Origin of the sequence: Psychrobacter sp. PL15 (assembly GCF_035984995.1) — a bacterium.
In the GTDB taxonomy this organism is placed as follows: Bacteria; Pseudomonadota; Gammaproteobacteria; order Pseudomonadales; family Moraxellaceae; genus Psychrobacter.
The window spans coordinates 230,686-288,356 of sequence record NZ_JAXCIB010000001.1 but is presented as its reverse complement, the minus strand read 5'-3'; the positions used below and the strand labels follow the sequence as shown (position 1 = coordinate 288,356).

Below are 57,671 nucleotides of genomic sequence, written 5' to 3'. Positions count from 1 at the left end.
TCGTTTGTGTGATTGTTAGTCTGATGGGTAATGAACGCTTTGACTTTGACTTAATCCAACAGCGCGTTGGTAGTTACGATAAAAAGTCTAAGGTTGATGCGCAGCCGGCACCAGATGCTTAACGCTCTGGTAACAATTAACGAATGGGTAACTATTATTAGGAGTTAATATGGATAATGTTTATGTCTACGGATTTTATATTTTAATCTGGCCGGCGATTACGCTTGGGGTGCTGATACTGATTTGCACCGCGACCTATCGCGATATTAAAAAAGCTCAGCGTAATAATACAGACATCGTTTAGCGTTTTGTTTCCTTCAAAGCGTATCTGATAGCTATTATGAGCAACATTACTGACATCACTGATATCACTGAGCAAAAGCTTGGTGATGATTTCTTAAGTAATGGCACCAACATAAGCTGTTTATTAGAGTAGTAAAATAACCATTGTTAAGCCAATCAAGTATCAATAAGGCATAAATGTAGTGACGATGCTAAATAAAGTAGCTTTAAAGTAGTTTCGGTGAAGAAATGACTTGTAATTTTTAATATTTTTGCTAATATAGGCATCCTTGATTGGCTGGGTGGCAGAGTGGTCATGCAGCGGACTGCAACTCCGTTAACGCCGGTTCGATTCCGACCCCAGCCTCCAATTTTTTATTAACGTTACGTTAATTTTGGCTTGCTTTATCAGCATAATTGCTTATAATAGCGACCACTATCTAACAAGTAGTTTGCTTACCAATTAGCATGTGCTTAGTAGATAATACAAGTTTTGCCCGGGTGGTGAAATTGGTAGACACAAGGGATTTAAAATCCCTCGCTAGCAATAGCGTGCCGGTTCAAGTCCGGCTCCGGGTACCATATAGTAGTACAGAAAATACCGTTGACTAGTTATAGTTGGCGGTATTTTTTTGCGTGTATTTTGTGATGGCTTGAAAAAGCTACCCCAATTCTTACCCTTAGTGAAAATAGTGGTAATGCTCTTTGTTCTTAATGGCGACTCAAAGCCAGTGAAACGGACATATTTGGACTTATTAGCTCTTTTATAAAGCTACCAAACCAAAAAACCCACACAATCTTTATTATTGAGTGGGTTTATTTATTAGTAATCTATCGAAAAAACTTTAAATCACTAGCTATCTACTGGTAAAGTTTATCGTCCCAACACCCTCAGGCCCTTTAATAGTTAGCCTGCTATCCAAGATGTCGCCTTTTGCATTAATTTTGTAGCACTCTACTGATGCACCATTAGGATCAAAAGCTAACAAGGTGTTTTCTGAGCTATTAATACAGAACCATGCCGTGTTATTAGTATCTCGCGTCAAAGACCAGTCTTGGCTATACATGCCTATCTTCTTACGTTTGCTGCTGTCACTATATACGGTCTCAGTTATCAACGGACTAGAATCGCCGACCTTAGCCAGTTTGGGGATAGTGGTCGTTTGAGTCGATAGCGAATACTCACCTGAACTATCAGTAAAACCCTGGAATACTAATGGCTTTAGAGTAAAATAATTGATAACCACTGATTGATTAATGACTTGATTGTTTGACTTGGTGATCGTGTTTATTTCGGTACCTTGTACCTGTTTATTATTGAACACCATGCTGCCTTTAGGCGTGACTTTAATGTCTGCTAATACATTTTGGTTGCCTACTACCGCCATTAACTTTTGGCTACGTTCTTTGACATAAATATTAAGCATTGCGGTCTCAACGGGATACTGAGTGACAACGTTATTCTGGTTTACGTTACCCGTCATTGTTCCACTATTTATACCACCAGCACAAGCGCCTAAGCTCAGTCCGAGCGCAATACACAATCCTAATTTTTTCATTATCGATCTCTTTATTTTAATTGGTTTATATAAATATTTACTATAGCTGAATCTCATACCAATGACATCTGCCAGTTACCTTCGACCCTGCTGTTATTACATCACTATAACAACTAACGATTTACAGAGCTTTGAAGGACAAAGAATACCTACCAGTCAAATCAATCAAGTAAAAGGTACCTTTATAGGATAAGCTGGAATATAGAATAGACCTCTTGCGAAAGTACCAATCCATTGAGCTGTATTAACGAAGCTTCAACGCTTAGCGATGACTTATGCAAGAGGTCTAATAAGCTAGCGTCAAACCATACCGTAGACTATCCTACAAACCAGATAAGCCCTTTAAACGCTTCAAATAGCAGGCTGCTATCAGGATTCAACGAGACATTAACAACTTGATGAACCTCAATGAGAAAAATAGGTAGTTAACAACAAAGACAATTAAATTTCAGGAGTGTATATGTCTGCAAGCAAAGAAGAGATTGTTGCCTTTATGGCATTAGAGTTTCCACAAGCTAAATTCATGGTCGAGGCAGTAGGTGATAATGGTGCGATCTTATCGCATGGTATTGGTATAGAAGAGCTGCGTCCTGGTGGCACGGTTTCCGGCCCCCTATTAATGAGCATTGCTGATGTAGCAATCTATGTCGCGATACTTGGTAAAATTGGTATTGTACCGTTAACCGTGACGACAAGCCTTACCATCAATTTTTTGCGTAAACCATCAGCGGAAGCACGTATTATTGCTGACTGCACCCTAATAAAGGCAGGACGTACGCTAATGGTAGGCGAGGTTTCTTTGTACTCAGAAGGCTCTAGCGACTTGGTCGCACATGTTGTTGGCACCTATTCCGTACCGCCCAAGCGTGACTAAACGACTTGATAAAAAGCTTTGTTTTTTGAACATTACTTTTGCTGCTAGGTCCATCAAAATAAGTTATAAAAAGTATAAAGCTTAATATCATAGTCGATTCAATTTAAGCAAGATACAGTGCGACTGGAATGAACTTTTGCGGCCTCTGTCACGCTTGCGGACAGTACGCAAGAAAGGTTTATACCAGTGGCGCACCTACTAATATCCCAACAACTATGGTCATACTGTAGCGAATATTTGATTGGCATTGAATAATGAACTATACACGCCACTTCTGGAAGTTCTTGAAGGGGCCAATTTATGAAAGAGAAGCTAAACGACGTAGTCACAGTTGTGTCAAAACTTAGTGGCTCTGACAAACCACTCTACTAATTCACGGGCAGGAGCCTCATTCAAACACTGGGGACAATTAAGATAGGTCATTACACAATCATTTAAATCAGTCAGCATATGTAGTAATAGTCCTAAACCAATTATTTTATAGGGCTTCGGCAAAAATAACATAACCGTATAGACTGCCATTGCATAATAAGTATGGAGCGGATGAAAGTTGATGCTACAGCGATTGGGTGAGAAGATAGGCGTGGCTAACAAATGGTCTAAATCTACCAACATGGTTGCTAATAGGATCAAATAGACTCGTTTATAGTCGTCAGGAAAGAACATATAGGCGATAATCAGCGGCATGCCAAAATGTAGAAAATAATGGATAATAGTTTGAATCATCGTCTTATCCAATTTCAGATAGTTTGTAGTGGTATAACAATGCTAGATAAAGCATAAGAGATTTTTCGTCTATTCGAATGCATGGAAACAATAAGCCCTAAGCTGTACTCAGCATTTCTAGAGGCTTTCTCTTGCAGGCTTTCTATTGCAGGCTTTCTATTGTAACCAACCCTCTTTAGAAACAATAGCAGGTGGCAGATCCGTTTCTCCCAGTGCTTCCAATAAATTGATTTCGATAGTGCGTGACAAAGCGGTAAGTGGCAGATGGTTAGCGGCCAAGCCAAAAGGCTCTTCTAGCTCTTCACTGAGCGCGTCTAGACCAAAAAAAGTATAGGCGATCACAGCACAAATTAAAGGAGTCGCCCAGCCTAAAGAAGACACCAAGCCAAAAGGCAACATAAAGCAATATAGATAAGTAGTACGGTGTACCAATAGCGTATAAGCAAACGGCAATGGCGTATTCTGAATGCGTTCGCAGGCAGCCAAAACTACAGTCATAGAAGTCAGACGTTCGTCCATATTTTGTACCATAAGCTCCGAAAATAGACGCTGACGCCGACTATAGCCAAGCGTTTTGCCCATCAGCCGCATTAAATATTCAGGCAAATTTTGCGCCTGACGCATGCTGAGGTGGTGTTCTGACTCTACAAAGCGATCGACGTCCTGCCAAGGCGAGGTGTCACGAAGTCGATGGCGCAAGGCATGGGTAAAGGCGATGGCAAGGTGAATGATACACCGCTGAGTGTGCCGTCCATTCTCGGTCTCCTCATCCATAAACGAGAGTACTTGCCGAGTCAGGCTGCGGGCATCAAATACCAGCTGGCCCCATAAGCCTCGAGCCTCCCACCAGCGTTGATAGCTCGCATTATTACGAAAGCCAAGAAACAGCGATAGAGTAATCCCAAGTAAAGTGAAGGGAGCGGTACTATAGGAGGAGAAAAAACTGGGAAACCAATGCTGAATGCTGGTTATCACAGCACTCAGCAAAGTGATCAGCAAAATTTGGAGATAAATCTTCGGGAGGATAGAGCCACGGAGGGTAAAAAATAGCTTAAGGGCATTGGGTTTGTGCCGGACAATCATGTCAGATTCCTAATGATTAGGTCCGTACGTGGGTCGTTGAATCTACAGTATGATTCCAATATAGGGTCGAAAGCTGTAAATTCAGCTCTACCACGAGTTTGTCGCAGACGATTAATTCAAGCACAGTAGTATAATGGGTTTCAGTTTTCAGGTTTCATATAATTGTAAACCTATTGCCCACTGAGCATGTCTTAACATCGCTACCAGGTACATATACATTGAGACTTTCAAATCATTAAATTCTATACTTAAGAGCACTCTAGACCCATTATTGAAAGCCCTTTTATAGTCTATACGCCCCCTGCCCCTTTACTTGATGCCTCGCTATTTTCTACCAAAATCGCAGCGGCACTTTTTTTGAGTGTCGCCCACTGCTCATCGCAGACATAGATCCCTTCTTTCCATGCACGTTGATGGGTTGCAAACAGCTCATCTGTTGATACTTTACGATCAAAATGTTGAATGTCTTTTTCGATATCAAAGTTAGCGGTCGACAGCTCAATAACCATATCATTAGTACTATAGTTGTTCTGTACCTCATTAAAAAAGTACAGATCAGGATAAACAAATCTTTTATCTAAAGTAAATATTGTATGCTTGGGTGCGCTGCCATTATCCCATTTGGCCAGACAAGCAATACCTTTTGCAGCGAGATTTACCAACTCACTGTAGGCCAACCAGCGATTGTGACAGTTGTGCAAATAGATTTTAAAATGATCGCGCTTGCCCATTTTTTCAAGGGCATAGTCCATCACTACCGGTAGATGACAGACCAGACTGCTGCCATGTAGATCTAAGCGGACTTCACTCTCGCCTTGTGAGACTATATCAATAGCGACATCGCGTTCAGATAGGATAAAAGGACTGGCATTATTAAAGTGTAAGATACCATTGAGGCCCGCCATCTGTAGCTCTGCCACCATAGAAGCAATCAAATCAGCCTCACCTACTTCACGCTGCATGCCCAAAAAGGCTTTATTCACTGTCGTTACAATTTCATTATGCGATACGATCATGTCTTACTCCTCTCTATAACACTTATGAAGGTGATGGTGTCAGCCCATCCAGTATCTATAGCTTATTTATTTTTGGTAAAAGAGGAAATAGCCACTCATCACTGTGTACTTCCTTGAATAAAGGCGCCCCTTGGAATAGCGTGACTCGTACCCAGCGATCCGATCTAGGATCAAACTTAGTCGCACCAAACATAGACAATTTACAGCGTAATAAATGCATCGGTAATGCGGTCTTTTGCAACACGTTAATCTGGATATCACCCATTTTTTTATGGCCCATGGTCCAGACACGCCGAGCAATTGAACGATACTTTGGCTGGCTTAATATAAATTCAGAAAGAAGTTGCTGCGAATCGGCTTGTTGTAATGCTAAGTACAAATTATTCGCTTGTCTGCCAATATCCAATAGAAACTCTTTGTCATCGCCATGTTCTTGTCCACGCACGCCCATTCTTGGCTCCTCTTTATCCTCAGAGCGATACCAAAACCAATAGACATTATCTACTGCGGCAAAATCAATGCTGATTGCCCACTGATAACGCGCTTCTAATACTGCGATAAGGTCTTGAACAACCTTACCACTGGGTAGCGACATACTCTCGTCAGCATTGGCTTGCCCAGAAAATGGATCAACGCGCTCAGGATAAAGCTCCATCAGGCAAGAGATCATGACCTCTTGGCTCTCAAAACTCAGATGATCGTTACGCTGTAAAAAATCCGCCCAAGTGATGCAGGCTTCAAGTTTAGTTGTGAGATTGTTCTGTAATGCCGTTAACTCATTAACCACCCTACTATTCAGTACGATTTGTGGCTCGTTAATAGTCACTACTTCAGAGAAGTGCTGAATCGCACGGCTCATTAAGTTTGTAAATATTGCTACTTTTTTAGGTTCAATATCACAAACCAATACCGCTTGTAGCCCACTTTCACGAGCGCTTAGCCATTGATCAACAACACAAGGATGATTAATTAAATAAGGCGCCATACCAAGGCCAGTGGCATTACCAATACCTAAATAGCGCTTAATTTCTGGATGTAAGCTGACTGCCTTGCTGCCACCCTTTTGCTCAGCCAAATAATCAACCCAATCAAGGCTGAATTCTCGCAGCAAATAAACCGCACACATCTGCGCGCGAAAAGACTGGTTAAAATCTTCGCTATGATTTAAAGGCTTAAAGTCAAAAATACCAAATTTACCGTTGCCATAGACCGCAGTGGTACGCAGGATATAACCCACTTGTGCCAACACATCAAGGTCAGGCTGCTGTCCATCGGCAAGCAAGCTGACAATATGATCAAAAACCCGGACACTTTTATTGGCACGCGCGAGCACCATGACCATATTAGAGTTGCGGCCCGCTTCTTGTAGCGGCACATTGGCTTTTAGATTGGCCAGCAGCTCCTCGCCTATTTCGCCATAGACTAGAGCAAAAGTAACGTCCCACTTTTGCGCAATCACGCGATCATTACGCTCCTCATCAGCGATCTGATTGCAGAACACCACCAAGTGATAAACGTGTTCAGGGGTCTGCAAGCGGTAGATAACTTGCCCATAACCATCTTTATCTAAATCCCAAAGATGTTTGCTTAACGTCCAGTTCTCTTTGTCGATTTTACGCAGTAACGTACGCACAAAGCTGATACGGGTTTGATGCATTGCACCCAATCGCTCAGAATGCATCACCACATCCGGAGTGCGAGAATCAGGGGTACGTAAGCTGACTGCGTCTAGCTTGTTATTGACTGGATTATTATTGATTAATGGGCTGTGTTGCATGTTAATTACCACCTTAAATAATGGGTTAAGCCAACAACTTGTTTGATGCCTGTAGCTAATAACGTTAATCGGCAAATAAATTATTGGCTATATTAATAACTCGCTTAGTCGATCTTTTTGGTAACGGTTTCTTTGGTACGCTTTTCCTCAGCGATGCGATGATTAGTCTCGACCCGGTTAGGACGATAAAGATCTTGGTCGTAAGCCATTTGCTGGGCAATTTTTGGGCCATTCCACAACGATGGAAGCAGAATAAAAGACACCGGCACAGCGGTAATGACGATAAAGGATTGCAAAGCAATCACGCCACCTGCACCAAGCGAGATTAGAACGATAGCCGTTACCCCCATCATGATGCCCCAAAAAGTGCGAATCATAGCGTTGGGCTCGTGCTCACCACTGATAACCACACTGATGGTATAAGTCATTGAATCACCGGTAGTCACAATAAAGACCATGGTCAAAATGATAAACAGTAAGGAAGTAATCAAAGGAAACGGCAGCTGCTGTGTGATTGCTAACAACGCACCAGGAAGGTTAAAGCCTTCAAAAGCCGTACTGACACTACCCGGATTGGCAATCTCAAATGCTAGGCCTGAACCACCAACCACCGTGAACCAAAAGCAAGTGACTAGTGGGGCAATAATACAGACCGTTGTAATCAGCTGACGAATGGTACGACCACGGGAGATACGAGCAATAAAGATCGCCATCATCGGGCCATAACCCAAGAACCAACCCCAAAAGAATACCGTCCAACCACCAAGCCAACCTTCATCACCGCGATAAGTTGCCATCGGGATAAAGTTATGGATCATAGTGCCAACACCTTGAATATAGCCATTGACAATAAAGTTGGTGGGCCCAAATATTAGAATAAATAACATCAATGCTACTGCTAGGATGACGTTAAAGCGACTGAGTATTTGCATACCACGCGCAAGCCCACTAATCGCCGAGAGGGTATAAAGGGCAATAGCAAATATGATAATGATAAGTTGAGTGGTAAACGTATCAGGAATACCAAATAAGGTGTTGAGGGCATAGCTGGTTTGTAGACCCAAAAAGCCAATGGGACCGATAGTACCGGCAGCCACCGCGACGATACAGCAAGCATCAATAATTGCGCCGGTATGACCGGTAAGCACCCGTTCACCAAACATGGGGTACAGAAGCGTGCGAGGTTTGAGCGGCAAGCCTTTGTCATAATGTAAGTGCATAACCACAATGGCGGTCAAGCTACCGACGATCGACCAGGCTAAAAATCCCCAATGCATAAATGATTGTGATAGCGCATTGAACGCTCTTTGTTGTAGATCAGCTGATTCACCATATAAAGGCGGTGCTGAAACGAAATGCGCAATGGGTTCAGCGGCTGCCCAAAAGACGCCGCCACCAGCCAGTAGCGTACAAAATAAAATCGCCATCCATTTGAAGTTGTCCATTTCAGGCTTGGGTAGATTACCTAAAATAACCCGCCCAGTGCGGCCAGCCCCGACTGCTAAAGCAATTATAAAAGTCGCTAATAGTAAGATTTGCCAAAAAGGGCCAAAGATTTTGGCTGACCAAACAAAGCCTGCATTGACTACTTGGGCTAGCTGTTCTTCTGCAAAGATCGCCATAAGAACAAAGGCGATAATAAACCCGCCGCTGTACCAAAATGCAGGGTTTTTGAGTCCTAAAGTATCAGATGTGTCTTCTACAGGATTCAAAGCGCCGCCTGCTTTACCAGCATTATGCGAGCGTCCTTGCTCATTGTCTCGGTTAAATCCCTTTAAATCGGCCATGGTGTGGCTCCATATGATAGCGTTACATTATTTAAATTAGGGGTGCATCTAAACAGCTTTTCCTTGCCTTACTTTGCCTGACCACACGTTAATTTTCGATGATCTAAATGACCTTTTAAATGACCTTTAACCTTATACAATAATGAATACTGCCTATGCTTGTAGCATAAAGGTTTTTAAGCGACGGGTTTTATACCACTCTCAAGAAAATTGAACCAGTTCTGACCAATAATTTTTCCAGCATCCTGGTCATTGAAACCATGATTTAGCAGTCCGTTATAGATATTCTCCATGCCGTCCTTGCCAGCGAACCAGGGTAGCGTATCCGGCCAGCCTGAATTATTGGCATTGCCTTCGCCATAGTCCATCGCTTTTGACCAACGACCATTACGCATCCACTCAAGTACTGCTTGTGGTTGATTGAGGCACAAGTCACTACCAATCGCTAAATGCTCAGCCCCATACTTATCCGCACAATCAGCAATCATCCTACAGAAATCTGCAAGCGTGCAAGCGCTACCATTGGGCAAATGGAACGGGTATAGACTGAAACCTAATAGCCCACCTGCCTTGGTTAAAGCGCTGATAACGGCATCAGACTTATTACGCAATGCTTCATGCGCAGTAGTCGGATTGGCATGACTGATACATATAGGTCGCGTGGACATCTCGATTGCCTCAAGCGTTGAGAACTCAGCGCTGTGCGACATATCAATAATCATACCGACCCGATTCATCTCTGCGATCGCCTGCTGACCAAAACGAGTAACACCGGAATCATTCTGCTCATAGCAACCGGTTGCTAGTAAGCTTTGATTGTTATAAGTCAGTTGCATAACGAGCAAACCTAAGCGGCGCATCACACTAATAAGGCCAATCTCATCATCAATCGGTGAACAGTTCTGCCCGCCAAAAAAGATACCCACTTTGCCCTGTTGCTTTGCCGTTTCAATATCAGACACTGAATAAACAGGCAGAATGAGGTCTGAATTTTGCTCAAAGCGCGCATGCCATTCAGCGAAGCGGGTCAAAGTCTGCCGTGAATCTTCGTGATAGACCAAGGTGGCATGTACCGCGTGAATACCGCTGGCTTGCAGCATTTTGAAATAGTCACGATCCCAATGGCTATACTGTAATCCATCAATGACGATATGGTCTTGGTACATTCTCAAATTCCTTTTATGTTTCTTATAGATATATTCGGCTAACTTCGAAACCAAGACAGTGTGGCTAGGACAAACTTTACCAACCACACTTCACTATTAGCATGTTTTTCTAACTGACTCTTAGTACGCTTTTTGATAAGCCGTTTTGACAATGGTATAAAACTCTTTAGCGTATTGACCTTGCTCACGTGGGCCAAAGCTTGACTCTTTACGGCCACCAAATGGCACATGATAATCGGTACCGGCAGTAGATAAGTTGACCATGACGCAGCCTGCTTGTACTTGCTCTTTAAACATCGCACTGCTACGCAAGCTTTGCGTAATGATGCCACCCGTCAAACCAAAGCGGGTGTCATTAGTCATAGCAATGGCTTCTTCTAAACTCTTCACGCGCATCACACAAGCCAGTGGGGCAAACACTTCTTCTTGGTTGATATCCCAGCTATTATCAGTCTCAGTAAATAAGGTTGGCGACATATAATAACCCTCATGCGGCATCTCTAAACGCTCGCCGCCAAAGGCTAAGTTCGCACCGGCTTGCTTGGCTTTTTCGATCCAGTCCATGTTGGATGCGAGCTGCTTATCATCAACCACTGGTCCCATAAAAATACCCTCATCAAGCGCGTGACCCACTTTTAAGGTTTTCATTTTTGCCACTACCCCCTCAACGAAAGCATCATGAATACCATCCATGACAATTAAGCGTGAAGAGGCGGTACATTTCTGTCCTGAACCCCCAAAAGCACCCGCAACTGCCGAATCGATGGCCAGTTGTAAGTCGGCATCATCAGCGATAACCAAGGCATTTTTACTTCCCATCTCTAACTGACAACGCACAAAGTTAGGGGCGGTTGCCGCAGCAACTTTACGGCCAGTTGGTACAGAGCCGGTAAAACTGACCGCATCGATGTCTTTTGAGTTAATCAAAGCATCGCCAACCGTTGAGCCACTACCTAGTAGCAGGTTAAAAGTCCCTTCAGGCATGCCTTGACGGTGAATGATTTCAGCGATGGCCACGGCACTGGCTGGGGTTAAGTTAGCAGGCTTCCAAATGACGCTATTACCAAAGGCTAAGGCTGGGGCAATTTTCCATACCGCGGTGGCAGTTGGGAAGTTCCAAGGGGAGATAATAGCGACCACACCGACGGCCTCACGGGTGACTTCTACTTTGATCCCAGGACGTACTGAATCAGCAATATCGCCCATTTGACGTAATACTTCTGCGGCAAAATAATGAAAGAACTGTCCAGCACGATAAATCTCACCACGACCCTCGCCAAAAGGCTTGCCTTCTTCACGTGATAACAAGGTACCTAATTCATCACAACGGGCAATCATCTCATCGCCAATCGCTTGCAAAATTGACTGCTTTTTTTCCATAGGGGTTTTTTCCCATTTTGGCTGCGCTAGGCGAGCAGCAGCAATAGCATCTTCAACTTGTTGATTGCTTGCTTGGGAATAATTACCGATAGTTTCGCTAGTATCTGACGGGTTAATGTTAGCAATAGTATCGCTACCTGCTTGCCATTCACCATTAATATAAATTGATTTTTGTGGATCTTGCTTATGTGCTTGGGTTGATAATGCTTGGGCTGACATAGTCGTGTCCTCAGTTAATTTCTTACAAGTAAAAAGTTGAATGATAAATAAAATCTGTAAATTACTAAAACGTAAAAGGTGACCTGCTATTAAATTTTATGGTACTGCCGCATAAACCACTAGCTCTACCAGCATCTCTTCTCGCGCTAACCCTGATATAACTAGGGCAGCTCGATTTGGATAGGGCGCAGTAAAGTATTCAGCGTAGACTTGATTGACCGTTTTTAGATACTCGCGATCTGTAACATAGATTAATACCTGTAATACCGAGTCCATACTGGTATTGGCACATTCTAGCGTGTGCTTCAGGTTATTTAGCGTTTGACGCGCTTGGGCTTCGATACCACCAGCGACTACCTCTCCATTGTCATCAATAGGAATTTGCGCAGTATATAACGTGCCATTGCTAGTTATTGCCCATTCAAGGGGCGATTTAGATGCATAAAGTGACGTTTTAACCGCTTGTTTGGTTGATTGGGTAGTCATGGATTCATTTCCTTTGAATGAGGTTTTTATAAATTATTTCTTAGCGTTCATCTGGTATGACATTTATGCTACGCCCTTGTTAGTGATTAATCTAACCAATTAAATATTAAATATGATAGATTTAATCTATCACTAAGATTATAGTATTTCTGATCATATTAATAAGCACACAGGCGCTAACCACTATGAAACTACAGCAGTTACGACATTTTTTATTCGTGGTAGAAGAAGGCGGATTTCGGGCGGCAGCCAATCGTGCCAATCGCTCACAAGCAGCGATATCGGCATCAATCAGAGAGCTTGAGAAAACACTGGATCAGCGTTTGTTTGAGGTCGGCAACAAAGCGACACTGACACCTTTTGGAGAAAGCTGTGTCCCCAAGATTCAGCAGTTTCTGAGTGTTTATCAAGCGTTAGCAGATGATTTGCAAGCCATAGCATCAGGGGATAAAGGCAAAATAAGAATTGCTAGTGTGCCATCGCTGGTCACCAAGCTACTGCCTAGCGTATTGGTCGCCTACTCAAAGAAATATCCCGATATCGAGATTGTGTTGATAGATGATAATTCTATTGGTGTGGCAAATCGATTACTAACGGGTGAAGTGGATTTAGCACTGGGTAACTGTACCAGTATTAATCAAACAGATATTGATTTTACCTTGCTCATATCAGATCCAATTGGTGTGGTCTGTCTTAAAAGCAATGAGCTGAACAGTAAATTAAGTCAGTCGCAAGGGCTAAAATGGCAACAACTCATGACCCAACCATTTATCTACAATGGCACCTGTAAGCTGCTCGAAAACACCCCTGCAGAAGCACTTAACCGCAAAGCTCGTTACACTATAGAAAATATCACCTCCTTATTTGCATTATTAAGAAACGATCTGGGTATCACGACCTTGCCGAGACTCGCCTTCCCATCTAATGAGCCTGAGTTGATCTGGATAAGCTTAATCGACCCTTCTTTAAATAGACAAATTGGTATTTTCAAATTGGCTAATAAATCCATTTCCCCAGCGGCTCAAGCTTTTTATGAGCTATGTATTGAGTATGTTCAGGAGAACTACTTGTTGTGATGTCCTACCAAGTACTATTACTTTTAATCCAATATAAAACTAAACTGTCTGCCACAAGCCTTCAACATTAATGCTATCTGCTTTGATAGTTGGATAATCAGAAAAAGTCAAACGATAGCCACCGATAGTGTTAGAGCTGATCTGACAACGTGCTCCTAACGGAAAGCTTTGCTTTTTACTGATATGACCAAAGCTCATGCCATTATAAATAGGCAATCCAGTTAGCTTATGAAGCTGTCGAATAACGGTTGCCACATCATAACGAGCATCATAGCTGTCTTCACCTGCTCCCGATAATGCGCCAAATACGATGGCTTGTTGACGCTTGAACACGCCAGCCAAATACAGGTCATATAGCATGCGCTCAATTCGATATGGCTGCTCACCGACATCTTCTAAGAACACAATACCACCATCAATACGCGGTAGATAATCACTGCCCGTCAGTGCCGATACCACGCTGAGGTTACCACCCCAAATAGTACCTGTTAAGGTCTGACTCATTATATAAGAGTCATCACTCGCAAGAATGGTGGATAACTGCTGACTGGTCAATGCCGCACTCTGAACATCAATAGTTAAATTAGGGTTGCTCAATGCTTCGGCAAACTGCCGACAACTGACCTTATCAGGGTTACTCTTGCCAAACTCACTATAGAGCATCGGGGCGGCAAGCGAACTCATGCCCCCTTGCGCCAATAGCGCACACTGGATAGCGGTAACATCGCTGAAGCCTGCCAATATGGTACCGCGCTCTTGCATGATGCGCCCTAATGTTTGCCAATCTATCATGGGCAATAAACGTACCGCACCATAACCACCACGCACGCCAAGCAGCAGTTTGGGCGCAGCTATAGCACCCGTCGCAATATTTTGTAGATCGCTAGCCCGCTGCGAGTCCGTCCCAGCAAAGCGCAAGTATTGCCGACTAACGATAGCCGAGTTAGCTACCTTAAACCCCGCGCATGCCATACGCGCTAGTGCCAACTGGTTACGTGCATCATTGTTACCCACGTTGGAGCTGGCAAATAGGCGAGTCTCAATATTAGGTACTATACAATGTGCGCGCGGCACTAGCACCTGTGGTGACGGTTTGTCCTCAACCGTTACTCTTGGTAGGTCATCTTTGGTCAGCTGCGCGCTACTATCTTCATTAATGCCTGTAGCTGCTAGCGACTGCGAGATACCTTGAGTTGCCAGCAAACCTGCCCCTGCACCTATGCCTACTTGGCGTAAGAACTGTCGGCGACTAAGCTCAGACTTTACCGCTGAGTCTATTGATAGTTGCTCTAAAGCTTGTTTGGTCGGGGGCATAGTCTACTGCTATAGTCAATGAAGAGTAATATCAATACATAACCTACTGCTGGCATACGTTTTTCTTGCTTGCTGTGCCTAGGCAGACAGAGGCTGCAAAAAGCTTATACCAGCAGTACCGTCGCGTTTTTAAGGTGTTTTAACTATACCTTTTGTCTTTAATAGCATTCTCTTAAGAATTTATTTTTTAAGAGCTTTTGTTTAAGAGCTTATTTTTTAAGAGCTTTTGTTTAAGAGCTTAGTTTTTACTATTTTATATTTGGGACTTAGCTGCTAACCGTTTTTTTCAACACTGTATTTTAATGCTTTGTTTTAATGCTTTGTTTTAATGCTTTGTTTTAATGCTTTGTTTTAATGCTTTGTTTTAATGCTTTGTTTTAATGCTTTGTTTTAATATCCTGCTAATTGAAACACGACACTTTAACTGACTTACTAATAAAAATAATGGCGCAGCCCTGATTTATGGTTGGCTTTTTGCTATTATTAAAATTAGGGACTGAGAGTTAATCATAAACAGTTACTGCTACCCACGCACAACAAATCACTCAACCACCGCACATGGCGCGCGCTGACACTGTTGTTATGGTATGAGATAATTAATATTACACTAGGAGAATGATAATGGCTGGTAATAAAAAAACCGATGAAATGCTGGATGCTGATCTTGAGTACATTATTAACAAAGAAGAGACGCTCAAAGAAAAGCTCAAAGACAGCAGTTATCTTGAGCGCTCTGGTAAAGACCTAATGTTATTTATGAGCTTGGTGAAAGATTATTACCAAGGTAACTATCGTGATGTACCCTACAAGACTATCTCAGCAGTGGTCGTTGGCTTATTATATGTACTCAACCCTATCGATGTCATCCCAGATTTTATTCCGATTATCGGCCATATTGATGATGCGTTAGTCTTGACCTTTTGCTTGAAATTGATCAAAAAGGATCTAGAAAAGTATCAGACCTGGAAAAAGAATCAGCCTTCTGGCAAGACGTCTACTGATTTAAAGAAAAAATCCTAACCACCTTGATTAACTGTTGCTAAGAATCAGGGACATCGTAACGTATTTTTTCTGGATTCAGGCTGAATGAATAAACAAAGGTGGCGACTATACTATTAATAATAATAAAGGGTAGATCAAGGGTGACATGGCCGAGTGCATAGCGCCCAATCATCCACGAAACAATCAGCATAATAATAAAGAAACCACCCATATAACCTAAAATCGTGGGATGCTTCAAACTATACGGCTGCTCTGGCGCAGGTTGCTTTTCTAGCACATAGGTGCGTATTGCCCAACCCGCTGCATAAGAGAACCCACCTAACACGACATAACTAAAAAAATTCATATTCACTGACCATATATTTGCTAGATGACTGCTGTCATATCATGCTACGTTGCGAATTATAGGCTACTGGTAGCACAAACTAAAAATTATTGACGGTACATTACTGCTAGACACTGTCATTCACATTATCTATCACCATGTTGGCATGTGGGTTGGCTAAAATATCAGTATTAATATCATCGCAATCTACTCGGTAAATAGTATTGGCCCCTTTATAAATATACGATAAATACTCACTATCAAGCAGCGGATCGATATTGGCATAAACAGATTTAACATGTGCTAGGACCAATACCCTATCAGGGCGCGCAATAACCGCATCGACATTATCAGGGTCAATAGAGAAAAACTTAGGTATTTGACTCTTATCGACCACTTCTAACCGCTCAGGGGTATCCCAAACACGCTTGGCACTAGCAGGCTCTTTCATTTGCATAACCCAAGTGCCATCTTGTTCACTGACTTTTATTTGCGCGGGCTCATCATTACTCACGGTATAACAGCCTTCAAACACCGATAAATCCGGTTCAGTAGTGGCCGCCTTATCAGCCACCGCCGTGGTGCTAGTATCATTACAACCTGCCAAAAATAGTGCACTGCTCGCAGTGATGCAGACAGTCAATAGGGTCAATTTTTTGCGCATAACGTCTGAGCGTAAAGCCATGGTATGGTCATCCTGCGTTAAAAAGCTGTATTATGAAAGACTTTACTGGAAGTGTTTTAATGATCGGTTTTGGCATAACTAGTTTTTTAATAAAATGTTAGACAAAATCTATCGCTGTACCTGTTATGACCCTGTCATTACCCTTGGTTTAAGCCAGCTAAACCATAGATAACGCCGTTAGTTATACTTATTTTAACAGAAAATTAGCGCGTTGCTACTTTGATATGTCGATATACTATTTCATGCATTGCTATTGCCCATTTTGGCGACGAATTTGTTATAATCAAGCCCAGTCATCAGTAGCTGATAAATATATTACCAGTAGCTACCTAACGCCTACCAAGCCTCTCATGCCACTACGCGTTTACCCTTTATTAGACCAATGAGTTTTTATGTCAGACCACAATATGCCTGTACAACAAGCCACTAAAAATAACGCTATTGATCCAATGGCAGCCAAAATAGACGCGACGATTGCTTATACTGATGGGGCCTGCAAAGGCAACCCAGGCGCAGGCGGCTGGGGCGCACACTTGATATTTAGCGATGGGCGTACACAAGATTTATATGGCGGTGATAGCGAGACTACCAATAACCGAATGGAGCTGATGGGAGCTATTCAAGCGCTTAAACATAGCCCACAGGCGCAAAAGCTTGAAATTTGGACCGACTCAAGCTATGTTAAAAACGGTATTACCGATTGGATCGATAACTGGAAGAAAAAAGGCTGGAAGACGGCCAGCAAAAAACCAGTTGCCAATCAAGACTTATGGCAGCAACTAGATGATCTACGTCGAGCGCGTGACGTTGACTGGCACTGGGTCAAAGGTCATGCTGGACATCCTGGTAACGAAAAGGCCGATGAGCTGGCAAATCTTGGTGTGACTTCCAGTAGTGAAGCACTGATTGGTAACGATATAAATAACGATGCGCTTAAAACCAATGTCACCATAACTCTGGACGATTCTGCTAAAAAAAAAGAGCAAATAATGCCTAACGATAATCGAATAACTTCTGATGATGATTGGCTAAAAAATGATCCATTGGGCTTTAATATGATCGATGATGAATCAGATGGCATTATAGATGATGGCATTATAGATGATGATATTATAGATGATGACGTGACAGCTAACATTGTGACCCAGCCGATGAGCAGCGCTTCAATCAGTAACGCTCCAGTGAGTGCTAAAGCCATGCCAGCAACCAATACCTCAATACAGACTACCGAGCCCGCCGCACCGAATGATGCGCCAAAATTTGACGGCGATACCAGCCGTGCTAATCCCCATTTTCGACCACTATTGCCACAGCCCATTCATCGCCATGAAGCCAGTCGTCAGCTGATTATGGATACTGAAACCACAGGTTTAGATCCGCTTAAAGGCGACCGAGTTATTGAAGTGGGTATTGTAGAAATGATTGACCGTAAATTCACGGGTGAAAAACTACATGTCTATATCAACCCGCAGCGTAGCATGGATGAGGTAGTGATCCGTATTCATGGGATCTCTGAAGCATTTTTGACCGACAAACCAACCTTTGACCAAGTCGCTAAATCACTGTACGAGTTTATGGATGGGGCAGAAATCATCGCCCACAATGCCTCGTTTGATATCAGCTTTTTGTCGATGGAGTTCAATAAGGCGGGCATCACAGACTTTGCGCAGCGGATAAAAGTAACCGACTCGCTAGTAATGGCCAAACAGCAGTTTCCTGGACAAAAGAACACCCTAGACGCCCTAGTACGCCGCTTAAATGTTGGTAAGCAAGACCGTACTTTCCATGGCGCATTATTGGACTCAGAGATCTTAGCGGAAGTCTATTTGGCAATGACTGGCGGTCAGGTCACTCTCGCCATTGAAGAAGACAGCCAAACAGACGGTGCGCCCACTGCCCATGCTAACTTTGCCCAGCTGGCGTCTTTATTATTAGCATCTACCGTAGATCAGACCACCGATCAGAGTTGGTATACCGCATTAGCAGCAGACTACCCTGAGATACAGGCTAAAATATCACAGTGAATAAATTGCTAATGGCTTATGATACTGCCAGGCATACAGCACGCTTTTAATGACTCTGATAGCAACCATCACACCCTTATGAATAAACAATCGTCATCACTTCTATATCATTAGATTATAGATAACCACCTCTCGTGATCAGCAATTGATGGAAAAAACTATGAACCAGTCTGAGCAAATGACACTAACTGCCCCAACCCATAGTATTACTAACTTCGATCTACCATCACTACATATATTGCATGATGAGATTATAATCACGCTCAAAAATACTGAAATTAATTTGGGCAAATTTAATGACGATAATACTCAAGCCCCGTTACTGTTAGAGTCTATTAACGTCTTCAAACAGCTATCCGGTATCTTTAAGATGATTGCGCTAGCGAGTGGACAGGTACTAAGTAATGCTATCGTTCATAGTCTTCAGCGGCTTTATGATGGTGCTGATAATAATGATACCGCGTTAATTATGGACTTGTCAGAAGCTATCATGACGCTTGACCGCTATATTGAATTTGTACTGTTAACTGAAACGGTAGAGCCGACCCTATTACTGCCTATTATCAATAAGCTACATACTTATGAAACAGAGCCCGCTATCACGGTAGATTATTTCACTAATTTTAGTAATAGCAGCGTGATTATTGCTAACCCTGAACAAAACTTCCAACCACTGAGTGAGCTTAATCTCGATAATGACTTATTGGCCTATGCTTATCGCAGCGGCCTTGGAGTAGCGCTACACCATCAACAGGGCATGCTCAGTCAAGATGATCAGCAAAAACTAGAGGCTATGAGCGCTGCCTGTACCTTGATAGCGGCGCATACAAGTAGCCTGTTTTGGCAAGCAGCAATGGTTGCGGTCACTGATCTTGCAGCCACGTTACCCCTGAGTCTTAGCCAAAAACATACGCTCATTTACTTGGAGCAACAGTTTCATAGCTACCTGCCAATAATGGACAGCCGTTTTGCTGACTTGGTGAGTTTTGCCTTCCAGCGTAATAATAAAAAGTGCCCGCTGCTGCGTGAGCAGTATGCGCTTAACCGACTAGAAGGATCACAATACGAGCAGATAAAGCGCTTCTTACTTGGTCCCAACCGTGCGCTTACGGATACTTTAAACAGCATTATTCAAATTCAAATTAATACTATCAAAGAAAATGTCGATAATTATGCACGTGGTGATATGATCAACCCTGCCACTATGCAAACCGCACAAATCATCAATGCGCTTAAAGAGCTGAGCTCAGTATTACACTTGTTAGGCTTGTCAGGTGCCGCAACCAGCTTGCGTGTAGCGGCAGATGCGATAACCGACTGGCAGACACCGTCTCCTGAAGATTTTGATCATTTATTGTTAGCGTTAATGCATGCTGAAAATGCAGCCATTGCTATGGCAGAAATGCATACCCCAGGAACGGTTTATTTGCCACTGAATAACCCTCATATTTCATTGCACCAACTTAATACTGCCTATAACACCCTAGTACAAGAGAGTCGTACTGCCATTGCTAGTGCGGAACAAGCCATCAATGATTACCTATCTGAGGCAGAGCGGGATATGCTTAATATTCAAAATATGCCTGAGATGCTACGCCAAGTTGCCGGTGCTGTACGTTTTTTACAACTACCAACCGCTGCCAACATGCTCAATCAATTGGCAGATTATATCCAACAGTGTCTCACAAACGAGCAGCGTATCGAAGACGATAGCCTCACTTATATCGCTGATGTGATGATGGCAGTAGATTATCGCTTGGATGGGTTTGAGCACAATCGTCCTGTGAGCAAGCGCTCGCTTGATGTCGCTCAGTACAGCTTAAGTCAGTTACTTGCTGCTTAACCATTATGGCTGTTTTGCTACTATTAAACCCATTATTTTGAACAAGTTTGTGCCTGATTTGGCTTATGCTTGCCCTGGATAGTTTATTATGACCAGCACTTTTATATTTAATGATGAGACCATCCTATGTCAGAAAACACTTGATGGCTGGTGGCCACTACAGGTTCAACTGCCTAATTTTGATAGCCTTGCTGATGTTGCCACCGTAAACGATAGTGAATGTCTACAAGCTTATCAAGTTGGGCGCGTAGAGTTAGTTGAAAGTCTCGCACCCAATCATTGGAAGCCTGATTGCTGCGTTACTAATGGTGCTGCTAATAGTGCTGCTAATAGTGACAGCGAAGTCAGCATGGACGTCGACGTTATAAAGGCTAGTGCGCCAGCAACCAGCGCCATTACTTATGGCTATGCTGTAGCGAATAATATTGCGTTGCCAGTAATTGTGGATAACACTTTAAGTAGTATTTCAAATAGCACTTCAGATGACACTTCAGATAGTAACGCTTTTATTACCTATCGACAGCTCATCACTCAACTGCCCATGGCGCTTTCCGCCCAGCTTAGCCAAGCTGTACAATTGCTACGCTGGCAAGCCGATACCCAGTTTTGTAGTCGTTGTGGTTCCAAAGTGAGTGCTGCTAGACTAGATGAGCGCGCTATGGTGTGTAAAGTCTGCCAACTACGCCAATATCCACGAGTACAGCCTTGTGTCATTACTGCCATTACCCGTCCCAACCCACAAACGGGTGAAATGCAGGTTTTATTGGCACATCATCATCGTTACGGCAAGCAAAGCCAACCGTTACAATATGGCTTGATTGCAGGGTTTGTAGAAGTGGGCGAAAGTTTAGAGCATGCAGTGGTACGAGAAGTAGCTGAGGAAGTCGGTCTCGGTTTGACAGACATTCGCTATGTCAGTAGTCAACCGTGGCCGTTCCCGTCTAATTTGATGCTTGGATTTCGGGCGTCTTATGCGAGTGGCGATATCGTGCTACAAGAGGATGAGCTGTCGCACGCCGATTTTTTTGATATTTCTAACCTGCCTAAGATACCGTTTAAAGGCAGCATCGCTTATGAGTTGATAGCGCAAATTGTTCATGAGCAGGGCCTGTCGCTTTAGCGTTTATTATGGCTACTGTTACTATTAATACTGTTGTACATCGTCATGTACATATTGCCACTCATATATTGCCACCTTCTTTACGCCAGTCTTAAGGCCATGAATTAAATGCCCAGTACTATACACGCCACTACGCACACACGCTTAGCAAATCTGCCGATACTCTTTAATACGTTAAGCATAGAGACCCTGCCCGCCGAAATACAGGCAAAGATTGTGCAAGTTGATGCCTGCTTACCACAAACTCAGTGCGGTCTCTGTGATCATCCAGACGGCTGTCTGCCTTATGCAACTGCCATTGTCATCGACGGCGAGCCGTACAATAAATGCGTACCCGGTGGTCAGCCTGTTAGTGACGCGATAGGTAATATTGTTAAGCAAAAAACGGTTATAAAAGACTCTATCGCAAAAAGTCATGCCACAAAAAGTCCGGTCGCAATAAACTCAGTTGCCTATGACCCAAGCGTCCCCAATCCTACCGACTCATTGACTGCAGTACCTTCAAAGTGGCCGATAGACGCTCTAACCGAGCGCCCTCGTGAAGTACGGGCGGTTATCCGTGAAGATGATTGTATCGGCTGTACCAAGTGTATCCCTGCCTGTCCGGTCGATGCCATTGTCGGTACGGGCAAGCATATGCATACTATTTTTACCGATTTGTGCACCGGCTGCGAGCTGTGCATAGCGCCCTGCCCAGTGGATTGCATTGATTTGGTTACTATTGAGCGACCGTTACCAACTTCCGAGCGTGTACAAGAGCAGGACGACCTGCGTCAACGTTATCACAATCATCTCAGACGCGTCACCGAGCAGCTTGCTGATAGCAGTAATAGTAGACCTGTCGTCAGTATGGTAGAGGCCAAACTTAATAACGCTACCACGCAAACACTTGATATCAGTGAGCAACAAGCAAAAGATACCATTGCTGCAGCCAAGCTACGCAGCAAAATTAAAAAGCTAGAGAAGCAGCTAAGCGTCCGAGAGAATAGCAGCAAGCAAGCTGAGCTTGAAGCGTTACAAGCGCAACTGTCTCAGCTATAGTCACGCTCCCCTGACCCGATACCTAAGCGTTATTCCTAAAATAATAGCTGTAAATATATTGATATTCACATTCACTAACAACAGCCAAAATACCATGAGTAAAACTGTTAAGCATAAAACGACAGATACCCCGCCCTCGAGACGCTTGCTCAATCGCGACGTGCGCCCCTTTTTTGAAAAGTTGGCAGCGACGATTGAGGAGCCAGTGACTGAATTAAATTACCACAGTCACTTTGAGCTACTGATCGCAGTGATTCTATCCGCGCAAGCAACGGATGTGAGTGTCAATATTGCCACCCAACAGTTGTATCCAGTGGCCAATACTCCTGAGGCAATTTTGGCCTTAGGCGAAGACGGACTCAAAGCGTATATTAAAAATATTGGCTTATATAATGCCAAGGCTAAAAACGTAATCAAAACTTGCCGCGATTTAATCACTACATTTAATAGCCAAGTCCCTGATAACCGTAAAGACCTAGAGTCATTAGCTGGCGTCGGTCGTAAGACGGCTAACGTGGTACTCAATACCGCCTTTGGTCAACCAACTATGGCGGTTGATACCCATATCTTTCGCGTAGGCAATCGTACTGGACTGGCAACAGGTAAAAACGTATTAATAGTAGAGAAAAAGCTAGTCGAGCGCATTCCAGATGACTTGATGCTTGATGCGCATCATTATCTTATCTTGCATGGGCGCTATACGTGTCAAGCACGCACGCCAAAATGTGGCGCCTGCCCAGTGTATGCTGAATGCAGGTTTAAAGACAAAGCGGCGTTTGTGGATTTGTGATGCTATTAGTAGGTTCAGCAACGGGTTACAGCGCTATTTTGACCTGACAAACGTATTGTTGAGTATTACTTATAATAGAACAAGCGCAGCTCACTAGAGTTTTGTGATGTTTAAGGGTAGAATAAGTCTATTTTTAAGCCAACACCGTACCTTAATTGCCATGATAACAATAAGGTGATGAGCGTAATAATAGCGGTAATTGAGCGTTAATTTTATCTTAATAGTTTTAAGCCAAAACCATCCAAATACAGCAGCATATAGTTAGTAACACCTATATCAGTAATACCTATATTTAAGTATATTTTAAGACTATTTAGCAAAACCAATTAACTGCCGAGCAAATGATTGCAAGGCTCATATTAATTAAAGCTGCGCTCAGCCGTTATGCTTTTTTCTACTTTTATTGATTCAATTAAGTGATCCCATTATGCCTGAATACAACTTATTTACTTCAGAATCCGTAAGCGAAGGCCATCCCGATAAGATGGCTGACCAAATCTCAGATGCTATACTTGATGCCATCTTACGTGAGGATCTGCATGCGCGCGTGGCATGTGAAACGCTAGTCAAAACGGGCGCAGTGGTATTGGCAGGTGAGATAACCACCACCGCTAACATTGATTTTGAACGTATTGTACGTGATACCGTCAACGGTATTGGCTATCATCATTCAGATCTTGGATTTGATGGTGAGACTTGTGCGGTCATCAACATGCTTGGTAAGCAGTCCCCTGAAATTGCCCAAGGTGTCGATCGCAACAATCCAGAAGAGCAAGGTGCTGGCGACCAGGGCCTTATGTTTGGCTATGCCAGTAATGAAACTGAAGTATTAATGCCAGCCGCTATTGAGTATGCACATCGCTTAATGGAGCGTCAGTCTGAATTACGCCGGGCCGGTGAGCTACCATGGTTACGTCCAGATGCCAAAGCGCAAGTAACGCTAAAATACGATGGTGACCGTCCTGTAGCTATTGATGCAGTGGTGCTATCTACCCAGCATGACCCTAGTATTTCTCAGACGGATCTACAAGAAGCCATAATGGAATCAATTATTAAGCAAGTGCTGCCAGCCGATTTATTACATGCTGGTACTCGTTATCATATCAACCCAACCGGTAAGTTCGTCATCGGTGGTCCCGTTGGTGACGCAGGACTGACTGGACGCAAAATTATTGTTGATACTTATGGTGGTATGGCACGTCATGGTGGCGGTGCATTCAGCGGTAAAGATCCGTCAAAAGTCGATCGTAGCGCCGCTTACGCTGTACGTTATGTTGCCAAAAACTTGGTCGCAGCAGGTATTGCTGAGCGCTGTGAAGTACAAATTAGTTATGCTATCGGTGTTGCTGAACCGACTTCTATTTCAGTCAATACCTTTGGTACTGGTAAAATCAGCTCTGATGAGATCATCCGTCTGATTCGTAAACATTTTGATTTGCGTCCTTATGGTATTACTCGTATGCTTAACTTACTACAGCCTATGTATCAGCAAACCGCTACCTTCGGACATTTTGGGCGTGAAGGTTCTGAGACTGCTTTTACTTGGGAAAAAACAGATAAAGCGGAAATGCTAAAAGCAGATGCTGGTTTATAACTCATATATTTACGATTTATAGTCATAAGTAATAGTCAAAAAAATGTAAAAGCCGGACTTCATAACAGCATTATGCGTGAATAGGAGTCCGGCTTTTATTTTTACCAGTCAGTTTTAGGTTACACTGTCATTATTATGATTTTAATGACCCATTTTACCCAGTCAATCGAATATGAATTACTGCAAGCAAGACCAACGTCAATAGCACACATCGTACATTAAGTGGGTCTGACACCATAACAACTTGGTAGTTGGCTCACTATAAACCCATATATATACATCGTTAATAGGAACAGCTTATGTCTCAAGACAATAATCAAGATAATAATCAAGCCAATGTGCAAGACGACCACTTGAATCTCAATGACAGTGCTAATACTGACAATAATGCTAGTGTTGAAATTACTAAAGAAATGCAAGGATTTTATCAACGCGCTGATGCTATTATTGGTGTTGCAAACAATCAATTAGGTGATGATGCGCATTCAGGACAAGTGGGCGCATCCCTACTATATGCAGCAGCCCGTTATAGCGCCTCGGTCGCCTCAATTGGCTTTATCAAAGGTGAAGACTTTGCTAAAGAAAAAGACGATATTGTAGAATTCTATGTCAAACAATACCGTCAAATGCTGAGTGACAATCTGACTGATTATGCACAAAACTTTGACAAATACATTAATATAGATAAAGAGTCATAATTAACGTATTAACCAACGTAATAGCCCATCTAATTGATGGGCTATTTTTTTGTGCGTAATATATCTCCCTACCTTTATTATCTTCTACGATATGGAAAATAAGATATGATGATGAATAAGGTATGATAATGAATAAGGTATGATAATGAATAATTGATTCAAGCTTAAATATAATTTTAATAAAGTTCATTGCATCCATAGACAAGGACATCTTATGACTACTAAAAATTTATCCCGATCATGGCTATCAATATTGGGATTGTCAATAACGATGGCTTTGGCGGGCTGTACTGGTGTAGTCAATATCCCCGCTCCCGATACCACTCCTCTGCAATCACCTTACTCTGCCAATACTAATAATGAAGCGTCTAACGCAGTCGACTTCACTCAGTGCCCATCTTTTAATCCTAAAAACAACCTGTGTACTATGCAATACGATCCTGTCTGCGTCACTATTAAGACCAAATCAGAGATAAATTATCGTACTGCAGGTAACGCCTGCTCAGCGTGTGGCACTCCGGAAGCGAGTGGTTATGTTAAGGGAGAGTGCTCATAACCTGACAAGGTTACCAGTGCATTCCATGCTTTCAGTCATAACTTTCTAGGATATTAACTACAGTCAATGAAAAGTAATATCGATACATAACACACTGCTGGCATATTTCCTAGCCGAGCCAAGATAAAAACCCAGCTTAGTGACAAGCTGGGTTTTTTATTATTGACACTAATTTTTAGCCGTTTTTAGAACGGTTACTTATTGGGCTCATTAATTTTTGGTGGGCCTTCTAATAAATGCTCATCACGGAATTCATTGGCTGAGTTATGCTCTGCAGATTCCTCAGTAGTGAACCATTGCTGGTTGCGATACAGAATCAAACGATCGCGACTTAAGCCACGTAGTAGCGCATACATCATCACCACGATCACAATAGCAAACGGGAAGCCCGAGACAATAGAGGCCGCTTGTAGTGCACCTAAGCCCCCTGCTGCCAATAATACCGCAGCAATAACGCCTTCAGTTCCTGCCCAAAATAGACGTTGAATCTTCGGTGGGTTAGTATCCCCACCAGAGGTCAACATATCGATGACAAAGCTAGCCGAATCTGACGAGGTCACAAACCACAGTACAATCATTACGATGATCAGTAGCGTCACAGGTTGTGCAAAGGGATAGGACTCCATTAACTTAAAGATCGCACTACCATAATCTGCTTGTACCGCTTCGATAAGACCAGGACTAACCATACTGGGATCAGCAGCCGCTAGCATTTCCATATGTACCGCTGCGCCACCAAAGGCTGTAAACCATAAAAACAGAATAGTAATAGGGATCAATAATACGCCTAATATAAACTCGCGAATAGTACGGCCACGAGAGATACGCGCAATGAACACCCCAACGAATGGCGACCAGCTAATCCACCATGCCCAATAGAAAGTCGTCCATGATGACTGCCAATTATCTTTACCGTCATAAGACTCAGTCCAGAGACCTAACGGGATAACCTGATGTAAATAGTTACCGATATTTTCGACAAAGCTGTTAAAGATAAACTGGGTAGGCCCTAAAATAATCACAAAGCTTAGTAGCACGATGGTTAAAAAGATATTAATATCGCTTAGGCGCTTAATGCCTTTATCAAGCCCCATAAACAAAGATAGCGCTGCTAGCATAGTGATAAAGGCAATCAAAACAATTTGTACAGTAATATTATTGGGAATACCAAATAAAGTCTCGAGGCCTGAGTTAATCTGTAATACCCCAAGACCCAAGGTGGTTACTACCCCAAACATGGTACCAAATACGGCTAAAGTATCGACTGTATGACCCCATGGGCCGTAGATTTTTTTACCTAATATTGGGTATAGTGTCGAGCGAATGGCCAGTGGTAGGCCGCGACGATAATGAAAATAAGCCAATGACAAAGCGACCATTCCGTAGAGAGCCCATACATGTAGACCATAATGCAAGAACGAGATGTTCATTGCCTGCTTAGCAGCAGCGATCGTTTCAGCCTCTCCTAATGGTGGCGCCATGAAATGATATAACGGCTCAGCCGTACCCCAATAGAGCAATCCAATACCGATACCGGCTGAAAACAGCATGCCAATCCAAGATACTAGGTTATACTCCGGCTTCTCGTTCTGATGGCCGAGCCTGATATCACCGTATCGACTAAACATCATGTAAATGCTCATAACTAAAGTTAAATTGACCACCACAATAAAGAACCAGCCAAAACGCAGAGAAATAAACGCTTTTGCTTGGCCAAACACTTCACTCGCCAAATCGTTAAAAAAGGCGCCAAAGATAATAAATGCGACAATTAGAATTGTCGAAGATAAAAACACAGGTTTGCTTACCCGTGGAAAAGGGCCCAATCGGCCAACTTTCACATGATCCATGTAGTAATCTCAAATTTTTAAGGAGCATACCTTAACAACATATTTAGTAACTATCAAATCTAGTCAGACACATTAACGGGTTGAAAACAATTAAACCCTAAGGCGGCGTGCTACCTTAGGGTTTAATGTTATGGAAATGTTAACGGTACATTACAACTAACTTATAGAGAATTAACTTCTTAATTCAGAACAATGTCATTGGCCGTTGCTTAATAAAGTTCTTAATCAGATAACTGACAAAATAACTGGTACCAGTTTTTAGTCCCCCTTAGTAAGCTTAGGTGGCCCTTTCAATAGTTTCTCATCGACGAACTCGTTAGCCGAGTTATGATCTGCTGATTCCTCAGTAATAAAGTACTGCTGCGCCCGATAAAGTATCAATCGATCTCGACTTAAGCCGCGCAACAGCGCATACATCATCACAAATATTACCAAAGCAAACGGTAGTCCAGCGACAATAGCGGCTGCTTGTAACGCACTTAATCCACCTGCTGCTAATAGTATAGCGGCAATTAAGCCTTCCATGATTGCCCAAAATAAGCGCTGAATCTTCGGTGGATTGGTATCGCCACCCGCGGTCAGCATATCAATAACGAAACTTGCTGAATCCGATGAGGTCACGAACCAAAGGACAATCATAATTACGATTAACAAGGTGATCGGCTTGGCAAGTGGATAATACTCAACCAGTTTAAAAATGGCGCTACCGCTATCCGCTTGTACCGCTTCGACCAATCCTGGACTGACCAATGCTGGGTCAAGGGCGGCTAGCAGCTCCATATGAATAGCCACACCACCAAAGGTGGTAAACCAGAAAAACAGAATCAACATGGGAATGAATAGAACACCCAATACAAACTCACGGATAGTACGACCACGGCTAATACGCGCGATAAATACCCCTACGAATGGTGCCCAGCTTACCCACCATGCCCAATAGAATATCGTCCAAGCACTCTGCCAGTCGGTATTACTATAAGACTCGCCCCATGTTGACAACGGTACTAGGGCTACTAGATAATTGCCGATATTTTCAATGAAGCTATTAAAAATGAATAGTGTTGGCCCTAGAATTACCATAAAGGCGAGCAGTACACCCGTAAAGCCCATATTAATATCACTTAAGCGCTTGATACCTTTATCAAGACCTAACATCAGAGACCCGCAAGCTAAGGCGGTTACAAACGCAATGATAATAAACTGCACCGTCAAGTTGTTTGGTATACCAAATAACCCTTCGAGGCCTGAGTTAATCTGCATGACCCCTAAACCTAGGGACGTCACTACGCCGAACATGGTACCAAATACCGCTAAGATATCGACCATATGACCCCAGCGACCGTAAATCTTTTTACCCAATATTGGATATAGCGTTGAACGAATAGATAAAGGCAGTCCACGGCGAAAATGAAAGTAAGCTAAAGACAAGGCCACTATGGTATAAATCGCCCAGGCATGTAGTCCCCAATGTAAAAATGAGATACTCATGGCCTGCTTGGCGGCTTCAACTGTTTCGGCTTCACCAAGTGGCGGTGCCATAAAATGGTATAACGGCTCAGCAGTTCCCCAATACACCAGCCCGATACCGATGCCAGCCGAAAACAACATTCCAATCCAAGAAAACAGGCTGTATTGCGGCGTCTCAGTTTGCGCCCCCAAACGAATGTCACCGTAACGGCTCGTTGCCAGATAAATACAAAGTATTAACGCTGTGTTGACTAAAATAATAAACATCCAGCCAAATTTATCGGTGATAAAGTTTTGTAAAAAGCTAAATAGCGTACCCGCAGTCTCGGTAAAAAAAGCACCAAAAATAATAAATCCAACGATAAGTAACGCTGAAGTAATAAAAACGGGCTTACTCACCCGCGGAAACGGACCTAACCTACCAACTTTTACATGATCCATTTTCTAATCTCAAATTTTAAGGAAAGTCACTTTAACAAACTAACCACTAATTATCAATTTTTTACAAAAACCAACCTGATAAAAATAATTGACTTATTTTCAATATCTTATGTTAAGTTCGCCAGTATTATAATACGTTATTGACAATAGTAACGCTCAAAAAATCCCACACTTGCTACGACATATGCGGTTCTGAGTATCGGCCAATTTATCGAGCCAGCCGTGTGAACACCTTATTTAATCAGGCAGCAATCGCAATAACTTACCATTATTGCCATCTTCTAATAACCACACTTGACCATCTACCGCCAGTACACCACGGATACGCTGACCCATGTCGTAGCGATAACGCTCATAAGGGGTATTATTAGTAGTATTACTTGCAGCCAAATTCACCACTATCAACGCTTTAGATGATAGGCCACTGATCAGCGCATTGCCTTGCCATGCCGGAAAGTCATTATAGCTACCAGTCGAATATATACTCATAGAGGACGGCGATATCACCGGCGTCCAGGTAATTTTGGGCGCGACAAGATCAGGTCGGGTATCATGATCAGGGATATCAGTGCCTGAATAATTACGCCCATTAGACACCATAGGCCAACCATAATTGCTGCCTTTTTCTATCAAATTGAACTCATCCCCGCCTTTTGGACCCATTTCATGTACCCAAAGTTTGCCTGCTTTATCAAAGACCATACCCAGTACATTACGATGACCTAGTGTCCAAACTTGCTGGGTGATGTCATTGGTATTAGTATTACGAACAAATGGATTGTCTGCTGGTACAGAGCCATCAGAATTCAGCCGTATTATTTTACCCAAGTTGACAGTCATATCTTGCGCGGGGTCTTTTGCCTGCCGATCACCAGAGCTAATATATAAATAACGTCCATCATCAGGAGAGAATAGTAAACGGTGGCTATAATGCCCTTGTCCTTTAACTTTTGGCGTCTGCTGCCAAATTGGGACGATTGATTGCAGGCTTGGTGTCATGGTCTTCAACCCCATCAGTTTGGCTTTAATGACTTTAGCCCCAAAAGTATTATTTTTAGAACCTGTACCAGCTTCTATATAACTTAGATATACCATATTGCTAGTTGCAAAGTCTGGCGCAAGAATAATATCGCCTAATCCCCCTTGCCCACCATAAGCGACTTTAGGTACCCCGCCTATTGCCGTCTTACTTCCGCTATCAGTGTCAACAACGAATAACTCCCCTGTCTTTTGGGTCACTAGCAGTTTGAGCGGTTCAGAGCTACTACCATTATCATTTTTAGGTAGCGCGGTCATAGCCCACGGCTCATCAAAGCTAGCGACGGCTTGGGTCGTAAAAGCAGGTTTATTGTTACGCGTTTTCCCATCGGATATAGAATCGTCAGATGTCTGGATGTTATTGGCTGGTTTATTATCAGCCTTTTCCACCCTTGCTGTATCTGTGTTCACCGTTGATGGGTTAGAGCAGGCAGAGGTGCTAAATAATAGTGCCATCATGCTCAAAACAGCGCTTGTACGTTTGGTATTGATTAACATTTTGGTCCCCGAAATTAGTTATTCACCCGTATCAGTTTTTTATTACAACGCAACTTATTTATAACACAGTAGAATTGCTTAGGAGGTAAAAAAATAAAACCCCTTATCCGCTGGTGCAAATAAGGGGTCGGTATTACAATCTTAGATTAAAAAATTGACGTTAAAAGACTAATAGCGTTAAAAGACTAAATAAGGGCCTAGTCTTAACTCATTCTCAGCTTATCGAAAGTGAGTTTATCGTTAGCGCCAATATCAACTTTGATGATGTCACCCGCCACAAAATCACCAGCAAGCAACCTTAAAGACAATGGATTTTCGATCTCTTGTTGAATGGCACGTTTTAGTGGACGCGCACCATAGACAGGATCGTAGCCTACCGCGACCAATTGACTCATCGCCGCATCGGACAAGGCAATGTCTAGCTCGCGCTCTTGCAAACGGCCACGCAAACGATCAATCTGAATATCAGCAATACCCGACATTTGCTCTTGACCGAGCGCATGGAAGACGACAATCTCATCAATGCGGTTGACGAACTCTGGGCGGAAATGCTCGCCGACTGAGCTCATAACTTCCGCTTTAATATCATCGTAGCTCTCGCCAACCATTTCTTGGATTTTATGCGAGCCTAAGTTACTAGTCATAATGATAACCGTGTTTTTAAAATCTACCACTCGACCTTGCGAGTCGGTCAAACGCCCGTCATCCAACACTTGTAATAGAATATTAAACACATCAGGATGCGCTTTTTCAACCTCATCAAACAGCACCACACTATAAGGCTTACGGCGTATCGCTTCGGTCAACGCACCGCCTTCTTCGTAGCCCACGTAACCTGGAGGCGCACCCACCAAACGACTGACGCTGTGTTTTTCCATATACTCACTCATATCAATTCGCACCAGCGAATCTTCAGAGTCAAACAAGAAGTTAGCAAGTGATTTGGTCAGCTCAGTTTTACCTACCCCTGTCGGTCCTAAAAATAAGAATGATCCTGAAGGACGGTTGGGATCAGACAAGCCTGCGCGACTACGACGCACCGCATTGGCAACCGCTTCTACCGCTTCATCTTGGCCAATAACGCGCTCATGTAACTTTTCTTCCATTGCCAACAGCTTATCACGCTCACCTTGCATCATTTTACTGACCGGAATACCCGTTGCTGCACTGACCACTTCTGCAATCTCATTGTCGGTGACTTTGTTACGCAATAGTTTAACACTGGGTGTGTCACTCTGCTCTTTTTGCTCAGCCAGATCGAACTCATGAATACGGCGCTCAAGCTGTGGAATAGTCTCATATTGCAGCTTAGACATCGCTTCATAATCGCCTTCGCGGCTCACTTTATCATAAGCAGTACGCGCTTTATCCAGCTCGTCTTTGAGCTGTTGGCTGCCTTTAACCAAGGCTTTTTCTGCTTGCCAAATTTCATTTAAATCAGCGTATTCTTTGTCTAATTCATCGATTTGCTGATTTAGTGATTTTAACTCAGCTTGTGCACCGGCATCTTCTTCGTTTTTGAGCACTTCGCGCTGCATTTTTAGTTGAATAAGACGGCTATCAAGCTTCCCTAAAGATTCAGGCTTACTGTCCATTTCCATTCGCAGACGGCTTGCAGCCTCATCGATCAAATCAATCGCTTTATCAGGCAGCTTACGATCGGTGATATAGCGATGACTCATGCGCGCCGCGGCAATAATGGCACTGTCTTGAATATCGACGCCATGATGTAGCTCATAGCGCTCTTTGAGACCACGCAAAATGGCAATGGTGTCTTCAACGGTTGGTTCATCGACCAGTACTTTTTGAAAACGGCGCTCAAGGGCAGCATCCTTTTCGATGTATTTGCGATATTCATCTAAGGTAGTCGCACCGACACAGTGCAGCTCACCGCGTGCCAGTGCAGGTTTTAGCATATTACCAGCATCCATGGCACCATCCGCTTTACCCGCGCCAACTAGAGTATGCAGCTCATCAATGAATAAGATCACATTACCTTCTTGTTTGGATAGATCACTGAGAACCGCTTTTAGACGTTCTTCAAACTCACCACGGAACTTCGCACCCGCTATCAATGAGCCTAAATCTAAAGACAAGACTTCTTTGCGACGTAGACCTTCTGGTACATCGCCATTAATAATTTTTTGTGCTAAGCCTTCGACAATCGCAGTTTTACCAACGCCAGGTTCACCAATGAGCACTGGGTTATTTTTGGTACGGCGTGACAGGACTTGAATAGTACGGCGTATCTCTTCATCACGGCCAATCACCGGATCGAGCTTGCCAAGTTCAGCCTGTTCCGTCAGGTTAATCGTATATTTATTTAGCGCATCGCGCTGATCTTCCGCGTTCTGGTTGTTAACGGTCTCGTTACCGCGTAGCTCTTCGATGACCACTTTGAGTTTGGCCGCAGTCACGCCAGCACTTTCAAATATTTTTTTGGTTTCGCCTTGCTCTGCTAATGCCAATATCACCCATTCAGTAGCGATGAAGTCATCGCCTTCTTTTTGTGCTTGGCGATCAGCAAGGTTCAATATTTTTACTGAGCTTGGGTTTAGATTAACGTCTCCAGTAGGCTCAGCAATAGTCGCTTGCTTGTCTAGAGCTTTTGCCACCCCATTTTTCAGTGCTGGGATAGAAGCCCCTGCTTGCTGACAGATAGACAAATTAGCTTCATCTTGCAGTAATATGCCCAGTAAATGCACAGGATCAATACCGGTATGATCATGCCCTAGTGCCAAACTTTGTGCTTCTTGAATAGCGGTTTGCAATTTTTGAGTAAATTTTTCGAATCTCATCATTATGTCCTTCTATAATTAAGGTTAAGTAGCGGAGTTTTTATAAGTATTTGAGGTTACCGCTTACTGTTAGCTATTATTTATATATGGCAGGTCAAGTCGAATTTCAACTAAGGACTGCATCACGTGGATAATAAATATTTACTTATCAGTATAAGTAGGAAATATAAGCAAATTACTTATTACTAATGATAAAAACTGCTTATGGATTTGACAGTAGCAATCCTTTTAATCATAAATAATTAATGAGTATTTTAAAGAAATATTTCAAGAGAAAATATTGAGTGATAAGCAAATTTAGATGGGTTCGATACTTAAGGAGTGTCGAGGTTTAAATGAATAGGACATTTATTATAAGCTCAAAGGTTTATCAGCCTTACTCAACGATTTCAATCGCTACTCCCAACTCTACCATGGCCATGATGTCATCCATCTCATCGTTAGTAACCGCAATACAGCCTTCAGTCCAGTCGCGTTGTTGAGTGACCGACGCCAGATGACCGCGGCCATTGGTTTGTCCATGGATCATGATATCACCGCCCGGACTAACACCTAGCGCTTTAGCTCGCGCCTTGTCAGCTGCATTCGGATAACTGACATGAATAGAACGATAAAACTTAGATTTTTCGTTTTTATAATCAAGAGTATAGCGGCCTATTGGCGTACGCTTATCACCTTGTTGTTGCTTATGACCTATTGGATTACCACCTAGGGCGATACGATAGGATTTAATCACTTTATCGTCGCTTAATAACTGCAAAGTGCGTTCAGACTTATCGACGAATACCTTATCAATAACAGCCCTATCTTGCCTATCATTTGAAGAGCTTTTTGCAGTGACAGACGAAATTTTTACATGAGCTATTGCACTGGTACTCATGAACGCACTAATACTCAGGCCAATGGCAATGAGTAGCCAATGCATATTTTTGCTAGCACTCGGATAAAAAAACAGCATAAGCCTTTCCTTACAACCAATATTTAAGGGTATTAATCGTAGTGCAACACTCTATCAAAGCGCTATGAAAGACTGTGTACAGATTGGTTAAATAAAATCAGATAGCGGCAGAATGAATCGTAGCAGATCTCTTTTATATTATAAGTCTTAGTCTTAGTTTTAAATCTACGTAATGAGTTCTATATGATAAAAACCAGTCAACTAAAATACTAAAAAAACTCTGTTACGGTACAAATAGTACAATAACAGAGTCTCACGTTGTAACGTAGGTGAGCATCTAGCTAGACCAGCTCTAAACCATACGAATCGCGCCATCTAGGCGAATCACTTCACCATTTAAATAGCTATTATCAATGATGTGGGTTACTAGTTTGGCAAACTCACTAGGTTCGCCTAAGCGTTTAGGATAAGGCACTGCCGTTTCTAGCTGCTCACGGGCTTTCTCAGGAATGCTATTCATCATTGGCGTGGCAAATACTCCAGGGGCAATAGTCATCACCCGAATGCCGTGACGTGATAGCTCGCGCGCTAATGGTAGCATTAGTCCCACAACCCCAGCTTTGGAAGACGCATAACTACCTTGGCCGACTTGCCCATCAAAGGCGGCAACGGAAGCAGTATTAATAATGATGCCTTGATCTGCATTCTTTTCTGTATCGCCACTGTCTTTTGCTGCTGCAACTCGGCTTGCAATACTAGCAGCGACTAAACGGGCCACATTAAAAGAGCCAACTAGATTGATATTGACGCCACGACTAAAAGCATCTAAATCAGCTGGATTGTTATCGCGATCTAACAGCTTCTGCACGACAGCAATACCTGCGCAGTTGATTGACCCTTGCAGGCCACCAAATGCTTGTTCGGCTAAAGTGACGGCAGCTTGCACCTCTTCACCACTAGTAACATCACAACGCATAAAGCGCGCAGTATCGCCCAGCTCTTTGACCAGTGCTTGCCCAGTTGATTCATTCAAATCTGCAATAACCACATTGCCACCTTGAGCGACGATAGCACGCACAACCGCTTCACCTAATCCTGATGCACCGCCAGTCACTAAAAAGCTATTGTCTTGAATTTTCATCATTATCCCTTAACGAATCATTGTCTAGTATTTTATTGATGGCCTATTCTAAGCAGCTTTATTTTTAATAAGCTCTACTTTGAAGAAAAAAATTGCTATTTTAAAGAATTACTACTCAATAACACTTATTAAAAAGCACGCTTAGTCTATAAAACAATATTATTCAGCCGATAGTCAGTCAATAGTTTACGCCGATAAACTGCGTAGCAAAAAGCGCTGGATCTTGCCACTTGGGGTCTTTGGTAACTCTTTAATAAACTCAACTTCACGTGGATAAGCATGTGCCGATAGACGCTCGCGTACCAAATTTTTGATTTGCTGAGCAATCTCATCGCTGCCCTCGATGCCGTCTTTAAGCACCACATAAGACTTTATCATACACCCACGTACTTCATCAGGTATGCCTACGGCAGCGGACTCTGCGACTGCTTCATGCTCTAATACGGTATTTTCAACATCGGTAGGGCCCACTCGGTAGCCTGCGGTCATGATAATGTCGTCGTCACGCCCTGAGAACCAGTAGCTGCCATCATGGTGGCGCTCTACAATGTCTCCAGTCAGGTAGTAATCATCAGCAAAGGCTTGCTTTTCGTTCCAGCTATAGCCACGGAAATAAAACGCTGGCGATTGACTGACTACGACTGCAAGCTGTCCTTGCTCGCCATCAGGTAATACTTGCATGTCATCATCTAATATTACTAGCGTATGCCCTGGCAATGCCATGCCCATTGAGCCCACTGGGCGTTCATGTTCTAACGCATGGTGCTCACAGCAAGTCATACCAGTCTCGGTTTGTCCATACTGATCACAGACCTTGCAGCCTAGATGACTCTCTACCCAACCGACAACTTCAGTATTAAGGGTCTCACCTGCTGAGTTGGCACAACGTAATGACAATTTATTGCTGTCGTTATTAGCAGCGTCTGTAGAGAACGCTTCAAATACTCCACTGGATTTCATCATGCGAAAGGCGGTCGGTGAAGAGGCCAGATTGGTAATTTTATGCCGAATCATAAAGTCGCGAGTATTAGCAGCGTCAAAACCGGCTTCATTAAAATAGGTAGTCACACCCAATAATAATGGCCCGGTAATAGCGTAATACAGACCATATGCCCAACCTGGATCAGCCATATTCCAATAATTATCAGATTGGCGCAAATCAATCGCATAACGCATATATAAATAAAACGCTGGCAACGCTGCTAAGGGTACGTTGACCCCTTTAGATTTACCTACCGTCCCTGAGGTAAACATCTGCAAAAATGGCGCATCAGTGTCTAGAATAATAGGTTCTGTCGTTTTCGGCTGTTTGGCTCTTATCTCAGCCAGCTTAATAAAATAGTTGTCATCACCCGAAGTTTGACTGTCGCTTTGACTGCCAACCATCACCATTTTGGTTTGCTGCGCTAAGTCTTTAAACTTGTCACGATTGTCATTATTGGTGAATACCACTTTAGTCTCGGCTTTATCCATACGATACTTGATAGAGTCGTAACCAAAAGCGGTAAAGAGTGGCTGATAGATCGCACCCAGTCGCCATGTGGCCAGTACTACTACCAATAGCTCAGGCGTTCTAGGCAACATAGTGGCCACCCTATCTCCTGCCTGCACACCATAAGACTGCAATAAGTTAGCCACTTGTGCACTGGCATTATCCAACTCACCAAAGGTCATGCGTGTCATTTTGCCTGCGGTATCTTCATGAACTAAGGCAATATTATCTGCGCGGCCATCTCGAACATGGCGACCACAACAGGCCATATAAGCATTTAAACGGTCATCAGGATGGGCACCAAATATTTCTTCTAATAACGTATTCATATCAAAGTTATTATAATAGTCAGCGTAGCTTTTGGGCGTTGATGCTGATACTGATACTGAATGCTCAGTATGTGAGCTTTGAGTGTCGGTGTCGGTCAAATTAGAAGCCGCCGCTGCGGTAGGGGTTGCATGTTCAGAGGTAGTAGTCATGAGCTAATCCTTTAGCGATAGAGTTTGAACTAATAAAATACAGAAACATAAAGATAGGTTATACGATATAAACCATTTTGGCATATTATATTTAAAATTACTTATTAATACCGTGACTTCATTACTATTTCAATACGTAACGTATCATTTTTATAGATACTAATGCAATAGTTAGTGATAGAACACTTGGTAATGCAATGATTAGCAAACCATAAGCTATAGTCAGTTCACAATAAAAAAGGGTCATGTATAGCAATAGCAATGTGCCACTGGTATAAATTTTTCTTGTTTGCTGTTCGCAAGCGTGACAGAGGCTGCAAAAAATTCATGCCAGTAGCACTGTACCTTTTTTAAATTGAATCAACTATATTATGACAATGTTCTTAAAAACCCTAGCAAGGCCTTTTCTTCGAAGCGCTGATGCTTTCTAGTGCGACCACGACGGGCTTGTTAGTAAGTTTCAAAAAACTGCCCTGCTAAAAATTGCTCAATAACAATCGGATGATTATAAAAAGCAATGCACACGGTAGGCGTGTTTCCCAGCTCATCGGCGACGTTCTTGACCACTTCTGCGACCAGTGCTTGACAGGTGCGGCTGTCTAGGGCGCTCGGTAATATCTCCCAAGTTCAGTTGTCCGGATTTGACGGCAGGGGTCAAACAAGTGGCCGCCGTGTTTATTGGACCACTCAAAAAAGCAATGCGCCAGCGTGTGCTCTGTATAAAAGTATCGCTACTGAAACTGATATAATGCAATACCGTAAGAATTTATAATTACTCATTTGGTCTCAGCTGTGCATCAGTAGATATTAGGCATAAGTAAACGTGAAAAACGCCAAGCGTAAAACGTTTGGCGTTTTTATTTATCATCTCAATCTAGACTAAAAAACTATTTACCATCAGTACTACTGTCCATAAACACAAAGGTAAGCAGTTTCTACCGCAACTTTAACGTTGAATTTTTGCCGCGCTTCAACGGTAAATTGCTGACCCGTTTCAAAGGTTTGCCATTCGTCACTCTCTGGCAATTTAACCGTCAATGCGCCATTGACTACACTCATAGTTTCAAATTCACTAGTGCCAAATTCATACTCACCAATCGACATAACACCAACGGTGGCTGTTTTAGTTGCCGTTTGAAAGGCGATAGAGGTTACTTTATCGTCGAAATAATTATTAACAGTTGGCATAATACTCCTTAAATTACATTTGTTTAACTTACCTGATACTGACTAAAATATTTCTAGCTTACTGTGTGACTACGTCGCTCCAGAGGCTACAAAATTTCTCTCAATCACACTTTATTGGCTTTTAAGCAAATTAATACTATTACTTTTGAAAGCTTGCATGCTTACAGTCCTGCTTTAAGACTGGCTTCAATAAACCGATCAAGATCACCATCCAGTACTGCGCCAGTATTAAAGGTCTCAACACCAGTGCGCAAGTCTTTAATGCGTGAGTCGTCGAGCACATAGGAGCGAATTTGACTGCCCCAACCGACGTCAGACTTACCATCTTCGACTGCTTGCTGCTTTTCCATACGTTTTTGCATTTCAAGCTCATACAGCTTAGCACGTAACATTTTCATAGCGGTCGCTTTATTACCATGTTGGCTACGCTCGTTTTGACAGGTCACTACGAGACCAGTAGGCTCATGGGTAATACGCACCGCCGAGTCAGTAGTGTTCACATGCTGACCGCCTGCGCCGCTTGAGCGGTAGGTGTCTATACGCAAATCAGCTGGGTTGATGTCGATATCGATATCATCATCAATCTCAGGTGATACAAAGACCGCAGCAAAAGAAGTATGACGACCATTGTTACTATCAAATGGTGACTTACGTACTAAGCGATGCACACCAATCTCGGTGCGCAACCAACCAAAAGCATAATCGCCTTTAATCGCAATCGTCGCCGACTTGATACCAGCGACCCCGCCCGATGACACTTCAATCACTTCAACTTTAAAATCGTGCGCCTCAGCCCAGCGTGTATACATACGTAATAGCATTTCCGCCCAATCTTGCGCTTCGGTGCCGCCACTACCCGATTGAATATCTAAGTAGCAATTATTAGGATCCATTTCACCGCTAAACATGCGGCGAAACTCTAAGTCAGCAACGCGTTTTTCAGCGCTATCTAATTCAGCTTGTACATCCGCTAGCAATAATTCGTCATCTTCCTCTACTGCTAAATCTAGCATGACAGACGCGTCTTCTAAAATAGTTTCAAGTGACACCACCACATCGATAACACTATCAAGATGGCTTTTTTCTTTATTAATTTTGGTCGCACGCTCTGGATCATTCCATAGCTCAGGGTTTTCTAATTCTAAGTTAACTTCTTCTAGACGTTCTTGCTTGCCATCAAAGTCAAAGATACCTCCGCAAATCCTGTCCACGCTCGGCGAGGTCTTTGATGGTTTCTTGATACGGGTTGATTTCCATAATCTTTCCTATAAATACATTTGATAATGATTAAAAATCGCTACTTAACGCTGGTATTGATTAGAGACGCTAGCATTGATCTGAAGATGGTAAAAAAAATTGGGATGCTGTGCACAAGCCAGAGAGAGCAAGGTTAAGTAAAAACTGCTATAGCCCCTCTGTATCGGTTTTGAAGTAGTCAGACGGCAAGACAATATTGTAAATGAGATTAGATCAAAGTGCTCTGCTAAATTGACCAGCTAAATTGACCAGTCTTCTACTGCCCAGCGATGCGCTAACGCATGGGCGTGTAGGGCATCATCAGGTGACACACAAATGGCCACATCTGCCCATTCAAGTAGTGGAATATCGTTTTTAGAATCAGAGTAGGCATAAGTTTTCTCAAAGCTAATACCCGCTGCTTGTTGCTTATCAAGCCATTTATCCAAGTGATAAATTTTGCCTTCTTTAAAATTAGGCTTATCAAGTAACTTACCCGTATAGCGCTGATCCTTAATCTCCAATGGCGTAGCTAAGACATTAACGTTGTCGATACCAAAACGTTCAGCAATGGCAGACACTACAAAGTCATTAGTCGCAGAAATAATCACCACGTCATGACCTAGCTTTAAATGCTCACCCAGCACTGCTAGAGCTTTTGGACGTATATGTGGTTCAATCTCACATTTAATATAGTCTTCCCGTATAGCGTACAAACGCGCCAATGGCAGAGTAGTCAAAAACTGGGCTACAAACTCATTATATTCGGTGGCATCAAGCGACCCATCAATGTATTGCTCATAAAAAGCTTGGTTGGCGGTTCGGTATTGAGCTTCATCAACCAATCCCTGGGTAACAATATATTCGCCCCATAAATAATCGCTATCGACGTCTAGCAAGGTATGATCTAAGTCAAATAGCGCTAATGTACGCGGTGTATTGTCCGTATTATCGGATAGCGTGTCAGTATTGGTGGCAGACGTGCTCATATTAAAAGTCTCATTGATCATAAATCATAAAGTTTATAGTAGTTCAGACAGGTTTACTCTGGTTGTTCAATCTCTTTTAAACCAGTCTTAAAGTTCTGACAACGGTCAGCATAATGCAGTGCAGACCATTTGATCATAACTACTTGTTGATCGGTTAAGGTTTTGACCACCTTGGCAGGCGAACCCATCACCAGTGAGTTATCTGGAATTTCTTTGCCCTCAGTAACGAGCGCTTTGGCACCAATAATACAGTTTTTACCGATTTTGGCATTATTGAGTATCACCGCACCGATACCAATTAGGCTATTATCACCGACTTCACAGCCATGTAACATCGCTAAATGACCAATGGTGACATGATTGCCGATTTTGACCTCAATACCTTGGTCGGTATGGATGACACTGTTTTCTTGCACGTTACTATAGTCACCGATATGAATACGCTCATTGTCGCCGCGAATGACCGCACCAAACCAAACGCTGGCTTGATGGCCTAAATAAACATCACCAATAACGCGTGCTGAGTCAGCAACCCAACCGTTAAAAGGCACGGCAAACTCGGGTACTTTATCTAAATATTGGTAAATCATAATGACTCCTTGTCATTTATGTCGATAGCACTTGTCGATAGCACTTGTTGATAGCACTTGTTGATAGCACTTGTTGATAGTAATTGTTGATAGTAATTGTTGATAGTAATTGTTGATAGTAATTGTTGATAGTAATTATTAGTAGGTAGCGATCAATGGCTGCTAGAGGATTATAAAAAATAGTATAGACTTTATAATATCATCACCAAAAACAGTATAATTGTCCAAATAGTATAATCACTCAACTATAAAACGCTTAAGGAATAAAGCCATGAACGGCAAAGGATATATAGCTTTTATACTATTATCGAGTAGCTTGATTATAGCCAGTCCTGCTCAAGCCGCCAATAGCTCTGGTACTGAAAAGGCAGGCGATATTATCGCAATAGCGATACCAGCAATTGCTTACGGTAGCACATATTATAAGGATGATAAATCTGGGCGTCAGCAATTTTATCAAGCGTTCGGCACTAATCTTGCGGTGACCTATGGGCTAAAAGCAATTATTGATAAGGAACGACCCAATGGTAGCGATGATAAATCATTTCCATCAAGCCATACCTCGGTCGCCTTTCAAGATGCCAGCTTTATTCACAAACGTTATGGCTTGGAATATAGTATTCCAGCTTATATTGGCGCAAGCTTTGTGGCCTATAGCCGCTTAGAGGCCGACGAGCATGATGCAGTCGATGTATTGGCTGGGGCAGCACTAGGTGTCGCTAGTAGCATGTATTTAACCAAAAGTTATAATGATCAATTGTACATTGCACCTTCATTAGCGCCAGATTATTATGGTCTAACGGTGCATTATCAATTTAAATAGCTTAATTTTTAAGGTCTCAATTTTGATACCTTGCCTGTTTAAAGCACTTTGATTAAGATGCTTTAAAGGTTAATAATATAAGTAGTAATAGACTAATATCTATTTCAAAACAAGCAGTTAACTCAAAAAATTTATCACTATTTCTTAACAGACTACTTAGTTATTTGCTACTACGCTACAAAATCGGTTGGCTATTTGGGCGTTTGTTATATATAATGCACAAAATCTGTGCCTAAGCGAGCGGACATGATGCGATTTACTCATTCACTATCTAGTGGGTTTGGTAGTTCTCATTGATAATGTCTTCTCGCTTTTTTGTGGAAAATTTTTGCCTTCGACGCTCGTCTTACTCTATTTAGTGGTAATTATAAAGATAAGAATTGCTCACTTAGGTGAAGATCTTAACCAAAAATTATAATGGCACTCACTAAACACAGCGGAGGCAACCCTTGAATTCATCGACAGAACTACAAGCAATTTTGGCACTAGCAGACGGTACGATTTTTCGCGGTGTAAGTATCGGTAGTCAAGGCCATCGTGTCGGTGAGGTGGTGTTTAATACAGCCATGACAGGCTATCAAGAAATCCTTACTGACCCCAGCTACGCCCGTCAATTGGTTACCCTAACCTATCCACATATTGGTAACACTGGTACCAATAGCGAGGACATGGAGTCTGGTAATGGTCACAAGATTTGGGCAGAAGGCCTCATCATTCGTGATTCAACCATGGTCACCTCCAGCTTCCGTAATTCTGAATCCTTAACTGACTATTTGAAACGGCACGATACGGTTGCTATTGCTGAGATTGATACGCGCCAGCTGACACGCTTACTGCGTGATAAAGGCGCACAGAATGGCTGTATCATGACTGCCTCTGATGGCGAAACCATCAGCACTAATGATGAGCAACAAGCCATTAAACTGGCTCAAGAGTTCGCTGGTATAGCCGGTATGGACTTGGCAAAAGAATGCTGTAATCCTGATGGCTTTGAATGGACAGCAGGTACCTGGGAATTGTCAGATACCCTACTCAACCGTGACACAGCGGGTGCTCATGATAGCGGTACTGGTGGCTTCTTCAAACAACTTGGCACTCATATTGAAGTAAAATATAACGTGGTCGCCTATGACTTTGGTAGCAAGACCAATATCCTACGCATGCTGGTTGACCGTGGCTGCCACGTGACCGTTGTTCCTGCACAAACGGCTATCGCAGATGTGCTGGCAATGAATCCAGACGGTATTTTCTTATCCAATGGTCCTGGCGATCCAGCGGCTTGTACTTACGCTATCGATAGCGTCCGTCACATTATCGAGCAGACCAATATTCCTACCTTTGGTATCTGCTTGGGTCATCAGCTGATTGGTCTCGCCAGCGGCGCAAATACTATTAAAATGAAAACTGGCCATCATGGTGCTAACCATCCCGTACAAGATTTAGCCGCTGGTACAGTGATGATTACCAGTCAAAATCATGGTTTTGCCGTTGATGAAGATACTTTGCCCGATAATGTCAAATCTACTCATCGCTCATTATTTGATGGTACTAACCAAGGTATCGAGCTGACTAACAAGCCCGTATTTAGCTTTCAGGGTCACCCAGAAGCCAGCCCTGGTCCGCATGACTGTGCGCCATTATTTGATAAGTTTGCTGAAATGATGGAAGCGGCTAAAACGGCCCAAGCTTAATCTAATATAAAAACAGTAATAAATAGAAAAGGCGCTAAGAGCAATTAGTGCGTCTACTGTCGCAACAAATAAAAATTCAAAGTACACCTCAATTAAAATATCACTTAAACGAAGGTAGCCCTAATTATGCCAAAACGTACCGACATAAAAAGCATTCTTATCATTGGCGCAGGCCCTATCGTCATCGGGCAAGCGTGCGAATTTGATTACTCAGGTGCACAGGCGTGTAAAGCGCTAAAAGAAGAAGGCTACCGCGTCATCTTGGTCAACTCCAACCCTGCAACCATCATGACTGACCCAGCGATGGCTGATGCCACTTATATTGAACCGATTACTTGGCAAACGGTTGAGCAAATTATTACTAAAGAACGCCCTGATGCTATCTTGCCAACCATGGGCGGACAAACGGCACTGAACTGTGCCTTAGAGTTGGACAAACATGGTGTATTAGCCAAGTATAATTGCGAGTTAATTGGCGCGACCAAAGATTCGATTGAGATGGCAGAAGACCGCAACTTATTTGATAAAGCCATGAAACGTATTGGCCTAGAATGTCCACGTGCTGAAACCGCTGAAACCATGGAACAAGCGTTTGCGACCCAAGAAAAAATGGGCTATCCCTGTATCATTCGCCCTTCATTTACCATGGGTGGCTCCGGTGGTGGCATCGCGTATAACCGTGATGAATTTATCGAAATTTGTGAGCGCGGCTTTGACTTGTCGCCGAACCATCAATTGCTCATCGATGAGTCCTTGATTGGTTGGAAAGAGTACGAGATGGAAGTGGTTCGTGACAAAAACGACAACTGTATCATCATCTGTGCGATTGAAAACTTTGACCCGATGGGCGTACATACTGGCGACTCTATCACGGTTGCGCCAGCACAAACCTTGACCGATAAAGAATATCAAATCATGCGTAACGCCTCTTTGGCAGTACTACGCGAGATTGGTGTTGAAACTGGCGGCTCTAACGTGCAGTTCGGTATCAATCCTGACACCGGTCGTATGGTTGTGATTGAAATGAACCCACGGGTATCGCGCTCATCAGCATTGGCATCAAAAGCCACGGGCTTCCCCATTGCTAAAATCGCCGCCAAATTGGCAGTCGGCTATACCCTTGATGAATTGCAAAATGACATCACCGGTGGCAAAACGCCCGCCAGCTTTGAGCCAGCACTTGATTATGTGGTTACCAAGATACCTAGATTTAACTTTGAAAAATTTCCACAAGCCGATAATACGTTATCAACTCAGATGAAATCAGTGGGTGAAGTCATGGCTATCGGCCGTAACTTCCAAGAATCCATGCAAAAAGCCTTACGTGGTATGGAAACTGGCTCAGATGGTTTTGATGAGCAAATTGACTTTGCTGCTATAAAAGACGGCGCGCTTAGCGCTGATAAAGCCCGTTCTGAGATTACCAATCGCTTAACTATTCCCACGCCTGAACGTATCTACTATGTGGCTGATGCCTTCCGTATTGGTATGACGGTCGATGAAATATTTAATTTCACTAAAATTGACCCTTGGTTCTTGGTACAAATTGAAGATATTGTTAACACTGAAGCGACCGTTAAAGCATTAGGTTTTGGTGGTTTAACTGAGAAAAACTTACGTCGCTTTAAGCGTAAAGGCTTATCAGATTTGCGCTTGGCCAAACTGCTAGGTATATCACAAAAGCAACTGCGTACCAAGCGTTGGGATTTGGCTGTGCATCCGGTCTATAAACGTGTGGATACTTGTGCGGCAGAATTTGAGACCAGCACTGCCTACATGTATTCTACTTATGATAGCGAGTGTGAAGCCAAGCCGTCTGATAAGAAAAAAATCATGGTTATCGGCAGTGGTCCAAACCGTATTGGTCAAGGTATCGAGTTTGACTATTGCTGTGTCCATGCCGCGCTAGCAATGCGTGAAGACGGCTACGAGACCATCATGGTCAACTGTAACCCTGAAACAGTTTCGACCGATTATGATATCTCAGATCGCTTATATTTTGAACCAATCACTCTAGAAGACGTATTAGAAATCGTGCGGATCGAGAAACCTGATGGCGTTATCGTACAATTCGGCGGACAAACCCCACTGAAACTGGCCCGCGCCCTTGAAGCCGCTGGGGTTAAGATTATCGGTACTAGCCCTGATGCGATTGACCGCGCTGAAGACCGTGAGCGCTTCCAGCATATGATTCAACAGTTGAATCTTATCCAACCGACTAATGCCCTAGCAACCAGCTTAGAAGACGGCTTGGTAAAAGCCAAGGACGTCGGCTATCCATTAGTAGTACGCCCATCATATGTGTTGGGTGGGCGCGCGATGGAAATCGTTTATAACGAAGACGAGTTAAGACATTACTTGCGCACTGCGGTACAGGCGTCAAATGAAGCACCGGTATTGCTTGACCGTTTCTTAGACGACGCTATCGAAGTCGATGTAGACTGTATCTGCGACGGCACCGACGTGGTCATCGGTGGTATTATGCAGCATATCGAACAAGCTGGTGTGCATTCAGGTGACTCCGCCTGTTCGTTACCACCCTACTCGCTATCAGATGAATTATGCGACGTTATGCGCGAGCAGACCGTCGCTATGGCGAAAGAGCTGGGCGTTATTGGTTTAATGAACGTCCAGTTTGCCGTAAAGGGTGAGACCGTTTATATTTTAGAAGTTAATCCACGTGCCGCACGTACCGTACCTTTTGTCTCTAAATGTATCGGTGCCTCGTTGGCAAAAGTTGCTGCACGCTGTATGGCTGGCACTTCACTTAAAGAGCAAGGCTTTACCAAGGAAATTGTTCCCTCATTTTTTGCAGTCAAAGAAGCCGTCTTCCCGTTTGCTAAATTCCCTGGTGTCGATCCTATCTTGAGCCCTGAGATGAAGTCAACTGGTGAAGTGATGGGCGTTGGTAAGACCTTTGGCGAAGCTTTTTACAAGGCCGTTATCGGTAGTAATGAGCGCTTACCTGGCTTACCCACTGCAGGCGAAACTAAAACTGTCTTTATTTCAGTTCGCGACAGCGACAAGGCGCAAATATCTCCTATCGCTCGTCAGCTTGCAGACTTTGGCTTCAACATTGTAGCCACCACGGGCACGCAGAAAATACTGGCAGAAAACGGTATTGACTGTCAGAAAATTAACAAAGTTACTGCAGGTCGCCCACATATCGTTGACGCTCTAAAAAATGGTAAGATTGATTTAATCATTAACACCACTGAAGGCAAGCAAGCACAAGAGGATTCATTCTCCATTCGCCGTAGCGCTTTACAAGGCAAAGTCTTTTATGTCACTACTTTAGGAGCAGCCGACGCGGTCTGCAAATCTTATGCTATCGACCTGCCATTTGAGGTATATAAGCTACAAGATTTGCATGAGCAAGCAAAGGCTATTGACGTGGCTGAATAAATTCAGTAAATTAAGCATAACCGTAGGGCTTGCTGAAAATCCTACTAAAGACTGGTTAATATTTTTAAAACGACCGTTCTAAACTCAAAAAGCATAGTGGCTAAACGGCAACTATGCTTTTTATTACGTAGGCCCATTGTTGATTGGTTAGTGAATGTATAAGTTAAAAATACGCCAACTTGCGACTAAATAGACTTGAAAATTACTATTAACCCAACAATTAAGCAGCCTTAACGCCACCCTTTTTTATATTCCACACTGATTGCAATAACGCCAACACCATCTCACTATTCACTAAGAGTAGGAGGTGGTGTGATGTTATTGGTTTAAGGAAAAAACATGCAACGCTACCCTATGACTCCGCAAGGACATGCGGCTTTAGAAGCCGAGTTAAAGCAGTTAAAAACCATTGATCGTCCACGCATCACAGCGTCAATCGCTGAAGCCCGTGAACACGGCGATCTAAAAGAAAATGCTGAATACCATGCCGCTCGTGAGCAGCAAGGATTTTGTGAAGCACGTATCCGTGACATCGAAGCCAAACTTGGTGGCGCGCAAGTGATAGATATCGCTACCTTACCGAAAGAAGGTCGAATAGTATTTGGCGTGACGGTGGTCATTGAAAATATGGATACTGAGGAAGAGAAACGCTATCAAATCGTCGGTGATGATGAAGCCGACTTTAAAGGCGGTAAAATCTCGGTTAACTCGCCTATTGCCCGTGGCCTGATTGGTAAATATAAAGGCGATGAAGCGCGTATCGAAACCCCAAGAGGCGTGGTTGAATACGAGGTTATGGAAGTAATCTACGGGTAATTTGACAGTATCTAATAGATTATTTTAATATCACCTTAGACACCGAACTATTTAGTTATTATTGCTTGGGCCTATCATCAATTGGATTATGACGATAAAAACGAAATATATTTTCGCCAAACCCGAATGATTTTGAAAATATTATAACTATATTAGCTAGCTATCGGACGCAATTTGGCGGAAATACAGCCATTTATGACGCTCTAGCATTATTCTAAAGGCCTTGATCACTCAAGGCCTTTTTTCGTGGGTAAAAATAATTATTTTTTGTTTATTATTATGTGTTGATAACCGTTACTGGACGACACTAATTGTCGCATTGTTTTCTCGATTCTTCCTTATTTACAATGACTTACCAACATATTTGATAAAATAAACCTTCATAAATTAATTGGTAAATCCCCAGTTATGGCAACGATCAATTATGAAAGATTGCAGGGCAAACTCAATATCTTAGCGGATGCGGCTAAGTATGATGTCTCTTGCTCTTCCTCCGCTGGTACTCGTAAAAACCAAGGTGGCGGTCTAGGCGATGCGTCACAGTCAGGCATTTGTCACAGCTATACCGAAGATGGACGCTGTGTCAGTCTACTTAAGATCTTGCTCACCAATCACTGTATTTATGATTGTGCTTACTGTACTTCTAGAAAAAGTAACGACACACCGCGCGCGGCATTTAGTGTCGAAGAAGTGGTTGATTTGACCATGCAATTTTATCGTCGTAATTATATCGAAGGCTTATTCTTAAGCTCCGGTATCTTTAAAAGTGGTGACTATACAATGGAGCGACTGGTTGAAGTGGCAAAGATATTACGTACCCGTGAGCGCTTTAACGGTTATATTCATCTAAAAACCATTCCTGGTGCCTCGAAAGAGTTATTACTAGAGGCTGGACTGTATGCGGATCGCTTAAGCGTCAATATTGAAATACCCACCAAATCTGGCCTTGCTTTACTGGCGCCAGAAAAGTCGCATGAACAATTAAAAGCGCCGATGGCAACCGTAAAAGAAGAAATTATCACTATCCGTGAAAGCCGTAAAACTCATAAAAAAGCGCCCAAATTTGTACCCGCAGGTCAGACTAGCCAGATGATCGTCGGTGCCAGTAATGAAACTGATTTACAAGTGATTCAGTTATCGAGTCATTTCTATAAACAATATGATCTCAAACGTGTTTACTACTCAGGCTATGTACCGATGCTAGCGGATAGCCGCCTACCTGCTATTGGCACGCCAGTGCCGATGGTACGTGAAAACCGTCTGTACCAAGCCGACTGGTTAATGCGTTTTTATGGCTTTGGCGCTCATGAAATTCTTGAACCTGACTCACCGTTTTTGGACCTAGACTGTGACCCAAAACTGGCATGGGCCATCCGTCATCGCGAGCATTTCCCTGTTAATATTCAAACCGCGTCTTACGAGATGATCGTACGCATTCCGGGAATTGGTACCAAAACCGCAAAAAAAATTCTCAAAGCACGTAAGTTTAATCAGCTGACTCTATACCATTTAAAAAAGATGGGCGCGGCGGTCAACCGTGCTAAATACTTCATTGCCACTACGGGTAAAAATGAACATCTCGCGCATCTAACCCGAGATAACTTTCGCCAGTATGTGCTGGCACAAACGCAAACTAAATTTAAAGACCAGCGCAGTGGCCAGTTGGCCTTATTTTAATCAGGACTTACTTTGATAAAGCTGACATAGCTGAACCCTTTTAAAATAAGTTCACTATAGCTAAAAGAAATTTTTGTAGTCTCTGGAATGACGTAATCACACAGTAGGCTAGAAATTTTTTGTCCGCTATATAGCACTACAGTCAGTTCAAAATGAAAGAGAGTCGTTTATAATAATGTACTGACTGTGTAGAATATTTAAGACTACTTTAGGATGAACCATGTCACAACAGCTACCAGACACGATTTACCCTATTGGTCATTTAACGCCCAGTATTGTGCTTTATGAGCCAAGTTTTGAAGGGTGGCTCAGCGCGGTATTTTATGTCTATGCCCATAAAATTCAACATAATACAGCGCTCCAGCTAACAGCTAATGACTGCTACGTACCTTCATTAATAGATTATGCGACTAGCGTTGCAACTGAGGCAGATAAAGCGCAAAGGGTGCTGGTTAAGCTCAATAATCTGATTGGGCGTTCTGGGTTGCGCCAGATTTTATGGGGTTTATTATCTGAAAAAATGGATATCGGAACAACTTTATTCCAAGTGGTAAAGTACGCTATCGACTATCCTGATCGAGCAGTTATGGAAGACTTAGGCAACCTAAACGTTTTGCAGTTGGCACAAAACGTCAAATCTGTCGGCCGTGAAAAGCACCGAATGGAAGCCTTTGTACGCTTTGAGCATACCAATGATGATATCTATTTTGCTAGGGTGGAGCCTGATTTCAATGTCTTACCACTAATTGGTGAGCATTTTCGTCAGCGCTATCAGGATCAGCACTGGGCGATTTATGATCTCAGCCGCGGTTATGGTATTTATTATGATAAAAGTAAAAGCACCCCGTCTCGTCCTGCCAACTTACAAACTATAACTAACCTTGATGAGGCGGTATTGCGTAATCCTGCTAGCGTGCACAGTGTAGATGAACAGCGCTATCAGCAGTTTTGGCAAGGCTACTTCACTAACGTCAATATCAAAGAACGCAAAAACCCACGTTTGCATAGACAGTATTTACCTCAGCGTTATTGGAAATATTTAAGCGAAAAACAACTCCTTCCTGATGCAGAGCATTTACAAAAACGTCGTTAGCTTTGTTTATTATTAGCCTTTATTTACTACGGAATTTTATCTATTATTAAATTTTTCTCATGCACTACTAACTAAATGCTAATTAGGGTTTAAATATGACGCTACTGAAAACTATTTGTCATCCTCAGCCCCTGCTTAAGGTTGAGTTTTATCGCTTTTTACCTGACAATAGCCACTTATTACCTAACGGGTGCCGACCGCTATTATGAAAGTGATGCGCTTATTATCGTCTTTGAAACATGATGAATCCGAACGCGGTATCTTTCATCTTGGGCGCGCATTGGTCAAAAATGACCATACTTCAATTATTATCTCTAGTGCCGATGATGATAATGATTTGGTCAGACGCCTAGAGCGCGATGGCAACCTATATCATCAGTTATATATGAATAAAAAGTCTTGGTTGTCCCTGCTACAAATTGCGCCGCTACGCCGTCTCATTGAGCAATATAACCCTGACGTCATTCATATACATTCTCGAACGCCAGCCTGGATACTGCATTTAGCACTACGGCGTGCCCGAGTTAAGCGGCCACCAAAACTGGTCTCGACCATGTATGGCTTTTATCCCATTAATAAATACTCACAAGCGCTACTCGATGTCGATACCATTATCACGGTATCTGATAGTGTCACCAATTATCTAAAAAAAGGGCTACGCCTTGAAGATGTTGACCCAAAGATGATCAAACGTATCTACCGCGGTATCGATACCCGCCGTTATCCTTACCGGCACAATCCATCAGTCTATTGGCTGCGACATACTTTTGCTGAATATCCTGAGCTTGAGCACAAAAAATGGCTGGTATTTCCGACTGTCATCGGTAATGAATATGGTCAAGAATGGCTCATTGATATCTTAGGTAATCTTCAAGAACAATTTCCTAATATTCACGTTATCGTTATGGATGAAGATCATCGAGATGGCGATGTGGCTCACGAAGACTTCCGCCAGCGTACCACTGCCCTCAACCTTGCTGAGCGTATTACCTATGTCGGTAGCAAGCGTAACGACATGCGCGAATGGCTATCTGCAGCTAATATCGTCATGGCACTTGCCAACGAGCCTGAGTCTATCGGCATTAACGCCTTACAAGCGATTCACCTGGGTACACCAGTCATTGGCTGGGATCAAGCTGCATTCAGCGAGATTCTACAGCCATTATATCCGCAAGGATTGGTCAAAAAATATAACGCTCAAGCGTTATGTAAGGCCGTGAGAAATCAGTTAGAAAGCGTTACTCGACCTGAGATGACCAATAAATTTACCATGCGTGAAATGATTAAAGAGACCCTTGCGGTATATCAAGGGTTACATGATGAGTCGCTCGCTGAAGAGAACATTCGGACCGCGACCTACTCTTCACGTAAGCTCACAAAGCGCCTTAAACCTATAGTCAAATCGCTGACTAAACCTGTTAATGAACTCGCTGGTAAAGCCGTTATAAAGAATACAACGCCAACTGTAAAAGAAAAGTCTGAACTAATTACTACTTCAGAACCGATCAACAAAGAAAGCTTATAGCAGACGCTAACAACAACGGTTATTAACAGAAGAAGCTTGTTGCCTATTTTGGTAGGATCAATTAAAAATATCACTTCCCATTAACCGTACTGTGTTTTGACTTATTTTGACTTAATAAGTCGCTGGCGTGTGCGCACTAATAATACGTGTTATAGCATTACTAGGATTGATAAAAGTATGAGGATTGTGGGTATTAATGACATAGCTGTCGCCCTCATTTAATAGATACGTGATCTCATCAATGCGGATTAAAATTTTGCCTTCAATAAAATCTTTTAAACACCCTATAGTTAAAACACCTTAAAAACGCGACGGTACTGCTGGTATAAGCTTTTTGTAGCCTCTGTCTGCGTAGGCACAGCAAGCAAGAAAAACGTATGCCAGCAGTAGGTTATGTATCGATATTACTTTTCATTGACTATAGGGCTTATCATCCTAATGATGTCTGTATAGCCTCTTATGCCAACTTTTTAATCTGTAACAACGGTATTATTGTGCCGCAATATGATGATGTAAATGATGACTTAGCCATTCAGCAGCTTGAAAAAATCTTTCCTAGGCATCAGGTAGTTGGAGTACATACTAAAGAGATTATGTTTGGCGGCGGCAATATTCATTGTACTACCCAACTTTACTACCCAGCAGCGGTCAACGCGTAGTAACAAGATTTATGTGTTCTACAATTAGCTTTTTAAACATAACCAAAAACGGATTTTGAACCCGAGGAATTTTTATGAGCGAATATCAAGTAACCAACCCAGCCACTGGCGAAGTTGAAGCCACCTATCCTACTGCGAATGAACAAGATATCCAGCAGGCGATCAAAAAAGCAGACGATGCATATCAAGACTGGCGTCAAGTACCTCTCAGCGAGCGCAGTGCCATACTACATAAAATTGCCGATATTTATACTGAGCGTCAAGATGAGCTGGCGGATATGATCACTACAGAAATGGGCAAACCCGTCGCCCAAGGTAAAGGAGAGCTCGGTCTAGTCGCTAATATCTATCGCTACTATGCGGATAATGCCGAGCAACTATTGGCAACGGATGAGGTTAAAGTGGATCAAGGCTCAGCCTCTGTAGAAAAGCTTCCAGTCGGCGCCTTACTAGGAATTATGCCATGGAATTTCCCCCACTATCAGGTAGCGCGCTTCGTCGCACCAAACTTTATGGCGGGCAATACGATCATCCTAAAGCATGCCCCTCAGTGCCCTAAGACGGCAGAAGTCATTGTCGAGATTTTAAAGGACGCCGGCCTGCCTGATGGCGTGTATAACAATATCTTTGCCACTAATGAGCAAGCCGCTACTATCATTCAAGATAGTAGAGTTCAGGGCGTGTCACTAACAGGTTCTGAGCGCGCTGGTGCAGCCGTCGCTAAAGAGGCAGGCAGCGCCCTCAAAAAAGTTGTTTTGGAACTAGGCGGCTCAGACCCCTTTATTGTCGCAGCAGATGCTGATATCGAGAAGGCAGTAGCGGACGCCATCACAGGTCGTTTTGGTAATACAGGACAAGCTTGTAATGCTGCTAAGCGCTTAATTATCGTTGAAGCTGTCTATGACAAGTTTGTACAAGGCTTTACCGATGCGGTCCGAGCTATGACTTTATCTGATCCCTTAAATGCAGATACTTTTATTGGACCGATGTCATCAAAGAGCGCTGCCGTTAATCTGCAAGAGCAATTAGATGGTGCGATACAGGCTGGCGCTACGGTTCTGGTTGAAGGCGGCATAGTCAAGGATAAGCCTGGCGCTTGGTTTGCGCCTGCAGTACTTGCCGATGTCGATGACTCAATGGATGTCTATCGTCAGGAGCTATTCGGTCCTGTTGCCGTCATCTATAAAGCCCATGATATAGCGCACGCTATCAAGATTGCTAATGACGTGCCTTTCGGTCTGGGCGCTTCTATCCAAACTCAAGATTCGGCATTGGCAGCAGAGATTGCTGAGCAGTTAGAAGTAGGTATGGTCTATATCAATACACCTTCTGGTAGCGAAGCCAATATCCCGTTTGGCGGCGTTAAACGTTCAGGATTTGGTCGCGAGCTTGGTACGCTTGGCATCACTGAGTTCCTAAACTATAAGCTGATTCGTGATAAAACCAACGCGTAGGTTCAGCCTATTATTCTTAGTACTGCAATAAAAAAAGCCTAGCGTCTTAACGCTAGGCTTTTTTTTGATTAATATGTAAAACCTGTTCACTGTTTTACTTTTTAGGCGGATTTTCTTTTAACCACAGCTGATTGACGATTTTTAACTCACGTAACTCTTCTGCCATGATAGCTTCACTTGTACCTGGATACTTGACTCTTGCATAGCTATATAAAGAAATCCCCAGTACAGTCCAGCCGAGGAAGATCCACCACTCAATGCCGATAAGCGCCGACGGCATCCCTGGCATATACAAGGTCAATAGACCAATGCTTAGAATGATAGTGACTACACCTACGAGCTTACCTGCTGGTACTCTAAACGGACGTACCATATCAGGCTCGCGGTAGCGTAATACTAAGAAAGAGATGGCGACACAAGTATAAGCTATGACAATACCAAAGCCACCTGCATCTACAATCCAAACTAGCATTTTGCGGCCAAATAATGGTGCTAGGGTCGCCAAACCACCAATGAGTAAAATAGCGTTGGCTGGCGTATTGTATTTAGGATGTAATTTACTCAAAAACGCCGGTAACATACGAGCTTTGGACATCGCATACAGCAGACGACTACCACCAATTAAGAAGGCATTCCAACTGGATAAAATACCCAGTACCCCACCAATAACCAGTAAAATACCAGCCCACTTACCACTCCAAGCATTGGTCATCGCATCAGCGGTCGCTAAGGTTGAACCTTCTGCTTGTATCAGTGGTAACGTCGTGCCAACACTCCAAGCGACTGCGATATACCAAAGTACTGCGATAATAATTGAGATGATCAAAAACTTACCAATATTAGGACGGGTTAAATCAATCTCTTCAGCCGCTTGCGGAATAACGTCAAAGCCCACAAACATAAAAGGTACCATCACAATAACCGCCATTACACCAGCAGCACCACCAATAAATGCAGGTGCTTGAACGGCAGTCGATGTAGCAGGATTATATAATGCGGCACCGATAAACAGCAGTATTCCGACAAATAAAATTCCTATTACCGCTGTTTTTTGGAACCATGCACTAACTTCCATGCCACGAATATTCAACCATGTCACGATTACAGATCCCAGCATCCCCACCCCAACCCAAGTGGCATAGACATCCCAGCCTGCGATGGTCCATAGATAACCTTGGTTATAGTTAGGGATAAAGTATTCGACTACTGTCGGTAGCGCCACCGCTTCGAAAGCCACTACGGAGAAGTAACCGAACAGAATACTCCATGAGCAAATGAAAGAGACATTAACTCCTAACGCTCTATGGGTATAAGTATGCTCACCACCAGTAATAGGCATTGATGCGGCCAGCTCAGCATAAGTGACACCGATCAAAATTACTGCCAGACCACCTAAGAGGAACGCTAACATCGCGCCCCAAGTTCCAGCAGCAATAATCCAGCCACCAGCCAATACTACCCAACCCCAACCTACCATCGCACCAAACGCTAGGGCAATAATATCAAACATTCCAAGCGATTTTTTTAATCCAGACATAACTTACTCCTTGTCTTTGTGTCATCCATGTCCATCCTTGACACTTCAGCCAGATAAATATTCAAAGTCATATTTACCTGGCTTGATGCTTATCTGGCTACATGCTTGTTTATTCGGGTCTAGCCCATTATCGTTATCTTTCCGTATCTATCAATTTCTGTTTGTTTGCCTGTTGTGTTGGTTTGTGCGATTGCTTTAATTGCCATCTAATGACACAGACAGCAACGGCGTCTCGTCTTGCAAGGCGCCGTTATAACACTTAAATTCAAAAATCAGAGCCTTACTTGTTAAATTACAATCGCTACTTCTTGATTGAAGTTAAACCCTTACTAAAAACTAGGCTTTTAATAACTTACCAATAATATCGAGGCCTTCTTGCAGTATTTCATCTTCAACAGTCAGCGGCACCATGATGCGAATGGCATTGCTATGCATACCACAAGATGCTAATAATAAGCCCTGC

General features: G+C 43.0%; 47 protein-coding genes, 2 tRNA genes and 1 pseudogene (2 of these 50 only partly in view). 24 read left to right on the top strand and 26 right to left on the bottom strand.

The features are described 5' to 3' along the window. The 4 genes from RCH20_RS01145 to RCH20_RS01130 form a co-directional block, all read left to right on the top strand. Positions 1–122: the 3' portion of a sodium:solute symporter family protein gene (locus RCH20_RS01145; protein WP_327192344.1), read on the top strand. The gene continues 1,534 nt to the left of window position 1, outside the view; the window shows 122 of its 1,656 coding nt (coding positions 1,535–1,656); its start codon lies beyond the left edge, outside the window; its stop codon occupies positions 120–122. 47 nt (positions 123–169) lie between these two features. Further along, positions 170–304, top strand: a complete 135-nt coding sequence (locus RCH20_RS01140) for a putative transporter small subunit (protein WP_209956826.1) — start codon at positions 170–172, stop codon at positions 302–304. Positions 305–578: 274 nt separating this feature from the next. Continuing rightward, positions 579–652 (top strand) — tRNA-Cys (locus RCH20_RS01135). A gap of 125 nt (positions 653–777) precedes the next feature. Next, positions 778–864: transfer RNA gene (locus RCH20_RS01130), tRNA-Leu, on the top strand. 275 nt (positions 865–1,139) lie between these two features. Here the strand turns inward: RCH20_RS01130 and RCH20_RS01125 are convergent. After that, the gene (locus tag RCH20_RS01125) at positions 1,140–1,841 is read right to left on the bottom strand and encodes a hypothetical protein (protein ID WP_209956825.1); all 702 of its coding nucleotides are present in this window, start codon (positions 1,839–1,841) and stop codon (positions 1,140–1,142) included. Positions 1,842–2,301: 460 nt separating this feature from the next. Here RCH20_RS01125 and RCH20_RS01120 point away from each other — a divergent pair, with 460 nt between their 5' ends. Then, positions 2,302–2,715 carry a PaaI family thioesterase gene (locus RCH20_RS01120; protein ID WP_209956824.1) on the top strand — a complete coding sequence of 138 codons (414 nt, stop codon included), beginning with the start codon at positions 2,302–2,304 and terminating at the stop codon, positions 2,713–2,715. A 336-nt stretch (positions 2,716–3,051) separates the two neighbouring features. Here RCH20_RS01120 and RCH20_RS01115 read toward each other — a convergent pair whose 3' ends face one another. The 8 genes from RCH20_RS01115 to RCH20_RS01080 all read right to left on the bottom strand — a co-directional run bounded on the left by RCH20_RS01115 (position 3,052) and on the right by RCH20_RS01080 (position 12,355). Then, complete coding sequence (locus RCH20_RS01115; protein WP_209956823.1) at positions 3,052–3,441, bottom strand: DUF6122 family protein; 390 nt, start codon at positions 3,439–3,441, stop codon at positions 3,052–3,054. Positions 3,442–3,597: 156 nt separating this feature from the next. Next, entirely contained in the window at positions 3,598–4,524 is a 927-nt protein-coding gene (locus RCH20_RS01110) for a bestrophin family protein (RefSeq protein ID WP_209956822.1), read from the bottom strand. A 290-nt stretch (positions 4,525–4,814) separates the two neighbouring features. After that, positions 4,815–5,540, bottom strand: coding sequence for a DUF3726 domain-containing protein (locus RCH20_RS01105; RefSeq protein ID WP_209956821.1), 726 nt, complete (start codon positions 5,538–5,540; stop codon positions 4,815–4,817). A 55-nt stretch (positions 5,541–5,595) separates the two neighbouring features. Continuing rightward, the gene (locus RCH20_RS01100; protein ID WP_327192287.1) at positions 5,596–7,317 is read right to left on the bottom strand and encodes a hypothetical protein; all 1,722 of its coding nucleotides are present in this window, start codon (positions 7,315–7,317) and stop codon (positions 5,596–5,598) included. Positions 7,318–7,421: 104 nt separating this feature from the next. Further along, positions 7,422–9,104 carry a BCCT family transporter gene (locus RCH20_RS01095; RefSeq protein ID WP_327192286.1) on the bottom strand — a complete coding sequence of 561 codons (1,683 nt, stop codon included), beginning with the start codon at positions 9,102–9,104 and terminating at the stop codon, positions 7,422–7,424. A gap of 176 nt (positions 9,105–9,280) precedes the next feature. Further along, the gene (locus tag RCH20_RS01090) at positions 9,281–10,270 is read right to left on the bottom strand and encodes a membrane dipeptidase (protein WP_209956818.1); all 990 of its coding nucleotides are present in this window, start codon (positions 10,268–10,270) and stop codon (positions 9,281–9,283) included. 120 nt (positions 10,271–10,390) lie between these two features. After that, positions 10,391–11,869, bottom strand: coding sequence for an aldehyde dehydrogenase family protein (locus RCH20_RS01085; protein WP_327192285.1), 1,479 nt, complete (start codon positions 11,867–11,869; stop codon positions 10,391–10,393). A gap of 96 nt (positions 11,870–11,965) precedes the next feature. Then, positions 11,966–12,355: a RidA family protein gene (locus RCH20_RS01080; protein ID WP_327192284.1), complete on the bottom strand. Its 390-nt coding sequence runs from the start codon at positions 12,353–12,355 to the stop codon at positions 11,966–11,968. A gap of 185 nt (positions 12,356–12,540) precedes the next feature. Here RCH20_RS01080 and RCH20_RS01075 point away from each other — a divergent pair, with 185 nt between their 5' ends. Then, positions 12,541–13,431, top strand: a complete 891-nt coding sequence (locus RCH20_RS01075) for a LysR family transcriptional regulator (protein WP_327192283.1) — start codon at positions 12,541–12,543, stop codon at positions 13,429–13,431. Positions 13,432–13,470: 39 nt separating this feature from the next. On the opposite strand, the gene RCH20_RS01070 is transcribed toward RCH20_RS01075, so the two are convergent. Beyond that, positions 13,471–14,745: an LD-carboxypeptidase gene (locus RCH20_RS01070; protein WP_327192282.1), complete on the bottom strand. Its 1,275-nt coding sequence runs from the start codon at positions 14,743–14,745 to the stop codon at positions 13,471–13,473. Between the two features lie 807 nt (positions 14,746–15,552). On the opposite strand from RCH20_RS01070, the pseudogene RCH20_RS12465 reads away from it, so the two are divergent. Continuing rightward, a pseudogene (locus RCH20_RS12465) lies at positions 15,553–15,657 on the top strand (YkvA family protein); the annotation flags it as partial. A gap of 127 nt (positions 15,658–15,784) precedes the next feature. Here the strand turns inward: RCH20_RS12465 and RCH20_RS01060 are convergent. Beyond that, the gene (locus tag RCH20_RS01060; RefSeq protein WP_209956812.1) at positions 15,785–16,093 is read right to left on the bottom strand and encodes a hypothetical protein; all 309 of its coding nucleotides are present in this window, start codon (positions 16,091–16,093) and stop codon (positions 15,785–15,787) included. 106 nt (positions 16,094–16,199) lie between these two features. Beyond that, a complete protein-coding gene (locus RCH20_RS01055) occupies positions 16,200–16,757 on the bottom strand; it encodes a hypothetical protein (RefSeq protein WP_209956811.1) in 558 nt (185 codons plus the stop codon). Between the two features lie 392 nt (positions 16,758–17,149). Here RCH20_RS01055 and dnaQ point away from each other — a divergent pair, with 392 nt between their 5' ends. The 8 genes from dnaQ (at position 17,150) to RCH20_RS01015 (ending at position 26,423) form a co-directional block, all read left to right on the top strand. Further along, entirely contained in the window at positions 17,150–18,781 is a 1,632-nt protein-coding gene (gene dnaQ, locus RCH20_RS01050) for a DNA polymerase III subunit epsilon (protein ID WP_327192281.1), read from the top strand. Between the two features lie 160 nt (positions 18,782–18,941). Further along, on the top strand, positions 18,942–20,624 hold the full coding sequence (locus RCH20_RS01045; protein WP_327192280.1) for a hypothetical protein: 1,683 nt from the start codon (positions 18,942–18,944) through the stop codon (positions 20,622–20,624). A gap of 88 nt (positions 20,625–20,712) precedes the next feature. Further along, a complete protein-coding gene (nudC, locus tag RCH20_RS01040) occupies positions 20,713–21,744 on the top strand; it encodes an NAD(+) diphosphatase (protein WP_327192279.1) in 1,032 nt (343 codons plus the stop codon). Between the two features lie 108 nt (positions 21,745–21,852). Beyond that, on the top strand, positions 21,853–22,785 hold the full coding sequence (locus RCH20_RS01035) for an RnfABCDGE type electron transport complex subunit B (protein WP_209956807.1): 933 nt from the start codon (positions 21,853–21,855) through the stop codon (positions 22,783–22,785). Positions 22,786–22,879: 94 nt separating this feature from the next. Beyond that, the gene (gene nth / locus RCH20_RS01030) at positions 22,880–23,575 is read left to right on the top strand and encodes an endonuclease III (protein WP_327192278.1); all 696 of its coding nucleotides are present in this window, start codon (positions 22,880–22,882) and stop codon (positions 23,573–23,575) included. A 427-nt stretch (positions 23,576–24,002) separates the two neighbouring features. Beyond that, the gene (gene metK / locus RCH20_RS01025; protein ID WP_209956805.1) at positions 24,003–25,169 is read left to right on the top strand and encodes a methionine adenosyltransferase; all 1,167 of its coding nucleotides are present in this window, start codon (positions 24,003–24,005) and stop codon (positions 25,167–25,169) included. A gap of 413 nt (positions 25,170–25,582) precedes the next feature. Further along, complete coding sequence (locus tag RCH20_RS01020; protein ID WP_327192343.1) at positions 25,583–25,867, top strand: DUF3144 domain-containing protein; 285 nt, start codon at positions 25,583–25,585, stop codon at positions 25,865–25,867. Positions 25,868–26,081: 214 nt separating this feature from the next. Next, positions 26,082–26,423 (top strand): hypothetical protein, encoded by a 342-nt coding sequence (locus RCH20_RS01015; RefSeq protein ID WP_327192277.1) that lies wholly within the window; start codon positions 26,082–26,084, stop codon positions 26,421–26,423. A gap of 194 nt (positions 26,424–26,617) precedes the next feature. Here the strand turns inward: RCH20_RS01015 and RCH20_RS01010 are convergent, their stop codons facing one another. From RCH20_RS01010 to RCH20_RS00960, 11 genes are all read right to left on the bottom strand, one after another. Then, a complete protein-coding gene (locus RCH20_RS01010; RefSeq protein ID WP_327192276.1) occupies positions 26,618–28,273 on the bottom strand; it encodes a BCCT family transporter in 1,656 nt (551 codons plus the stop codon). Positions 28,274–28,531: 258 nt separating this feature from the next. Next, positions 28,532–30,181: a BCCT family transporter gene (locus RCH20_RS01005; RefSeq protein WP_209956801.1), complete on the bottom strand. Its 1,650-nt coding sequence runs from the start codon at positions 30,179–30,181 to the stop codon at positions 28,532–28,534. Between the two features lie 237 nt (positions 30,182–30,418). Further along, positions 30,419–31,678 (bottom strand): PQQ-dependent sugar dehydrogenase, encoded by a 1,260-nt coding sequence (locus tag RCH20_RS01000; protein ID WP_442793078.1) that lies wholly within the window; start codon positions 31,676–31,678, stop codon positions 30,419–30,421. A gap of 242 nt (positions 31,679–31,920) precedes the next feature. Continuing rightward, a complete protein-coding gene (gene clpB, locus RCH20_RS00995) occupies positions 31,921–34,515 on the bottom strand; it encodes an ATP-dependent chaperone ClpB (protein ID WP_327192274.1) in 2,595 nt (864 codons plus the stop codon). A 376-nt stretch (positions 34,516–34,891) separates the two neighbouring features. Further along, positions 34,892–35,473 carry a L,D-transpeptidase family protein gene (locus RCH20_RS00990; protein WP_209956799.1) on the bottom strand — a complete coding sequence of 194 codons (582 nt, stop codon included), beginning with the start codon at positions 35,471–35,473 and terminating at the stop codon, positions 34,892–34,894. A 292-nt stretch (positions 35,474–35,765) separates the two neighbouring features. Then, complete coding sequence (locus RCH20_RS00985; protein ID WP_327192272.1) at positions 35,766–36,554, bottom strand: SDR family NAD(P)-dependent oxidoreductase; 789 nt, start codon at positions 36,552–36,554, stop codon at positions 35,766–35,768. A gap of 186 nt (positions 36,555–36,740) precedes the next feature. After that, positions 36,741–38,525 carry an AMP-binding protein gene (locus RCH20_RS00980; protein WP_327192271.1) on the bottom strand — a complete coding sequence of 595 codons (1,785 nt, stop codon included), beginning with the start codon at positions 38,523–38,525 and terminating at the stop codon, positions 36,741–36,743. A gap of 903 nt (positions 38,526–39,428) precedes the next feature. Then, positions 39,429–39,713 (bottom strand): pyrimidine/purine nucleoside phosphorylase, encoded by a 285-nt coding sequence (gene ppnP, locus RCH20_RS00975; protein ID WP_327192270.1) that lies wholly within the window; start codon positions 39,711–39,713, stop codon positions 39,429–39,431. Between the two features lie 161 nt (positions 39,714–39,874). After that, a protein-coding gene (prfB, locus tag RCH20_RS00970) for a peptide chain release factor 2 (RefSeq protein ID WP_327192269.1) occupies positions 39,875–40,970 on the bottom strand; the annotation gives its coding sequence in 2 pieces (ribosomal slippage) (positions 39,875–40,897 and positions 40,899–40,970; 1,095 coding nt in all). A gap of 239 nt (positions 40,971–41,209) precedes the next feature. After that, on the bottom strand, positions 41,210–41,938 hold the full coding sequence (locus tag RCH20_RS00965; protein ID WP_327192268.1) for an HAD family hydrolase: 729 nt from the start codon (positions 41,936–41,938) through the stop codon (positions 41,210–41,212). A gap of 53 nt (positions 41,939–41,991) precedes the next feature. Further along, a complete protein-coding gene (locus RCH20_RS00960) occupies positions 41,992–42,528 on the bottom strand; it encodes a gamma carbonic anhydrase family protein (RefSeq protein WP_327192267.1) in 537 nt (178 codons plus the stop codon). A gap of 271 nt (positions 42,529–42,799) precedes the next feature. Between RCH20_RS00960 and RCH20_RS00955 the strand changes: the two genes are divergently transcribed. From RCH20_RS00955 to RCH20_RS00925, 7 genes are all read left to right on the top strand, one after another. Further along, positions 42,800–43,351, top strand: coding sequence for a phosphatase PAP2 family protein (locus RCH20_RS00955; RefSeq protein ID WP_327192266.1), 552 nt, complete (start codon positions 42,800–42,802; stop codon positions 43,349–43,351). 449 nt (positions 43,352–43,800) lie between these two features. Then, positions 43,801–45,042 (top strand): glutamine-hydrolyzing carbamoyl-phosphate synthase small subunit, encoded by a 1,242-nt coding sequence (gene carA, locus RCH20_RS00950; protein WP_327192265.1) that lies wholly within the window; start codon positions 43,801–43,803, stop codon positions 45,040–45,042. A 126-nt stretch (positions 45,043–45,168) separates the two neighbouring features. After that, positions 45,169–48,447 (top strand): carbamoyl-phosphate synthase large subunit, encoded by a 3,279-nt coding sequence (gene carB, locus RCH20_RS00945; protein WP_327192264.1) that lies wholly within the window; start codon positions 45,169–45,171, stop codon positions 48,445–48,447. A gap of 339 nt (positions 48,448–48,786) precedes the next feature. Next, the gene (greA, locus tag RCH20_RS00940) at positions 48,787–49,263 is read left to right on the top strand and encodes a transcription elongation factor GreA (protein ID WP_209956789.1); all 477 of its coding nucleotides are present in this window, start codon (positions 48,787–48,789) and stop codon (positions 49,261–49,263) included. A gap of 408 nt (positions 49,264–49,671) precedes the next feature. Next, on the top strand, positions 49,672–50,940 hold the full coding sequence (locus tag RCH20_RS00935) for a putative DNA modification/repair radical SAM protein (RefSeq protein WP_327192263.1): 1,269 nt from the start codon (positions 49,672–49,674) through the stop codon (positions 50,938–50,940). A 220-nt stretch (positions 50,941–51,160) separates the two neighbouring features. Beyond that, entirely contained in the window at positions 51,161–52,033 is an 873-nt protein-coding gene (locus RCH20_RS00930; protein ID WP_327192262.1) for a TIGR03915 family putative DNA repair protein, read from the top strand. A 205-nt stretch (positions 52,034–52,238) separates the two neighbouring features. After that, positions 52,239–53,558, top strand: a complete 1,320-nt coding sequence (locus tag RCH20_RS00925; protein ID WP_327192261.1) for a glycosyltransferase — start codon at positions 52,239–52,241, stop codon at positions 53,556–53,558. Positions 53,559–53,669: 111 nt separating this feature from the next. Here the strand turns inward: RCH20_RS00925 and RCH20_RS00920 are convergent, their stop codons facing one another. Further along, the gene (locus RCH20_RS00920; RefSeq protein WP_327192342.1) at positions 53,670–53,813 is read right to left on the bottom strand and encodes a cupin domain-containing protein; all 144 of its coding nucleotides are present in this window, start codon (positions 53,811–53,813) and stop codon (positions 53,670–53,672) included. A gap of 122 nt (positions 53,814–53,935) precedes the next feature. Here RCH20_RS00920 and RCH20_RS00915 point away from each other — a divergent pair, with 122 nt between their 5' ends. Next, positions 53,936–54,217: an agmatine deiminase family protein gene (locus RCH20_RS00915; protein WP_327192260.1), complete on the top strand. Its 282-nt coding sequence runs from the start codon at positions 53,936–53,938 to the stop codon at positions 54,215–54,217. A 74-nt stretch (positions 54,218–54,291) separates the two neighbouring features. After that, positions 54,292–55,671 (top strand): NAD-dependent succinate-semialdehyde dehydrogenase, encoded by a 1,380-nt coding sequence (locus RCH20_RS00910; RefSeq protein ID WP_327192259.1) that lies wholly within the window; start codon positions 54,292–54,294, stop codon positions 55,669–55,671. Positions 55,672–55,765: 94 nt separating this feature from the next. On the opposite strand, the gene RCH20_RS00905 is transcribed toward RCH20_RS00910, so the two are convergent. Next, positions 55,766–57,208, bottom strand: a complete 1,443-nt coding sequence (locus RCH20_RS00905) for an APC family permease (protein WP_327192258.1) — start codon at positions 57,206–57,208, stop codon at positions 55,766–55,768. 336 nt (positions 57,209–57,544) lie between these two features. Then, on the bottom strand, positions 57,545–57,671 hold the end of the coding sequence (gabT, locus tag RCH20_RS00900) for a 4-aminobutyrate--2-oxoglutarate transaminase (protein WP_209956648.1). Its footprint extends 1,145 nt past the window's final position; 127 of the gene's 1,272 nt are visible here — the last part of the coding sequence; its start codon lies off the right edge, out of view; the stop codon is at positions 57,545–57,547.

Bases quoted from the DNA above. Each gene is read 5' to 3' on its own strand.
- RCH20_RS00990 (WP_209956799.1), bottom strand. From the start codon at position 35,473: ATGCTGTTTTTTTATCCGAGTGCTAGCAAAAATATGCATTGGCTACTC.
- RCH20_RS00985 (WP_327192272.1), bottom strand. From the start codon at position 36,554: ATGAAAATTCAAGACAATAGCTTTTTAGTGACTGGCGGTGCATCAGGA.
- RCH20_RS01125 (WP_209956825.1), bottom strand. From the start codon at position 1,841: ATGAAAAAATTAGGATTGTGTATTGCGCTCGGACTGAGCTTAGGCGCT.
- RCH20_RS00960 (WP_327192267.1), bottom strand. From the start codon at position 42,528: ATGATTTACCAATATTTAGATAAAGTACCCGAGTTTGCCGTGCCTTTT.
- clpB (WP_327192274.1), bottom strand. From the start codon at position 34,515: ATGAGATTCGAAAAATTTACTCAAAAATTGCAAACCGCTATTCAAGAA.
- RCH20_RS01075 (WP_327192283.1), top strand. From the start codon at position 12,541: ATGAAACTACAGCAGTTACGACATTTTTTATTCGTGGTAGAAGAAGGC.
- RCH20_RS01105 (WP_209956821.1), bottom strand. From the start codon at position 5,540: ATGATCGTATCGCATAATGAAATTGTAACGACAGTGAATAAAGCCTTT.
- RCH20_RS00980 (WP_327192271.1), bottom strand. From the start codon at position 38,525: ATGACTACTACCTCTGAACATGCAACCCCTACCGCAGCGGCGGCTTCT.
- RCH20_RS01090 (WP_209956818.1), bottom strand. From the start codon at position 10,270: ATGTACCAAGACCATATCGTCATTGATGGATTACAGTATAGCCATTGG.
- RCH20_RS01115 (WP_209956823.1), bottom strand. From the start codon at position 3,441: ATGATTCAAACTATTATCCATTATTTTCTACATTTTGGCATGCCGCTG.
- RCH20_RS00930 (WP_327192262.1), top strand. From the start codon at position 51,161: ATGTCACAACAGCTACCAGACACGATTTACCCTATTGGTCATTTAACG.
- RCH20_RS00925 (WP_327192261.1), top strand. From the start codon at position 52,239: ATGAAAGTGATGCGCTTATTATCGTCTTTGAAACATGATGAATCCGAA.
- RCH20_RS01010 (WP_327192276.1), bottom strand. From the start codon at position 28,273: ATGGATCATGTGAAAGTTGGCCGATTGGGCCCTTTTCCACGGGTAAGC.
- metK (WP_209956805.1), top strand. From the start codon at position 24,003: ATGCCTGAATACAACTTATTTACTTCAGAATCCGTAAGCGAAGGCCAT.
- dnaQ (WP_327192281.1), top strand. From the start codon at position 17,150: ATGTCAGACCACAATATGCCTGTACAACAAGCCACTAAAAATAACGCT.
- RCH20_RS01005 (WP_209956801.1), bottom strand. From the start codon at position 30,181: ATGGATCATGTAAAAGTTGGTAGGTTAGGTCCGTTTCCGCGGGTGAGT.
- RCH20_RS01085 (WP_327192285.1), bottom strand. From the start codon at position 11,869: ATGTCAGCCCAAGCATTATCAACCCAAGCACATAAGCAAGATCCACAA.
- RCH20_RS00965 (WP_327192268.1), bottom strand. From the start codon at position 41,938: ATGAGCACGTCTGCCACCAATACTGACACGCTATCCGATAATACGGAC.
- nth (WP_327192278.1), top strand. From the start codon at position 22,880: ATGAGTAAAACTGTTAAGCATAAAACGACAGATACCCCGCCCTCGAGA.
- carB (WP_327192264.1), top strand. From the start codon at position 45,169: ATGCCAAAACGTACCGACATAAAAAGCATTCTTATCATTGGCGCAGGC.
- greA (WP_209956789.1), top strand. From the start codon at position 48,787: ATGCAACGCTACCCTATGACTCCGCAAGGACATGCGGCTTTAGAAGCC.
- RCH20_RS00935 (WP_327192263.1), top strand. From the start codon at position 49,672: ATGGCAACGATCAATTATGAAAGATTGCAGGGCAAACTCAATATCTTA.
- RCH20_RS01045 (WP_327192280.1), top strand. From the start codon at position 18,942: ATGAACCAGTCTGAGCAAATGACACTAACTGCCCCAACCCATAGTATT.
- RCH20_RS01000 (WP_442793078.1), bottom strand. From the start codon at position 31,678: ATGATGGCACTATTATTTAGCACCTCTGCCTGCTCTAACCCATCAACG.
- RCH20_RS01015 (WP_327192277.1), top strand. From the start codon at position 26,082: ATGACTACTAAAAATTTATCCCGATCATGGCTATCAATATTGGGATTG.
- RCH20_RS01095 (WP_327192286.1), bottom strand. From the start codon at position 9,104: ATGGCCGATTTAAAGGGATTTAACCGAGACAATGAGCAAGGACGCTCG.
- RCH20_RS01020 (WP_327192343.1), top strand. From the start codon at position 25,583: ATGCAAGGATTTTATCAACGCGCTGATGCTATTATTGGTGTTGCAAAC.
- RCH20_RS01120 (WP_209956824.1), top strand. From the start codon at position 2,302: ATGTCTGCAAGCAAAGAAGAGATTGTTGCCTTTATGGCATTAGAGTTT.
- ppnP (WP_327192270.1), bottom strand. From the start codon at position 39,713: ATGCCAACTGTTAATAATTATTTCGACGATAAAGTAACCTCTATCGCC.
- RCH20_RS00905 (WP_327192258.1), bottom strand. From the start codon at position 57,208: ATGTCTGGATTAAAAAAATCGCTTGGAATGTTTGATATTATTGCCCTA.
- RCH20_RS00910 (WP_327192259.1), top strand. From the start codon at position 54,292: ATGAGCGAATATCAAGTAACCAACCCAGCCACTGGCGAAGTTGAAGCC.
- RCH20_RS00955 (WP_327192266.1), top strand. From the start codon at position 42,800: ATGAACGGCAAAGGATATATAGCTTTTATACTATTATCGAGTAGCTTG.
- RCH20_RS01070 (WP_327192282.1), bottom strand. From the start codon at position 14,745: ATGCCCCCGACCAAACAAGCTTTAGAGCAACTATCAATAGACTCAGCG.
- RCH20_RS01140 (WP_209956826.1), top strand. From the start codon at position 170: ATGGATAATGTTTATGTCTACGGATTTTATATTTTAATCTGGCCGGCG.
- RCH20_RS01060 (WP_209956812.1), bottom strand. From the start codon at position 16,093: ATGAATTTTTTTAGTTATGTCGTGTTAGGTGGGTTCTCTTATGCAGCG.
- RCH20_RS00915 (WP_327192260.1), top strand. From the start codon at position 53,936: ATGCCAGCAGTAGGTTATGTATCGATATTACTTTTCATTGACTATAGG.
- nudC (WP_327192279.1), top strand. From the start codon at position 20,713: ATGACCAGCACTTTTATATTTAATGATGAGACCATCCTATGTCAGAAA.
- RCH20_RS01055 (WP_209956811.1), bottom strand. From the start codon at position 16,757: ATGGCTTTACGCTCAGACGTTATGCGCAAAAAATTGACCCTATTGACT.
- RCH20_RS01080 (WP_327192284.1), bottom strand. From the start codon at position 12,355: ATGACTACCCAATCAACCAAACAAGCGGTTAAAACGTCACTTTATGCA.
- RCH20_RS01035 (WP_209956807.1), top strand. From the start codon at position 21,853: ATGCCCAGTACTATACACGCCACTACGCACACACGCTTAGCAAATCTG.
- RCH20_RS01110 (WP_209956822.1), bottom strand. From the start codon at position 4,524: ATGATTGTCCGGCACAAACCCAATGCCCTTAAGCTATTTTTTACCCTC.
- RCH20_RS01100 (WP_327192287.1), bottom strand. From the start codon at position 7,317: ATGCAACACAGCCCATTAATCAATAATAATCCAGTCAATAACAAGCTA.